This window comes from Flavobacterium zepuense (assembly GCF_007097145.1).
GTDB lineage: Bacteria > Bacteroidota > Bacteroidia > Flavobacteriales > Flavobacteriaceae > Flavobacterium > Flavobacterium zepuense.
This window is the reverse complement of record NZ_VJVZ01000009.1, coordinates 1-57,671: the sequence shown is the minus strand read 5'-3', so window position 1 is coordinate 57,671 and position 57,671 is coordinate 1. Positions and strand designations below refer to the sequence as shown.

Here is a 57,671-nt window from a genome sequence, read left to right as displayed (position 1 = left end):
CTAAAACAAATGCTATGAAAAAGAACATCGACTTAGCGACTATCAAGAGTTTTATCCTTACAAACGCCCTTACAGAGAATGTGATGCTTATGCTTCACCCATCAAACTTTGAGAAACTGGTTACTAAAGGCACCAGAAAAGTAAAATCGCTATGCATCTCGGGCATCAATATTATTGCCGATGAGAACAACGAAATTAGCGAAGGTGAAATTGATGTGTTAGAAGTAAAATTCAACTAATATTGATTAGATAATTACTTTTTTTACCATCATACACAAAAGGCATAGGTTCGTAACTTATGCCTTTTGTGTATTTATAATTATACCGATTGGTATAATTTGGAAGCGACATCAAAAATCGAAAAATAAATATACCGATTGGTATATTCTAAAGCCTTTTGGCATATTACAAGCATAAAAAAGAGTTGCAAAATATGCGTCTCTTATATTGTAACTCGAAATCCAAAAGTGAAATATTAAGCTATTTTTTCTCTATTTCCCTCAGGTTTTCAATCTTCTTATGTTCAAGGAAACCTTTAATATCTTCAAAATGCTCTTTAACGCGTTTGTTGCCAAATTCAAACACCTTAGTTACCAGTCCGTCAAGGAAATCCCTGTCGTGCGATACCAGTACCAGAGTGCCTTCAAAAGCATTGAGGGCATCCTTAATGATGTCTTTAGTCTTCATATCCAAGTGGTTAGTAGGCTCATCCAGGATAAGCAGGTTAACCGGCTCCAGCAATAGCTTTATCATGGCAAGGCGGGTTTTCTCGCCACCCGATAACACCTTGACTTTCTTGGTAGTATCATCACCACTAAACATAAAAGCACCTAATATATTCTTAATTTGAGTACGGATGTCGCCCTCTGCAATACGGTCTATCGTTTCAAAAACGGTAAGGTCTTCATCAAGCATAGCTGCCTGGTTCTGAGCAAAATAACCTATCTTAACATTGTGCCCCAACTCCATTTTACCGTCGAAACTGATCTCGCTCATCATGGCCTTAACCATGGTAGACTTACCTTCGCCATTCTTACCCACAAAGGCTACCTTCTGGCCGCGCTCTATAACCATATTGGCATTGTTAAACACTACGTGGTCACCGTAATTTTTAGTAAGCGCCTCAACCACAACGGGGTACTGACCCGATCGTGGTGCCAGTGGGAACTTTAAGCGTAATGCCGATGTATCTACCTCGTCAACTTCCACAAGCTCAAGCTTTTCCAGCATGCGCACTCGCGACTGTACCTGCTCTGTTTTCGAGAAAGTGCCCTTAAAACGTTCAATAAACGCCTGATTATCAGCAATAAATTTCTGCTGCTCGTCATAAGCCTTTTGTTGGTGGGCACGTCGGTCTTTACGCAGCTCTAAGTAGTGTGAATATTTGGCTTTATAGTCGTAAATACGGCCCATAGTAACCTCTATGGTACGTGTGGTTATGTTGTCTACAAAAGCCCTGTCGTGGCTTATAACCATCACAGCCTTAGCACTATTGATAAGAAAATCTTCCAGCCATTGTATACTTTCAATGTCCATGTGGTTGGTAGGCTCATCCAGCAAGATCAGGTCGGGTTTTTGTAACAATATCTTGGCCAGCTCGATGCGCATACGCCATCCACCGCTGAATTCAGATGTTGGGCGGTTAAAGTCCTCACGTGTAAAGCCAATACCTACAAGCACTTTCTCTACCTCTGCCTCATAGTTTATCTCTTCTATCGAGTAAAATTTCTCACTAAGCTCTGATACCTTTTCGATGATCTTGTAGTACTCATCACTCTCATAATCAGTACGTACGGTAAGTTCTTCGTTAAGGCCATCAATTTCAGCCTTCATTTTAAAGATGCCTTCAAACGCTTTAGATGTTTCCTCAAATACGGTGGCGTTGTCCTCGGTAAGCAAATGCTGTGGCAGGTAAGCAATTATAGTACCCTTAGGTGCTGATATTGCACCAGTTGACGGCTTGCTTACACCGGCAATAATTTTAAGCAGGGTACTTTTTCCGGCGCCATTTTTACCCATAAGGGCAATCTTATCGTTCTCATTTACAGAAAAAGAAACATCGCTAAACAGCGTGGTACCGCCAAATTGTACCGAAAGTGCATCAATAGTAATCATTTACATCTAAATTTTAAAGCCGCAAAGATAATGTAATTAGCACATTAAGCAAATGCGATTTTGCTTGCAAATACAAGTAATTTTTGCTAAATTTATGATAACCAAATTGCAAAAGTCATGAAAAAATGGGTCCGTTCCGGCCTTGTGTGGGCCGGGCTATTATACATAATTACCATGGTATTATTCCCGCTGATTGACCATGAGCGCTTTGATACCGCCAAAATACTTTTGGGCATACCGCTTTGGGCTGTTGTAGGGCTAATTATCGGTTATCTTTTTGACAAGAAGAAAAAGACCAAAAAGGTGGCGAGATAATTATTACTGTGGCATCTTAAAAGCAAACAACTGATTACAGGGTTAATTAGACTTATAAATAAGATAACCATCTGTTTTAATATCTAAATTGCCTAACAGTATTTTACTTCCATTGGGTAGTGCGGACTTAAAAGGGACTCCAAAGTTTATGATTACAGTAATGCTTTCATTACTTAAAGTACGGGTAAAGCTAATCAGGCCATCTTTAAACTGAAGGTTTGTGTACCTGCCGTATTGCAACGCTAATTCGCTATTCCTTAAAGTAATGAGTTCCTTATATTTATTTAAGATAGAGCTTTGCTGCCTCTCTAAAGCCTGTACATTAATTTGGGTGTAATCAGGATTGACTTTTATCCATGATTTTTTCGAAGAAAATTCGGCAAAGCTTTTACTGCTCCACTGCATTGGGCTGCGTGATTTATCCCTATTATTGACATTGCCTTCTGTAAGGGCTTCATCAGTATTTTTGCCGTTAGCCAAAGCCATTTTATAATGCGTAATTCCCTGAATATCTTTTATATCGCTTAAATTGTGGGCTACAGAATTATGCATACCTATTTCTTCGCCATAGTAAATAAAAGGCCCCCCTTTAGCCGTGAGTATCAACGCAGCGAGGGCCTCCGCCCTTTCAGTATTGCCATCGGCCAGGCGGTCTATCATCCGGGGCATATCATGGCTCCCGAAGAATAACGTTGGGTAATTAGCCATGTTCTTTTCCATACTTTGCAGTTCATCAAATATCTTCTGCGCCGAGAAAGCCGGAATGCTCCCAAAATTGAAATTAAAAACAACATCCAGCAAATCAGGCGACTGGTATTGTTTTAGTACCTCAATTTTATCGCTGCCAATTTCGCCTACAATAAAACGATCTTTATACGCACTAACTATTGATTTTATAGTACGCATGGCGTCTTTTACGCCGTTTTGGTTTATGTCATATTTATGCTCTTGTACGCCCTCTTTTACCGGGTTATCCCGCGTGATGCCATCGGTAGCAAGAAAGTTAATTACATCCAGCCTAAAGCCATCTACACCGGCATCCAGCCAAAACGTAAGCACCTTTTTTACTTCATCTACAACCTTTGGGTTGCCCCAGTTAAGATCGGCCATACGCACATCAAACTTATGATAATAATACTGGTTTGTTGCTGCCTCTTTTTGCCATGCTGTACCACCAAAAAAAGATTTCCAATTGTTGGGCTGGTCTTTCCAGATGTAATAATCCCGGTACGGATTATCTTTAGATTTCCTGGATTCCTGAAACCATTTACTATCGGTAGAGGTATGATTTAGCACCATATCCATAATTACCTTAATACCGCGTTTATGCGCTTCTTTTAAAAATAAATCAAAATCCGCTTTAGTACCATAGGTAGGGTCAACAGTATAATAATCGGCTATGTCATACCCATTATCCACCTTTGGCGATTTTAAAAAGGGAGTAAGCCAGATGCCTTTAATCCCCAACCCACTAAGGTAGTCCAGTTTTCCGGTTATCCCTTTAAAATCACCATACCCATCGCCATTGCTATCGGCATAGCTGGGCATGTAAATTTGGTAAAAAACAGTTTCTTTCCACCATATACGGGAACCTGCCAAATCTTGTGCATACATTGTAAAACAACTAACAAAGGAAACCAGTAAGCATACAAATTTAAATTTGGCAGGATGCATTTTACTTTTTTGATTGAATTTGATAATCTACCACCACTCCGTTAACCATCATTTTAGAACCTGAGTAAGTTACTTTTCCTTTTGCAGGAACCATTACCAATATTGCCGAGCTTTTAGCATTTAGTTTTATCTTGGTTGAGGCCGTAACATTTTTGGCTACAAATGTGCCCGATATCGTATTATAAACATCTACTTTATCGCCTTTTTCCACCATTACAGTAACCGTTTTACTCTCATTAAACGGGTTGTAATACAGGTAGGAAGGATACGCTTTGTCATGAAAAAAATCGGTAGCAAGTAAGTCTAATTGCAGTACACCTTCTACATTGGTATTTTTAATAATACTGCCAAAAATACCTACGTGGCCGCTGCCGTAAACACTTAATTGCGATTCCTGCGGGTTTTGCCCCAATACCCAAAGCGGGCCATCGCCCTGCGCCACCGGGCCTTTTATAGCCTCGTGCTCTTTGTAGTTAGATTGTTTAATCATCCCCTCGTAAGCAATAACACCTTTACCAACATCGGATAATTGCGGAATTATTTCATGGTCGTCCGGCATGTACTGCGGATAAAATAATTTTGACGCATTGGCTGCATTCAACATCCATTTGCCTATGGCATTAGCATACGACTGATCATAACGCACTATGGGTACTAAAGGCCAGGCGGCATCGTACGTATTCATAAGAAACCCGTAGCCTCCGTGGTCTACTGTGCTCCCTACAATACCCGAAATATCTATACCGTTCCAGTTGCCTACCAACACACCCCAGCCCTCACGGCATATAGGAGTACCATCAAAGCTCCAGTGCAGCATTTTATTTACATCGTAGTCTTTACCTAATTCGGCATTAATGCGCACGGCTAACTCGGCGCCAAAAGGCATAAGCAGCTCATAGGTAGGGTTTTTAGATTGCGACTGTAATGCTTTAAGTGCAGATAATGCTCCTTTTAAATATTTTGCATCGCCAAATTTTTTGTAAGCTGAATACAGTACCCACGCATGCCCGGCAGCAGCATCGGGCTGAAGGCAAATATTGTTTGTCATAGGCTTCATTTTGCCATAATCAAAATACGAATAGTCGTAATTGCCATTCAATATCACATCGGCCTCATAAAACTTGTCTGCTATTTTTCGTGCTATTGCCTCAAAACCAGGCTCATTAGGATACTTATCATAAATGGCATAAAATAGCAAATTAGGGTATACATCATACCACCAGTCGCGGCCATAGCCGCCACCAAGCAACGCTACTTCGGGGCAGGTATTGTTCATCATGATGTCCCAGCCGGTCTCGCTATTAAAGTAATTTTTAAGCATGCCCACGTAGTTGCGGTTTTGCTGGTTGGTTTTATCTATACCCACAAGTGTTGCCCCTAAGGTTGCCCCCATATTTGCCAACGCCTCATGAAACATCCCTTTATTATGGTCAGGCCCCTGGCGTACATCGCCAATAGCGGTATATATACCCACAACATCCTGCGGAAAGTTCTTTTGGCTTTTATCGATCCAAACTAAAGGCCAGAATGTCCCGGTGGCATTAAAATTAAAAACCGTTGCATCAAAATCGTGTGCCAGCTTATTATAATCTATAATCTTAAAGGGCTGTGGCACATCGGCCATTTGGTCTACGCGCGGTATGGGCTGCTGCTTTACCTGTGCGTTGGCACCTAAGGTTATAAATAACAGGCACGGAACTAAGGCTTTATAAAAAATGTTCATGGATTAGAATGATTTTATGATTTAACTAATTTGGCCGCAGCCTCTTCAATTACTTTAATGTCTATCTGTTCGTCTTCTTTAATGTGTTCAGGCGCTATTTTGTTGCCCTCGGTTATAATTTTTTTACTTAAATATATAGAGAACAGCTGTAGCAAAGCTATAATACCTATGGCATAACGCAGGGCAAAGTCTTCTGAAACTACATAATATAATACAAGAAAGGTACCTGCCCCTAAAAGCCTGCCTGCATACAAGCCTGCCTCATGGTTAAGTATATATGTAAATTCGCCCCTTTTTTCTATACGTGATACAATATCTATAACACGCAACTGGATTGGGAAGTACGCCAGGTCCATTAAAGGGCGCGCCATGAGCAGCAGCAGTAAAAATACTATCACACCCGTTTGATTGAACAAGAAACCGTTTAGGCATGCACCAACGGCAAACAGTATTAGACCAACTGAGAAGGTTTTTACCCTGTCTGAAGGTTTACTAAAGCGCCCAATAAAATAGATAATAATAGCTGCTAATATTGCTCCAATAGATTGTGCGTTGCCCAGCGCGCCTTCTTCGCCTAATATCTTAAAAATAAGCATGGCGGGCGCTGTAACTAAAAAACCCTGTGCGAGGCCTTTAAATAAGGCTAATGACAGTAACTTATACCACAGCGAGTGGAACTTAAAGAATATATACTGTTTTTGCACCGGATTTTCGAACCTGCCCATAAAGCACACTACCGATGCTAAAAATGTAATTACAAACACAACACCTGTTATTGTTAAGTAAGCCGTGTGTTTATCTGCCTCGCCGGTTTTAGATTGTATAAACCAGCCTATGGTAGCCGGTACGGCTATTGCAATGATGGTATATATAAACGTTTCGAGACCATAATAGTAATTTCGGTTTTCATCGTTTGTAATAGATATGGCAAGGTAGTCTCTGTTAGACCAGTACAGGCCAAAAGACAGCCCCATGGTAATGCCTGCAACGGCTATACCGGTTAAGTCTAAGGTTTTTAAAGACATCATTATAACCATAGATACCCCACTAAGCATCATACCTATTGAGTACAATGTTTTGATATTAAAATGCTTTAAAAGAAAACCATTTAATAAAAACGTAAGTGGTATGCCTGTGTAAATAGCCAATTGGTAAATAACTACCTTAGAGGTGTCGTTAGAGTTCCGCATAATGTACGCTGCCACAAAAATATCTATTACCGGCAGTACCAGCGCATACACCAGATTGGTTAAGGTAAGGATGCGAAAATTATGAGTCTGACTTTTAAAATGGTCAAACTCAGATGTAAGTTTCTTAAACATAGGAGTTTATTTTAAGAGTGAGAGTATCTCTGTTATAGAAAATTTAGCGCCGCAAACAAACTCGTCTGATGCTCCGTAATATACCGTTACCGTATCGCCATCAGGCTCTACAATATGGCCGTTAGTAAATACAACATGTCCAAAAAAGCCGCTTATTTCATAATCGGCAGTGGGCACCATTATAGGTTCTTCAGTACGGGCAATTACTTTGGTGGGATCGTTAAGGTCTAATAAAAAAGCACCTAAGCAATACTGGTGATTTTCGTTAGCGCCATGGTAAATTTCCAGCCAGCCTTTAGCCGTTTTTATTGGTGCTGCTCCGGCACCCACCCTTTTGCTGTCCCAAAAGCCTTTTCTGGTTTTAACAATGCAGTGGTGGTTACCCCAGTGTATACCATCGGGAGAAGAAGCAACCCAAATGTAATTGCCTCCAATATCTACACTACTCGGGCGGTGAAGGGCGTAGAACAACCCGTTTATTTTTTCTTCAAAAATGGCACAGTCCTTATTGTGGGCAGGCAGTATCATGCCATGCTTTTCAAAACGTTTCCAGTCGGTAGTGGTACGCAGGCCTACACCCACACCATTATCAGACACTGATGTAAAGGTTAAGTAATACTTATCATCTATTTGTGCTACGCGGCAATCTTCTATACCAAAGGTTTCCAATATACCTTCGCCCACTAACGCAGGATAATCCTCATCTTCATAAAAATTAATACCATCGTCGCTCCATAATAACCTAAGGTGTGATAAGGTTGTTAGATAATCTGCTAATTTGTAATTAATAACCCTTGCATCAGTAGCTATAAGTTCCGGATCATTTTTATCAATCTCCATAATGGTTATGCTGCCATCACTGGTTAATATAGGAAAAGAAATAGTATCTTCTTTTTGCTGAGGCCTTTCGGCTACACGTACAATAAGCCACGTTTTGCCCTTTAAGGTAAATACACCCGGGTTAAGCAGGCAGGTAATCTCTAAGCCTTCAGTACTCGGCTTAAGATCTTTTGGAGATAGCAATGGGTTTTGTACAAAGCGTTTTGCAATGTCTTTCATACTTTTAGTTGTAATATATTAAGGGTTAGCCCAGACCTGTAAAAGCATCTGAGCCAACCCAAATTTTAATTAATAGCCGGGATTTTGTGTAAGCGTACCGGCAGAACCGTCAATCTCTAATTGTGGTATAGGATATAACATATGCTTAGGCTGAAAACTCTTACCATGCGCCGTTAATACCTGTTGTGCAATACCCCAGCGTTTAAGGTCGAGCATCCTTTGATTTTCAAAACCAAGTTCTACCCTTCTTTCGTGAATCAGCCAACTCTTAACAAGAGCACTATCAGTAGATGCCGGCCTGTCCGGCAGCGTACCCGCCGGTGGCACAACACCGGTGGCATCAACACCGTTCCTTGCCCTTTGGCGTATTTGGTTTATTATATCTACAGCCCCGGCATGATCGCCGGTTTCAAGAAGCGCTTCGGCCTTCCATAATAAAGCATCGGCATATCGCATGTATACTTTGTTATTAGGAGCGTCATCATTCCCCTCATTAGCACCGTTAAGGCTACCCAGCATTTTATTTACATTTTGGTTAGGAACATCAACTGTATAAAGCAACCTGGGGTCATTAGGCTCAAACGAATTTATGAAATCAGCACTTGGCGCAAAAAATCCCCAACCCAGTGGTGCGCAAATACCATTACCCCTGCGAGGTGTGGCATTGGTTTGATGGTCAAAAGAAAATATAACTTCATTATCAGTATATTCACTTGTAAAATTTTCGAAATAATTCGCATTCAGGCCAAAACCCAGCCCGGCTAATTCGTCTACCAAAGGCGGCACCGCACTCCAATTTTGGGTATACAGTTCAGATTTTGCCATAAGTGCAATAACGGCACCTTTAGATACACGCCATCTTTCGGTTTCCGAAGAGTATTTAGAGCTTGGCAATAAATCTTTAGCTAAAGCCAGGTCTCCTTTTATCTGCTCCCAAATAAGGGTCTTATCCTTACGCACAGCTACTGCAAAAGCCTCATCCAGGGTTTGAACCGGCTCTAAAAGCAACGGAACATCTCCAAAATTTGTAACTAACGAAAAGTAGTAATATGACCTTAAAAAGTAAGCTTCGCCTAATAATTGGTTTTTTCTTGCCTCAGAAATTCCCGTTACGGCTTCTATATCATCTCGTTGTAACGAAGCCATAACCAGGTTAATGCGCTTTATGCCTTCATAATTATACACCCATAACCCGTTTGGCCCACCGTTAGTAGAGGTAAACGTAAAATTATTGATTTCGTCTATCCACGGCTGATCACCATCTGCATTCCATTTTTTCTCCATATCATCAGAGGCAATATCCTGCATTACGTAATCATTCTGAAAAACAAGCCCATTTGACCAGTCCCAGTTGCCAAGGATATTCAATCTGTTTGATAATAAATCATACGATGACTTTACCGAATTTTCAATTACATCAATGGTAACCAGCCCTTCTTCGGTAACTAATCCCGTTGCCTGCGTATCAAGATCATCATCGCAGCCGGCCAAAGCAAAGAAACCTGCGATTAGAGTAACTTTTATTATATTTTTCATTGCTATTTTTTTTAAAGTTTTATTCTGGCACCAAAAAGCACAGCGGATGCCTGTGGATATGTTCCCTGATCTATAAGTGATGTAGATTCCGGATCAAGGCCTGTATAGTCTGTAAACGTTAACAGGTTTTGTCCTGAAACATATATACGCATATTATCAATGCCAGGAATATCACTGTTAAAGGTATAACCTATCTCAATGTTTTTTAATCGTAAGTACGATGCATCTTCTATAAAGACACTTGATATCCTGCTACCACCGTTATCATTTTGTGTAACCCTTGGTATCGTGTTGCTTGTGCCCTCGCCATTCCAGCTATTAAGTATTGCTGTTGTAGAGTTAAACGGACGGCTATCATAATCTAATATCTGTTTAATATCGTTATAGCGGTCTACATCATTTACACCCTGTAATAGGAATGACAAGTCGAAGTTTTTGTACGAACAATTAAATGCAAAACCATAGGTTAATTTAGGTATAGAACTGCCTATGTAAGTACGGTCATCGGCATTAATTTGTCCATCACCATTCAAGTCTTTAAACTTTATATCTCCAGGCTGTGTGCCGTTAGCATTGGCGTATAAGTGCGAACTAAACTCGTTGGCATTTTGATAAATACCATCAAACTGAAAGCCGTAGTACGAGTTTATAGGCTGTCCTACTTCGGTCCTGCTACGGGTACCCGGGCTATCTATATACTCAACATTCCTGTTAAGTTTGGTTACATTGTTAGAAAGCGTTGCAAGGTTTGCGTTGATGTTATATTTAAACATCCTGTCGTTATTGTTTAAATTTACGGCAAGTTCGAAACCTTTATTGGATACCGACGCCGAATTTATACTTGTTGGACTAAGGTTGCCAATAATTCTTGGCGGAGTAACGTAAAGTAAAATATCATCGGTGTCTTTTATAAAGTAGTCTGCCGAAAAGCTTAACTTATTGTTAAGTACCGAAATATCAAGGCCTATGTTTGTTTGGGTTGTTGTTTCCCATTTAACATCAGGGTTTCCCAAACGCAATAAACTTGGGTTAGCACCTAATGAGTATAAGTTATACCATTGCCAGTTTGCTATTTCCTGATTGCCCGTTTGGCCCCAGCTGCCTCTTAGTTTTAAGTTTGATACCCATGTGGTATTTGCCATAAAACTTTCGTTGGAAAGTATCCAGCCTGCTGATGCTGAAGGGAAATATCCCCACCTGTTGTTAGGGCCAAAACGCGAAGAACCGTCGGCTCTTACCGATGCCGTGGCAAAATATTTATCTTTATAACCGTAGGTTCCTGATGCAAAGTAGGATAGCAATGTCCAACTTGTCTGGCTACCTGAACTATATGGGTAAGGTAACGTAGGGCTGCCAACGTTTCCATAATCTAAATATTGAAAGGCAGGGGTAGTATTTTCAAAATTAGACCTGCTGCCCCCAATGCCTGATTGCGTGTATTTAACAGTTTCTACGCCTAACAATGCATTAATACTGTGCACCTCATCTAATGTTTTTACATAATTCAGGGTATTAGACCATGTAAAGGTTACGTCCTGGTTTCTGTCTTCGTTAAGGCTGTTTGGCCTGTTATTCCTTCCTAAGCCGTAGTATTGTGTATCTGGACTACCAATATTAGGGTCGCCATAATTTTGTGCAAAATTTTTGTTGTGTATAAACCTGATGTCTGCTCCAAGATTAGTCCTGAATTTTAGCGATCTGTCGCTTAAGAAATCATACTCCGCATATACGTTACCAAACGTTTGGAACATATCCCGCTTATCATTGGTAAAATGTACTATAGCGAGTGGATTTGAGCTGTATTCATAATTTTTGCTCCATCCTTCGTTGGGGCCGGTATAAAAAGGTAGGTCGGTATATGGGTCTTCTGCTGAATAAGTAGGGTCGTTAACATCTTTATATACAGGGATAACCGGTGGGCGTATTAAGGCATGGCGTATCACTCCCGGAGCATCTCCGCTGGACGACAATCGGTCCTGAGATGAATATGTTATCTGCATATTACTTCCTACGGTTAAGCGATCGGATAATTTAGCATTAATATTAGTCCTAAAATTTACCCTTTTATATTTGTCGTTATTTTCGGTCACAATGCCATCAATGCCGTAGTAGCCTCCTGATATAAGATACTGTACCTTATCCGTAGCGCCACTTGCCGATAGCTGTACATTATTAGACAGGCCTGTTGTAAACAACTCATCCAGCCAGTCGGTATCCGCTAAATCGGTTCGCGTAACCCTGTCTAAAGTATAAGGATTTAAGGCAGGATCTCTGCCTGCAGTATTGTTCCAGGCACGCTCTTCCATTGTAAGGTACTGGTCGGTATTTAACAGCTTAGGCAAATTGCTAGCATAGTGAACGCCTGTAAATACATCTAACTCTAAGCTTGTTTTACCCTCGGTACCTTTTTTAGTTGTAATAACTACAACACCGCCAGCGGCTCTTGAGCCATATATTGCAGTAGAAGCCGCATCTTTTAAAACAGTCATCGATTTAATATCTGCCTGATTTAAGAACGAAATGTTACGTGTTTGCACGCCATCAACTACATATAATACATCGTTGTTATTTAAGCTGCCTTGTCCCCTAATTCTTATCTGTACACCGTCTCCGGGAGCTCCTGTGCTTGCTGCAACAAATACACCTGCTACCTGGCCTTGTAATGCCTGGCCAACATCTGGTATTCTCGTTTTAGAAAGGTCCTGCATATTTACCTGCGCTACGGCACTGGTAATAGAAGCTTTTCGTTGCCCTGTATAACCGGTAACAACTACCTCATTTAGCTGTTTTGCGTCTTCTGCTAATACTACATTAAGTGTAGTATCGCCGGTAACGGCTTCTTCTTTGGTTAAATAACCTATGTAGCTGAATACTAACACTGCGTTAGTACCTACATTGGTTATGGTATAATTTCCGTCAAAATCTGTAGTAGTGCTTATTGTTGTTCCTTTAACAACTACATTGGCCTGCGGTAACGGGCCGGTAGCATCGGATACTGTACCCTTAACGGTTTGTGCATACATGACGCTTCCTGATAGCAAGGTAAACACCAGTAATAAACTGTAAATATTTTTTTGGCTCATATCAATAATGCTGAATTGTTAATAATTAGTACTTGTTTTTTCATCGTAGTTAAAATGGGTTTGGGTTTAATTGTGATAATGCAACTATATCGTTTGAGTGATAAAAGTATTATATACCTGCGAAAAGCAGTGTACACTATTTATTCAATAGTGTACACTAAACAAAAAACATTTGATTATCAGTTATTTGAAAAAGAAACTTCTTTTACTTTATACTGCAATTGATAATTTTTAGGGGTAGTATTATATGTTTTTTTAAACTCCCTGTAAAAATAGGAACGGTTATTAAAACCCGATTTATAGCAAATCTCAGAAACCGTAAGTACATTTTTACGTAAAAGTTCTGCCGCATATTTTAAACGTATGGTGCGTATCAGGTCGGCCGGAGCTATACCAAATACTTCTTTTGTTTTTCTATAAAGTTGTGATGCACTAATGCCCAGTTCTTTTTCCAGGTAAGCACCCTGAAGGTTCTCGTTATCGATGTTTTTACGGATAAGGTCTATTACAGATCGTACAAAGGCTTTCTCGTTATCCTGAACAGGCATATCGGCCAGGATACCTGTAACGCTGTCTTGTGTAAAATGTTGCAGTATCAGTTCTTTTTCTTCAAGCAGCTTTTGAATCCGAACCAACAAATGGTCAGGGTAAAAAGGTTTTGGTATATACGAGTTTGCTCCATTCTCTAATCCTTCTATCCTGTGCTCTACCGAATTTTTTGCCGTTAGCATTATAAATGGTATGTGGCACGTTCTTAGATTGGTTTTAATGTTCCTGCAAAGTTCTACTCCATCCATTAGCGGCATCATTACATCGCTTATTATAATATCAGGGAGTTGCTGTTCTGTGAGCTGCAATGCCTCTACCCCATTATTTGCGGTAATGATCTTGTATTTTTCTGAGAGGAGATCGTTAAGGAACAGGTGTATCTCCTTCTCGTCTTCTACGATCATTATTTTTTTCCTGTTATCTTCAATAGCATTAATTATCGATATTTTAACAGGCTCCAAATCGTCCTTAGGCACCGTTTCTTCAACAAGATTTTTAAGATGATGCGATATTAATACGGTAGACGATATTTCCATATCAATTTCCTTCTCAGTAAACGCCGCTTTTTCACAAGGCACCAATATGGTAAATGTTGTGGCTTCATCGGCCACGCTCGATACTAAAATTTCGCCCCGTAAAACCGTAACAAGCTTTTTAATGTATGCCAGCCCTATACCTGTCCTAAACAAATCGGTATCGGTGGTTTGGTTGGTATCCGATAGAAAGAAACGATCAAACAACGAATCAAGTTTTTCTTTAGGAATGCCTTTACCGCTATTAGTAATAGTAATATTCAGGGTCTTAATATCTTTATCCTCCACACGGCAAGTAAGGGTTATTGTACCATTAACAGGTGTATACTTAAAAGCATTAGACATTAAGTTGAATATAATTTTTTCCAGCTTGTCCTTATCAAACCATCCCGGCATAGCCGATGGTATATTTAGCATATATTCAATATTTTTATCCATTGCCCAGTCATCAAACAGTTCGGCAATTTGCTCTATAAGGTTTACAAGGTCAAACTTCTTTACTGTAATTTCAAGCGAGTCATGTTCTGCCTTTCTAAACTCCAGCAACTGTTGGGTAAGGAATAGCAACCTTGAAGCGTTCCGCTGAATCATGTGTATAAATTTCTGATTGCGGTCGGTAAGATTTTTAGCTTCAGACAGCTTTTGCACCGGCCCGACAATTAGCGTAAGCGGGGTTAAAAACTCATGGGCAATGTTAGTAAAAAACGTAAGCCTGTTTTCGTGCAGCTCTTCTTCGTTTTTCCTGAAAAGTATATTTTGCCTTAGCGATTGTTTTTTTAAATAATAACTCCTTACGAAAAGAATAAACGAAACACCCAGTAACAAATATATGGCAAGGGCAAGGTTAGATTGCCACCATACAGGACTAATCCTTATATCTATGGCATGTACAGAGGCGCTCCAAACGCCATCGGCATTGCTCCATTTCATAAAAAGGGAGTAATTGCCGCGAGGAACATTGGTAAAAGAAATAACCTTCCTGTTATCAATTGCGTTCCAGCTTTTATCAAAGCCTTTTAACTGGTAGGCAAACCGGCATTTATCGTTATTTGTATAGGTAAGTGCCGCGAGGTGAATATCAAAAAAGTTTTGATTGTGTTTTAAGGTTATGGATGGGTAGGTGGTAGAATTTGGCGCTATAACCAGTCCCTGATAATATGGCGTGGGCAGGTTTTGCCCGCTTATCCTGTCAATAAGAAGATCTGGCACTACGGTTGATTCTTTTATTTTTTGAGGTATAAAGTAATTAAAACCTTTTATGCCTCCCATAAAAATATACCCGGATGCTGTATCGCTATAAAATGCACCGTCGGAAAACTCGTTATTTTGCAGGCCTTCGTTTTTAGAATAGTTGGTAAATTTTGCCTGGCCCACAGCAAAATCAGATAAGCCAAAGTTAGTGCTTAACCATAGGTTGGATTTATTTATGGGTATAATGCCGTGAATGGTGTTATTAGGCAGGCCATCCCTAACCGTAAAACTTTTAAACACGGCTTTACCATTACTATCTACGCTTTTAAGCATATTAAGGCCAAAGCTGGTACCTATCCACAATTTATTGCTTTCATCTTTAACAAGGCACAGTATATCGTTATTAGAGAGGCTTTCAGGATCGTTAGCTATGTTTTTATAGGTTTGGAATTTTCCTGTGCGCTTATCAAAAAGATTAAGTCCGCCCAGTCGCGTACCTATCCAAAGCTGGTTGTTGTTTTCGGGTATTATAGAAAATATAATGTTGCTGCTAAGCATGCCGTTTACACCGGTCCCTGCAACGTATCTTTTAAAATGAGTAACCTTTAACTTATTACCTGCCCGCTTTATTTTGCACTTAACCATGCCATAGCCACTGGTACCTAAATAAATATACCCATCAGTATCCTGATACATGGCATAGGTAGATTTAAAATAGTCGCATGCAGAGGAGCCCTCAATTTCCCCCCAGCTAATAATTTTTGATGTATTTTCATCGAAAACCGAAATCCCATCACCATCGGTACCTATATAAATAAGGTTGTCTTTGCCCTTGCATAAAGCAAAAACAGCATTATTTACAGCGCTATTACTTTCATTAAAATTCTGGTACGTAAGTGGTTTATCTGGGTTTAGATAAAAATCTTCTGTAAAATGAAATAGTCCCTTACCTTTTGTACCTACCCAAAAAGAATTTTGGCCCGATTTTAAAAATGCCCTTACGATGCCGCCATCCAACTCCGGCATTTGTATTTTAGAGATAAGGTTAAAAGCTTTTTTAAGAGGGTACATTTTAAAAACGCCATCGCCATCGGTTCCTGTCCACAATACATTTTCGCTGCCCTGTACTAAGGTTGTTATTTTTTGGTTTTTAAGGTATTTAGCCCACGGCATGGCTATTTTATTACCGTCAGGATCTATAATTGTATAGCCCGATCTGCCCGCGAGTATTAACCCCTGTGGTATATGCCCTATTATACTTTGGACATTTCTTTCTGATATAGTTGTTGCTGTTTTACTATTTAATGCAAGTATTGCTGCTTCGCCTTTAATATTGATCGTAAATATTTTATTAACCGGCAGCACATCAAACTCTTTTACAGCATCAGATAGTAATGTGGTTTTAGCTATTACCTTTTTGCCATTGGCGGCTGCTTTAATAGTAAGAGTATAAAGCCGGTTGCCTTGTACCAATGCCAGTAATTCTCCATTAGTTGAAAATTCAATCTTTTTTATAGTTTTGGCATTAATTCCTGAGCCTTTTAATGGCACGAAATCATTCCCGTTAAAATAACCCAGACCCCAGTCTTTAACTGCACAAAAAACCTCTTTAGAGCTGTTTAGTGCCATATTAAACTCCGACTCTGATAATGGTGGCTTATTATTCCTGGAAAAATAATAAGGTGTAAATGTATCGGTCTTTTTATTATAGCGGTTAATGCCGTGCAGGGTTAATGCCCAAATTTGTCCCGTTTTATCCTCACCAATTTTAAGGATAACCTGGTTGCTTAACGCATTTTTATTGCCGGGCTCCGGCCTGAAAATCTTAAACTCATTGCCATCATAACGGTTTAGCCCATCCCATGTGCCTATCCATACAAGGTTTTGAGAATCCTGAAAAATACAGTTTATAGAACTGTTAGACAATCCTTTAGTGTTATCTAATTGTTCTAAGGAATATTTTAGCTGAGGATTTTTAAAGGAATGTAAATCGTTATTAGCGATAGGTTCTTTTTGCGTCCGCAGTGGTATGATGTCCTGAGCTACAGTAGTGCTGCAAGTAACACATACTCCAAAAATGAAGATAACTATTAAAAATATATTTTTCAAGAGGATATTCTTTTCTAATTCTATAGCTGTCTAAATATTAGGTGTACAGAGAGTGAATGCTACCAATTACAATTTAAATGATAATTAGAATTATTCTTATTATCTCCACCTTTGATTCACCGGACACTAACAAATATACAAACTAAAATCCTTAAAAACAGTTAAGTTTTTACTCCATATTTAAGGATAACGTAATTATAAATATTTAAAATTATTTATTACCCAAAATATCTTACTTAAATTTAATTAATCACTATTTAAATTATACTTGTGTCATGTCTTGAGAAAAAAACTTATCCAGAGGCAGAAATATTATCACATTTACCCTCTTTTAAACATTTTTTTGGCAACAAATTCATCAAAGAAAAATTCTCTGTAGGTGTTACCTATTGGAATTTCGTTTTTACCAATATATACCGTATTGTTATCAATAGAATTGATATGGTTACTATTAATTACATACGACTTGTAATTACATACGGCTTGCTTACTCGTACAAACACCTGTTTGGGCAACCCACAATGTTTTGGCAGAAGATTTATACTATGGTTTTGATACTAAAGTTTTCTTAATCAGGCAAGAATGGTGTTTCAAATAATTACCTTTAAATACATTTTTATAAAAAAAAGTTTTTGAAATGAAAAAAAATAACACACCTACTAACGAAAATGCCAAACTGGATGATCTTGAAAAAAACAGGGAGTATAGTGACGGACAGTTTATTACTACAGATCATGGCGTAAAGATAAACAACGATCATAACTCTTTAAAAGCCGGCGAACGCGGCCCTTCTTTGCTTGAAGATTTTATAATGCGCGAAAAAATAACGCATTTTGACCACGAACGAATTCCTGAACGCATAGTTCATGCACGAGGGTCGGGAGCGCATGGTTACTTTGAGGCTTTTGGCAACGTGAGCGAATATACTAAAGCAGGGTTCCTAAATGACACCACAACTAAAACCCCGGTATTTGTTCGTTTCTCTACTGTTGCAGGTTTTAGAGGATCGACCGATCTGGCACGAGATGTGCGTGGATTTGCCATAAAATTTTATACCCAGGAAGGTATTTTTGATATGGTAGGCAACAACATACCGGTATTTTTTATACAGGATGCCATGAAATTTCCCGACCTGATTCACGCCGTTAAGCCCGAACCGCACAATGAGATACCACAGGCTGCATCTGCGCACGATACTTTTTGGGATTTTATCTCCTTAATGCCCGAAAGTATGCATATGGTTATGTGGGCTATGAGCGACAGGGCTATACCCCGCTCCTACCGTATGATGGAAGGTTTTGGTATCCATACATTCCGATTTATAAATGCCGAAGGCAAATCTACTTTTGTAAAATTCCACCTAAAACCAAAGCTGGGTACGCACGCTGTAGTGTGGGATGAGGCGCTTAAAATATCAGGCAACGACCCCGATTTTCACCGCCGCGACCTATATGATAATATAGAAATGGGCAACTTCCCCGAATGGGAATTTGGCGTACAGTTAGTTCCTGAAGAAGATGAACATAAATTTAATTTCGATCTGCTGGACCCAACCAAAATAATCCCTGAAGAACTGGTACCGGTAACTAAAATAGGTCGTTTGGTACTTAACCGTAACCCTGACAACTTTTTCGCCGAGACCGAACAGGTGGCATTTCACCCGGGGCATGTAGTACCGGGAATTGACTTTACTAATGATCCGCTGCTGCAAGGCAGGTTATTTTCCTATACCGATACACAACTATCAAGATTAGGAAGCCCTAACTTTCATGAAATTCCCATTAACCGCACCATAGCACCCATGCACAACAACCAGCGTGATGGACACATGAGGCAGGAAATAAATGTGGGCCGCACAAGTTACAGCCCTAACTCACTAAATAACGGCTACCCGGTTCAGGCTAAGGAAGCAGAGGGTGGTTTTGTGAGCCATTACGAGCGTGTTGAAGCACACAAAGTACGCGAGCGCAGCGAAAGCTTTGCCGACCATTTTAGCCAGGCTGCACTATTCTTTAACAGCCAGACAGAGCCCGAACAAAACCATATTATTAAAGCGTTGCGTTTTGAGCTAAGTAAAGTAGAGACAGTTGCTATACGTGAGCGTATGTTAGGATTACTTAATCAGGTTGACAAGAAATTAGCACAACAGGTAGCTGCCGGCCTTGGCCTTGCTGTACCTGCGCAGCCTGAAAAACCTATCAACCACGGTGTGGGTGCTGATGCCGACCCTAATAAGCACGAGCCAAAGCGGGTAGATAAGACCTACCAGCCCTCTCGTGCCCTAAGCATGGTAAACAACCCAACCACTACTAAAAGCATAGAAACCCGCCAGGTAGCCTTTGTATGTGGCGAGGGTGTTAACGAAAAATCGGTTAACGCTCTTAAAAAGGCATTAGAAGCCAAGGGTGCAACAGCTAAAATTGTAGGCCCACACGCAGGAAATATTGAGGGAGATGCCGGTACAGAAATTAAGATAGATTTTGCTTTCTTCTCTTCTTCTTCTGTTTTGTTTGATGCTGTGTATGTGCCATCATCTCAAAATAATGCAGCTTTAGCAGATAATGATAATGTTATTGAATTTATTAATGATGCTTACAGGCATTGTAAAGTTATAGGCTTTGATGCCGATCTGGACACGCTTATCAAAAAGACCACTATTGGCAATAAGCTAACAGGGGGTAAAGATATGGCGTTGCCAGGCATAATCATTAACAAAGAAATCTCTAAAACTTTTGCAGATGATTTTACGACCCAAATGGGCAAACACCGTATTTGGGAGCGCGAACCTAAAATCTCTGAATAATTACTAAAAGTGGGAGGCAAATGCCTCCCACTTTTTAATTCATAGCCAACAACATCTCAGTTTAGAGAATCATTTAGCATATCATTAACACAACTTTTATGATTACCTTAAGCTACGTTAATTATCGCTTTTTGTAAATTCAAATTAAAATACCCAAGACATGGATGATATTACTAAAGCACTCTTTTCTGCTTCAAGGCAGGGAAATGTACCGGTACTAAAAGAAATTTTTACACTTATAAACGATGTAGATGTAACTGATGAACGTGGCTATACTCCGCTAATTATTGCAGCCTATAATAATCAATACGATGCTGTAAAGGCTCTTTTATATGCCGGCGCAGATATTAATGCTACCGATGGCAGCGGCAACACCGCACTTATGGGTGCCTGCTTTAAAGGATATGAAGATGTGGCCCAACTGCTTATTGCAAATGGAGCCAATATAAATGCTATGCACGGCAACGGCGGTACAGCTTTGATGTTTACAATAATGTTTGGAAGAAACAATATGATTGACTTACTTTTAGATAATGGCGCAGATATTTTAATTAAAGATAAGCGCGGACTATCTGTATTAGATATAGCAAACCAGCAGCATAATACGTTTGCAGCCGAAAAAATGGAAAGAATGATGGCGCAGCAGTAATCTTACATATATACTGTCAATAAAAACGGTCTTGATTTTAAATCTTGCAAACTTGTTAGCAAGAAGTGTAAAATAATTTCAACAAAAAACCCCTCAAAATTAATTGAAGGGTTTTTTTACCTTAAGTAGCGAAGACGGGAGTTGAACCCGTGACCTCAGGGTTATGAATCCTGCGCTCTAACCGACTGAGCTACCTCGCCATTTTTACTATGTGTACATCCTTGAATGCGGGTGCAAATATAAAACTTTATTTAAAGCTTCCAAATAAAATTTTCGTAAAAAAATTATTTTTACAATTACTTTTTTTTGAATGTTAATTATTATATATTTCCGAAAATTTTTACACCAATGGACGAAAAAACGAAATATGAACTGGAATTCCCGATAACTTCATCGCCCCAGCTTCTATATCAATATATCTCTACACCTTCAGGTTTGTCTGAATGGTTTGCCGATAACGTGAATTCACGAGGTGAATTCTTTACTTTTATATGGAATGACACAGAGGAAAAAGCCCGCCTGTCTTCTAAAAAAAGTGGGGAGAAAGTTAAATTCAGGTGGATCGATGATTCTAATAACGACAGTGAGTATTATTTTGAGCTGCGCATCCTTGTAGATGAGATAACTAAAGACGTATCGTTAATGGTGGTAGATTTTGCCGAAGATGATGATATGGCCGAATCTAAACAGCTTTGGGAAAACCAGGTATCCGACCTTAAGCATGTATTAGGCTCTGTTTAATAAAATAAGTTTTATTACCGTATATTTGCCCTGAATTTTCAGGGCTTTTTTTATGATCAATTACAACGGCAGCCTGGTTGCCGACTCCAATATACTTTTACACGAAAACAGGGCTTTTTTATACGGAGACTCTATTTTTGAAACGGTTAAGGTTTTAGACAACAAGGTATTATTTTTAGAAGACCATTACTTTAGGTTAATGGCTTCCTTACGCATTGTACGCATGGAAATACCCATGTATTTTACAATGGAATATATGGATGAGCAAATACAATTGCTCATAGCCGATATGCCTGCTGCGCCGTCTTACAGGGCGCGTATATCCTTCTTTAGGAAACCCGGCGGCAAATACCTCCCCACCGATAACAACTGCGAGTTTATAATCACCGCAGAGCCTCTAAACATGGCGCTGTACAGCATAAACGAAGGCCTGTATGAGGTGGAGCTGTTTAAAGACTACTATGTTACCAAACAGCTGCTATCTACCCTTAAAAGCACCAATAAAATGGTGCAGGTAACGGGCAGCATATTTGCACAGGAAAATGATTACGACAACTGCCTGCTTATAAACGACGATAAAAATGTTATTGAGGCCCTGCAAGGCAACTTATTTATGCTTACCGGCACTAAATTAATTACCCCACCATTATCTGACGGATGCCTTAACGGCATTATGCGCAAACAGGTGCTGGAACTGGCTAAAAAAATTGAAGGATTAGAAGTTAGCGAAGCATCAATATCGCCTTTTGACCTGCAAAAGGCCGATGAACTTTTTATTACCAATGTAATTACCGGCATACAGCCCGTTACAAAATACCGTAAAAAAGAATACACAAGCAGCCTTGCTTCAGATGTACTGAAGCGGCTTAATGCTAAGATACGGTTTAGTTAAAGTAGGTTTATATCAATTAAGTGCAGGATTTTCAGGAGCGTTAGACCATATAAGATATTCTCCGCCAAGCTCCATTATCTTTTCTTTCCAGAAAGAAGCACTTGATTTTCCTATAATCTTGTTACTGTAACTGTTCTCGGATATTATCCAGGAATTTTCTTCTAACTCGTCTTCCAATTGGCGCGGGTTCCAGCCACTGTACCCTAAAAAAAAGCGGATATTGCTCTTTTTTATCATACCCTGGTTTATAAGCTCTTTGGTAGATTCAAAATCGCCACCCCAGTAAATCCCGTTAGATATCTCTATACTATCGGGTATCAGGTCAGGAATGTTGTGTATAAAATACAAATTATCCTGCTCTACGGGTCCGCCATTATAAATCTTAAAGCTGCCCCTTATCTCCGGGATAAGGTCGTTTATGGTGTAGCCAAGAGGTTTATTTAAAATAAAACCTATTGAGCCCTCAGGGTTATGATCGGCAAGCAATACCACCGACCTGTTGAAAGAAAGATCTCCGATTGTAGAAGGTTCTGCTATAAGCAGATGGCCTTTTTGGGGTTTTATTGAAATCATCTTCTTGCAATTTGTAATAAATTTAGACCAAAAAAATGTGCCCGCCAAAAAATTTCACAAAGTTTTAAAAAAAATCCCCCTGCGAAGAGGGGGATTTAAGATATTGTACCGTAACAATTAATTATTTAGTGTTTACGTGGCCATCAAGCTCAGCTCCCGGCTTAAATTTCACTACGTTCTTAGCCGCGATGCTTATAGATTTACCAGTTTGAGGATTTCTACCTTCCCTTGCAGCCCTGCTTGATACAGAGAATGAGCCAAAACCAACAAGTGAAACTCTTCCACCTTTGTTTAGGGCACCACTAACGTTCTCTATAAAAGACTCTAAAGCTTTTTTTGCTGCACCTTTAGAAATTCCTGCATCAGCAGCCATTGCATCGATTAATTCTGATTTGTTCATAATAATTGTTATTAATTGTTTGGTTAAAATTATTGTTTTTTCAATTCCTATTCTACAAATTTAATAGGAAATACAAACTACGCAAGCGTTTTCTACACATTTCATTTTAATTGTTGATAACTTTTTTCAAAATGTTAATAATACTGCTTGTTTAATCAGAATATTATAAAATCAAGTTAAAATAAGCTAAAAAACCGTAGCATTTACAGTAAATGTCATGCCGTTTAAGAGCTCTTGAGCCGTAATTTTCTTTCTTCCGGGCATCTGTAAGCTCTTAATTTGTATAAAACCGTCTTTCACCGCCACTTTAATCTCTTTTTTATCGGTAATTATCGAACCTATACCAATATCATGTTCATCAGGTGTAAAAGCTGTTTCATATACTTTTACATTCCATTCCTGCCCGTTATCCTGCATTAGGGTCCACGCTGCCGGGTATGGGCTAAGCCCTCTGACAAGGTTAAAAATTTCCTGCCCCGGTTTTTGCCAGTCTATCTTGCAATTCTCCTTATTAAGCTTGTAAGCCGTTTTAACATCATCATCAGCGGGCTGAATGGTAGTTTTAGCATTGCCACCCTCTATAAGAGCAAGAGTTTTAATCACCGTATCTTTGCCAAGGTTCATTAGCCTGTCGTGCAGCTCCCCCGCTGACTCATTAGCCCCTATCTCAGTCTCGGCCTTAAGTATCATGGCACCGGTATCAATCTTATCGTCTATAAAAAAGGTGGTAACACCGGTTTTCTCTTCACCATTAATAACCGCCCAGTTTATAGGTGCAGCACCCCTGTATTGTGGCAGTAATGATGCATGCAGGTTAAACGTGCCCAGTTTAGGCATTTTCCACACTGCTTCTGGCAGCATACGGAAGGCTACCACCACCTGAAGGTTAGCTTTATAACTTTTAAGCTCTTCTAAAAAAGCTTCGTCTTTTAGGTTAGTGGGCTGCAACAACGGCAGGCCTTTCTCTAAAGCATATTCTTTTACCGCCGAATATTTTACCTTTTGCCCCCTGCCCGCAGGCTTATCGGCGGCGGTAATAACGGCTGCTATATCATAATTTCGCTGGTATATGGCATCCAGTATACCCACAGCAAAATCAGGGGTACCCATAAAAACTATCTTAAGCTTTTCCATTACTTTATTGTGTATTGATTGTAATCGTTAATTGTTATCCTTTCGTTTTCCAGCAGCAATTGCAGCGCAAAAACGGTTTCCTGAGCTGTGAGCTCAAGCCGCGTTTCTATATCGCGCGAATTTATGCTTTCTTCCTTTAAAATCTCTAAAATAGCTGTAGCGGTTTCTATGGGGCTTTTAGGCTTACGGGCTTTGTTAATGCAATACGAACATATACCACAGTCGGCCGTGGTTTCCTCATCAAAATATTCCAGTATCATGCGCGCCTTACAATGGGATACATCGGTAACATACTGCACGGCGCTTTCAAACTGCTTAAGCTTGATGGCATTTTGCTGTTCTAAAAATTTAGATACCCTGTTAATGGTATGCTCGTCTTCCCTAACTTCATTAAAAACAATACTGCTATCATTACCGCTGGTGCGGAGTGCCACTACGCCCTTTTGCTCCAGTTTTTGAAGCATATCTATAAGCGCTGCTTCAGATATGTTTGCCTTTTTGGTTATCATGGCTGTATTGATGGCAGTTTCCATCTCAAAAATACCGGTATAATTACGAAGTATGGTCAGTATAGGCTCTTCATCGGCCGAGTTAAGGCTTATGTAGCGCACTACCTCTTTACTGGGAATTATAAATTGCAGGTTAACCTTCTCGGTAAACTCTTTGCTGAGTGTTAATATTCCCTGACGGTCTAAAAACTGAAGCGCATTAAAAGCCTTAACCGCCGGGAATTTATACTTATGGCAAAACTCGTTAAAGTTAAACGGATAGGTTTGCCCCATGCCCTCGCCATAGGCAATTTGTAAAAAGGTATTCAGCTTAAGATATACCTCCTTAAGAAACTTTTTATCGGGCAGCACTTCTATAAACTGGCTTTTGGTAGTTTTAATGTCCGATGCATTTACCAGCATAACTGCAAAGGCTTTTTGCCCGTTACGCCCTGCCCTGCCCGCTTCCTGATAGTAATTTTCTATATTTTCGGGTAGTTGTATGTGCAGCACCGTCTTTACATTAGGCTTGTCTATACCCATCCCAAAAGCATTGGTAGCCACAATAACCTGTGCTTTTTCGGCCAGCCAAAGCTGCATGTTAGCCTCTTTTTCTTTCTCTTTTAGTCCGCCATGGTAAAATGTTGCGCTAAAGCCAAACGACCGTAACTGCTGTGCCACATCATGGCAGGCTTTGCGGTTGCGCACATATATAATAGATGGCCCCGGATTTTTAGTAAGTATCTGCTGAAGGCGGTGCAGCTTATCTTCAACCTCAAAAACCATGTAGGCAATATTTTCCCTCGCAAAAGATTTTTTAAATACAACGGGGTTGGTTAACGCCAACTGGGTAACAATATCTTCCTGCACCCTATGTGTTGCCGATGCTGTTAGCGCCATAAAAGGCACGTGGGGCAAATGCTTTTTTAGTGCCGATATTTTTAAGTACGCCGGACGAAAATCATGCCCCCATTGCGATACGCAGTGTGCTTCATCTATCGCCACAAGGTTTATAGGCAGTTCTTTTAAGCGCTCTATGATCCAGTCGGCCTGCAGGCGTTCCGGAGACAGATACAGGAATTTGTAATTGCCAAAACGACAATTATCCAGCAGGTCGCTTATTTCGTTTACCGAAAGGCTGCCCGTTAGCGCTATGGCTTTTATGTTACGCTTAGCCAGGTTTTGCACCTGGTCTTTCATTAATGCTATAAGTGGCGATACAACCAGGCACAGCCCCTCCTTCATCATCCCCGGCACCTGAAAGCAAATTGACTTGCCCCCACCGGTTGGCATAAGGGCAAAGGTATCCCTGCCTTGTAAAACCTCAGCAATAATTTTATCCTGCGGTTCGCGAAAGCTGTCGTGCTGCCAGTATTTTTTCAGGATCTCTAAAGCCTGTTGCTCCATAATATTCAGGAAAGATGCCCCAGTATAAAATCTATCCTGTTTTGGGGCGTGTCTTTGGGCACTTCTATTAAATTATAGCCATATTGTGTATAGGTTTCCTGCAAATGGCTGCCTATAAGTTCTGCCTGTTGGTAATTTTCATAACGCGCCTGGTCGGCTGTATAAATTTCTTCCCATGGCGGCAAAAAGAACGCTTTAGTATACGTATGTTCGCGGCAGGTCTCATCAAAAGCGGCAGGATACGAATCGCCTATGTAATGCATGTATGCCAAAACATCGGGCAGGCCGCGGTCTAAAAATACAACATCAGCAGTTTCTGCCCTAGCATCAAGGTACTGTTTAGCCCTGCCTTCTAACAATAACTCACTAAACAACAGTGGCTTTTCTAAAAAAAGCTGACTAATACCACGCTCCTGCGCCTGTAATGTAATTTCGCGTGAAATCTCCGGATAGCAGGTATATCCCTTTAAAATAAGCTCTTTTATAAGCGTGGTCTTGCCCGATCCGGGCCCACCGGTAATAACGATAATGATATTGCTCACATTAATTTAAATATGCTGTAAATTTAACGAAACAAATTATAGCAATAACACAAGAAATTATTTACCTTTAACAGGAATTTATTAAGAATTACGAAATTTAAGTCTTAAAATTTTTTTAACACACCTAAGACTTTGTTAAACAATTTTTATTTACGGCAGACGTTATCTAATTTTGAACCATTAATGAAAATGAGCTATGAAAAAACAATCGTCACTTGCAGGAAAAAGGTACACTGATTACCAAACGTCTTTTAACAGAAAAGACACATTTATCAAACTTATAGAGATATCTGCCGCCACTATTGTAGTTATCATGGTGTGTGCCGGCTTATACAGTACATATAACAATTAAAAATATTTAATTGTTTACACTTAAGCGCGTTTATTCGCGCTTTTTTTATGCAATAAAGTTATGCTTTTTTAGGGTAAGCCCTTTTAAACATTAAAAAGGTAAGGGTGGTAAATAACACTAAAAGTATAACCCTTGAGGCAAGGTAGCCCCAGCCAAACTCTGTTAGCCTTTTTATATCGTTAATGAGGATATCAATCGTGCTGAATAAAAAAATAACAGCAAGAATCAAAAAAAGATAAAAAGCGAATTTTTTCAAAAGGATAAGTAAATTAAGCGGGAAACCGGGGCTTCCCGCTAATTATAATTATTTTGTTACAATGGTAGTTGTAGGTGTATAGATACCAAATGTAATACCGGCAAGTAATCCGTTTACAAAGCTGTGCTTAACAGTTACAGTATAATCTGTAGCTCCGCCTGCCATTTCTTTAGCATCAGAAACTCCTGCAGGTATCAGTCCGTAAATTACATACGTATTCCATTTTTTAACTTCGGTACTTCCCTGAGCACCTTTACCTACTACAGTTGTGTATGTGTAGCAAGATGTTAACATCATACCCATTGCAAATGCCAGAGCAGTAACTTTAATCGCTTTTTTCATTTTTGTTGATTTATTAATAGTTTTTTGTGGGTTTACAAGATGAGGCTATTTGTTATGACAGTCCCTTTTTTGCGTAGCAAGGATATTGATTTTTTACGAAAATAAAAAATTTTAATCTTCAAAACATCAATTAAAAATATGATAATCAATAAATAACCTATTAATAAACCAAGGCGCACCGTATTTATACCTACATTTACATAAATACTTAAAAATGATAAAGTTTAGCATTAACGACGAGGTATACCAAGCCGGTAAATTTGGCCTTCGTGTAGCTCTTTTTGTATGGAAGATTAACCATAATAACGATGGTTCTGTTACCTACACCTGCTCGGCCAACAAGGGCCGCGACGAAAATGTTTATACTGATAAAGAAGTATATTACCTTGCCGATCTTTGGTAATTGAATAAAAATTTGATTATATCTAACTTCATAGGCTGGCTAATATTTCACTTTCGGACTTTGACTTTGCACTACATTGACCCAAAAATATTGTATCATCCAATCCGAAAGTTGGTAATTTAATTTTGTGCACAAATTTCTATATTAGTCATCTCGAAATATCGATATCATCTTCTCAATATTAAAATTGTAGTAAGCACAATGTGCAAATGGTATTTCTGCTAACTTTACCATTCTATAATATAATTTACAATGAAAACAAGTTACCTGTTATTACCCTTATTGCTTTTGCTTATCGGCTGCAAGGCCACATCTACAAATACCGCTCCAGCTGCTTTTGATGCCTCATCGCCTAAAGGGCTTGTTGTTGCTACCATAACTTTTGAGGGCGATGTACCCAGCAATGATATTTACCGCTTTTTTTATGAGGCCCAAAGCGGAGATAAAAAGTTTAAAAAACAAAATTCCGGCAAAATTGTTATTAAGGGCCGCGAAAATGGCGAAAGTGCTTTTAATGGCGACTTTAACAATAAAAAATCGTATCTAATTGTTTTAGAGAAAGATCCCGGCTCTTATGCTTTTACACAATACAGTTTCCTGGATCACATTGGCCCTAACGGAATGGTTAGCGACAGCAACAAATTTGCCATACCTTTTGAGGTTAAAAAAGGTGAAATTACCTACATAGGCGAGTTGAGTTATGTAGACCGTGCGCAAAAAGGTTCACCAAGAATTTTTGTAGCCGACTATTTTAACCGCGACCTGCCCGAATTTAAGAAGAAATTCCCCGGTATAAATTGGGATAGCACTGTAAATAAAACAGTTAAAGCCGGAGATAATGGCGGCGGTATCATAGATTTTAGGGAATAGCCTTATATTTTCATCGACTGGTCTAAAATTCAACGTGTTGTTTAAATTTTCCCAATTATGTTTAAACATTAGGCAGAGTTGTTAATGCTGTTGATTTTCTTGTAAGAATTTAGCAAAAAGTCAATTCGTATATCCTTAAATTTTAACAAGATTTTATATAATATTAATGATGGTTGCAACAGATAAATGTTAAATTATCAATGTTTAACATTTTTAACAATTATTTATTCAGTCATTTCTACTACTTTTATACCACCTAAATCTTTTATAATTATGGAGAAAATTACCCTTGACGCTATGCGTAACTTTATTATCGAAAATGAATTAACCGACAGTGTGGCAATTTCACTGCACCCAGACAGTTTTGATGACCTGGTTATGGAGTACCTGGACACAAACGGCAACCAGATTGAGCGCCCGTTTGAAATTTTAGGCATAGAGATACTTCAGGACGAAACCGGAAATGTGCCTACTAACAAGTTTAATATTCTTGACACTGTAGAGTAATTTAGACACCTTACAAAAAACATTACACAAAAAATTAATCCCGTAAGATACTACCTTACGGGATTTTGTTTTTCACCAATTTACTATTTGGTTTACAGTGCTGTAATCTGCTCTATCAGGTCATTATAGCTTACACTTTCCTGATTGCCTGATAACAGGTTCTTTAACGTGAATTTGTTGTTGGCAATTTCTTCGTCGCCCGTTAGTACCGCAAAAGGTATTGCCCTTTTATCGGCATGCTGAAACTGCTTGCCTATTTTGGCAGCATCGGGGTATAACTCGGCTTTAATACCGGCTTCCCTAAGCTTTTTAATTGTTTTAAGGGCATATAACGCCTCTTTGTTGCCAAAGTTTATAAACAGCACCTTAATGCCATCAGTAACCGTATCCGGGAACAGGCCTAACTCTTCCAGAACAAGATAGATCCTGTCAAGCCCAAAAGAGATACCCACCCCACTCATATTCTTAAGCCCGAAAATGCCGGTAAGGTCGTCATAACGGCCACCGCCACCTATAGAGCCCAATGCAACGCCTGCCGGGGCAGCCACTTCAAAAATAGCGCCGGTGTAATAATTAAGTCCGCGGGCAAGGGTAACATCAAGGTCGAGCAGGCTTTGGCTAAGGCCAAGTTCTGCTACATTTTCGCAAATAAAGCGCAGCTCCTCCACTCCTTTTTTACCTTCTTCAGATGATGTTAACAGCTCATCCAGCTTATCCAGTTTCTCGGCAATGGTACCGGTAAAGTTAAAAAGCGGCTGTACCTTTTCTATTGCTTCAGGTCTAATTCCTTTAGCTTCCATTTCACGCTTAACGCCGTCCTCGCCTATTTTATCCAGCTTATCCAAAGCCACCGTAAAATCAATCAATTTGTCTTTAGCACCTATCACTTCGGCAATACCGCTAAGCACTTTGCGGTTATTTATTTTTATGGTAGCACCCTCCAAGCCAAGGGTACTAAATACTTTATCATACAATTGTACCAACTCTACCTCTTGCCATAGCGAAGTACTGCCCACCACATCGGCATCGCACTGGTAAAACTCGCGGAAACGCCCTTTTTGTGGGTTATCCGCACGCCATACGGGCTGTATCTGGTAACGTTTAAAAGGGAAGGTTATATCATTTTGGTGCTGTACTACGTAGCGTGCAAAGGGCACGGTAAGGTCGTAACGCAGGGCTTTTTCAGATATTTGCGCGGTTAGCCTAAGGCTGTCTTTGTTGCTTAATAACTCGTCGTTAGCTTTACTAAGATAATCACCACTGTTCAGTATCTTAAAAATAAGGCGGTCGCCTTCTTCTCCGTACTTACCCATAAGGGTATCGGAGTTTTCAAAACTTGGGGTTTCGATAGGCTGAAAACCAAATGACTCAAAATGATGCTTTATAGCCCCAATTACGTATTGACGCTTAGCCACCTCTGTAGGTGAAAAATCTCTTGTGCCTCTTGGTATTCCCGGTTTTGCCATCGTAGTTTAATTTTAGACTGCAAATATAGGGAATGGGAATTTTAGAATTCAGATTTAAGATTCTTGGGTGCGAAATAAAATTTGAGATTTAATATTCTGTAACATAAAGCCCCTGTTTTATACTAATTGCTTAATTTAGTTGCCATAAAACAACCTGCATGTTTAAACTGTTTAAAGAAAACACACGTATTGCCTTTGGTTCCATAAGCAGCCAAAAGCTCCGCACAACATTAACCGTACTTATTATAGGCCTGGGTATTTTTGCATTGGTGGGCATTTTAGCCGCCGTTGCGGTACTGGAAGGCACTGTAACCAGTAGTTTTGCAGGTATGGGTGCCAATACGTTTTCCATAAGCCGTTATGATTTTTCAGATCAGGTGGGCCGCCAAAACATGCGCGATGCCCGCGAAAACCCCATTATATCGTATCCGCAGGCGCAACAGTTTCAGCAAAAATTCAACTTTCCGGGTGCTAATACGTCGCTATCGTTTACCGCAGCCGGCAACGCCGAGGTTAAGTTTAACGATAAAAAAACAGATCCTGAGATTACTGTTATTGGTGCAGACCATTTTTACTTACCCAATAGTGGACTCGAAGCTGTAAACGGACGTAATTTTACCGGTTTTGATATTGATAACAACAATTATGTGTGTATTATAGGCTCTGATTTTGAGAAGGGTATTTTTAAGGATATCGACCCTGTAGGGCAAACCATCTCAATCCGTGGCGCGCGTTTTAAGGTTATTGGGGTGCTTAAAGCCCGTGGTTCTACCTTTGGTAACCGCCAGGACCTTAACATCATTGTACCCATACAACTGGCACGATCGTTATTTACTGCCCCTAATATAGATTACGGAATAAAAGTGAGCGTAAACAACAGCGATTTTTTAGATGGCGCGGTTAGCGAGGCCATACTTGCCATGCGCCGTGTTAGGAAACTGAGCCCTACCCAGGGCGAAAATTTTGGTATAGAACGCAGCGATGAGTTGTTGGAATCGTTACGATCTGAAACCGACACGCTTAACGTAGCAGCCTGGGTTATTGGTATCATAACCGTTTTCGGGTCGTCTATTGCGTTAATGAATATCATGCTGGTATCAGTAACCGAACGTACCCGCGAAATAGGCGTGCGCAAATCGCTTGGCGCGAAGAAAAGCACCATTGCCATGCAGTTTTTTACCGAAACACTTATCATCAGCCTTTTAGGCGGTGCGCTTGGTATATTTTTAGGGATAATGGTAGGTGGCGTGGGCGTTTCTGCCATTGCCGGGGTAGATTTCCCAATACCGTGGATGGCCGTATTTGCCGCCCTTATAACAATTGTTGTCGTAACACTATTCTCTGGCTCTTACCCGGCCGTTAAAGCTGCCGCATTAGACCCTGTGGAGGCGTTGCGGTATGAGTAAAACTTGTTTCAGGTTTAAAGTTTCAAGTTTTTTAAAGTTCTGTTTCCACAACCGTGGTAACCTGAAACTTTAAACCTGAAACAAAATTAAACAGCACAGCCTATCATCCTGTCATTACCGTAAATATCCTGCCTTAACACTACATTTTTAAAGCCTAATTGCTCCAGCATTTCTACGGTTTCAGTCCCTAAATACTGGTTTATTTCAAAATACAGCCTGCCTTCAGGTTTAAGGTTGTTTTTTGCAAGGATGGCTATTTTACGATAAAACAAAAGCGGGTCGGTATCTTCTACAAACAGCGCGAGGTGGGGTTCGTAATCCAGGACGTTTTGCTTAATTTCCGCCTTTTCCAATTCCCGCACATACGGCGGATTAGACACAATAATATCGTAATGCTCTGGCAGTATTTCAGCCGCTAAAATATCCTGTAAAATAAAATTTACCCCGGCTTTGTTGGTTTCAGAATTTCGCCTGGCAACCGCCAGCGCCTCGGTAGAAACATCAATGGCAGACACCTCAGCATCCGCTAAATTCTTAGCAAGCGAAATAGCAATACAACCGGATCCTGTACCAATATCCAGCAGTTTAATGCTGACTCTAAACTCATTTTCTTTAATGATCCAATCCACCAGCTCCTCTGTTTCCGGGCGGGGTATCAGCGTATTCTCGTTTACCTCAAACTCAAATCCGTAAAAGTGTGCTTTTCCAAAAATATACTGAATGGGTTTTTGCATTTCGAGTTGGTGCAATACATCGTTCCACTTTTTAATTTCAGAAGCAGATAATCCGGCATCAGGATTCAGGGCAAGGTCTACCCTGCGCCAGCCTTTTAATTCTTCTAGCGCAATATGGAAGAAACTCTCCGCCTCCATAGCATCGTATAGCGGGGTAAGTTTCTCGAGAAAGTAAGTCCGATAGTTTTTGAGCGTCATTTGTTTCGGGTTTCAGGTTATTTTAAAGTTCAGTATCCATAACCGTGGCAACCTGAAACTTGAAACCAATTTATAACTTTTTAAGCATCCACACAGGGCACGAGTTGTGGCCTGTGCAACCCAATGGGCTGTCTAAATACACAAACCCTGATTTTATATACAGCTTTTGGGCGGCATCCATATTGGGGAGTGTTTCCAGGTAGCATTGGCTATAGCCGAAATCTTTAGCCGCATCAAGGCATTGGGCTATCATTTCTGCACCAATCCCTAAGCCACGTGCCTGTGGGGCAAAGTACATTTTTTGGAGTTCGCACGTTTCGACGTCGCCATTTTCTAACGGCCCTGTACCGCACCCACCTATAACTTCGCTGTCTTTCTCAACCACATAATAAACCGACTTTGGTGCCTCATACACCTCAAAAAGCTTGTCGAGGGTGGGGTCGGCATAAGCAGTGCCCACTAATGGTGCATTGAGTTCTATAAATACGTTGCGAATTACGGCCGCTATGGCTGCATTGTCTTTGAGTTCTATTTTTCTAATGGTAACGGTATGCATAGTGCAAACTTACTACAATTGTTTATTTGTTGATAGGGTTATTTGGTTATTTGGAGAGCATCAAACATTAAACTTTGTAACTTTGGGACTTTGGGACTTTGCAACTTTTAACTATGCACAACGAAATTTACATGCAGCGCTGCCTTGAACTGGCGCAAAACGGCCAAAGGGCTGCCATGCCTAACCCTTCTGTTGGGGCGGTGCTGGTATATAACGGCAGGATTATTGGCGAAGGCCATACCTCCCCCTACGGCGGCCCGCACGGAGAGGTTAACTGCATTAATTCGGTTAAACAGGAAGACAGGCACCTTATACCCGATGCCACGCTATACGTTAGCCTGGAGCCTTGTAGCCATCATGGTAAAACACCACCCTGCTGCGACCTTATCATTCAGCACCAGATAAAAAATGTAGTTGTTGGCACTAAAGATCCGCATGAAAAAGTAGCTGGTAACGGTATTAAAAAACTGCGGGAAGCCGGTAAAAATGTTACCGTAGGCATGTTGGAAGCCAAATGCCGCGAGAGCAACAAACGCTTTTTTACCTTTCATGAAAAGAAACGCCCGTACATTATATTAAAATGGGCGGAGAGCACCGATGGGTATTTGAGTCCACAGAAGACCGTTGCCCTTAGACAAACTCATGTCGACGATATGGAAGATAAAAAACCGGTTTGGATTACAAATCAGTATTCCCGCCAGCTGGTTCATAAGTGGCGTAGCGAAGAGGCGGCGATACTTGTGGGTACACAAACGGTTTTAGACGATAACCCCCAACTGGATGTGCGCTCCTGGACAGGCCCTGACCCCGTGCGGATTGTTTTAGACCGAACTGGAAAAGTATCTGATGCCTATCATGTTAAAAATCTAAAAATTAAAACAATTGTCTTGACGGAGCAACGTGATTTGCATAACTTAGAGAATCTAATGTATGAAACCGTGCTTTTTAATGAGGCTTTGCCGCATGCTATTGCCGCAGTGCTTTACAAACACAATTTGCTTTCGGTTATTATAGAGGGCGGCAGGCAAACCCTGCAAACCTTTATTGATGCCGGCATGTGGGATGAAGCCCGTGTGTTTAAAGGCCCGGTTACGTTTGGCACCGGTACTAAGGCGCCTCAGTTTAGCGGCAGGCTTATACATAAGCAGGCCATACAGGACAACGAACTCTTAATTTTTGGAAATTATGATCAACACGATAATATTTGACATGGGTGATGTCTTTTTAAATAAAGACAAGCAGGCAAAGGTAAAGGCTCTTGCAAAAATTGGGATAACCGACTGGAATGATGATCTTGAAAAGCTGGAAAAAAAACTGGAAACCGGAAAAATAGGCGAAGAAGAATACCTTGCCGGGATTCAGCCGCATACTAACGGCGCATCGTTAGAGGCTATTAAAGATGCCTGGAACGCCGGTATTACCGATTTTCCGCTCTACCGCCTGGAGTTTTTACAAAAGCTTGCAGCTAATTACCGCCTGTTCCTGCTTAGTAATACCGACCCCATACATATTGAAAAATTTGAGAACGAAGCCGGCGCCTCCTTTTACAGCGACTTTTACCAGTGTTTCGAAAAGATTTACTTTTCGCACGAAATTGGCGTTCGCAAACCCGATGCCGAAGCTTTTAATCATGTAATAAATAAGCACGACATTCAGCCTAAGCGTACCCTTGTGGTAGACGATAAAAAGTTTAATACTGATGCTGCTGCCGAATTAGGCTTCCAAGTGTGGAATTTAGAAAAAGACCATGAAGACGTGGTAGACCTTTTTGATAAAAAAGTGCTTACACTGGATGAGCAACCGTAAAAATTGCTTATTGTCTATTACTTATTATTCAAATTAGGATTTAACATCTCAAACCAGCGGCACTCTTCTCCGTTATAATCAAAGGTTTCGGTAAATATAAGTCCGGTCTTTTCCAGGATATGGCATGACGCTTTATTTGCTGTTAGTGCTGTTGCATTAAGCACCTTAATGTTAAGATGATTGAAAGCATAATCCCTAAAAAAGAAATTAGCCTCTGTAGCATAGCCCTTAGCCCAGTGCTTTTCTAAAAGTCGATACCCAATATCGTAATACTGATCACGTCCGTTTACATTGCTCTGCAATTTTAGTCCCACCCAGCCAATAAATTCATTTGTTTCTTTAAGGATGGCAGCCATACGGCCAATACCATTGTCAATATACTGCTGCCTAATATTCTGTATCATAGCCCTGCTTTCATCTATTGTAGTTACAGGCTTATTGCCAAGGTAACGATGTACATTGGGGTTAGCGTCCAGCTCGAACATAGCTTCATCATCCGATGGCTGGAGTTCGCGAAAGTATAGGCGGGAGGTTTCGAGTGGAGTTGACATTGATATTATTTTAGTTAGCTAAAAATAATAAAGAGAGGTTTACAATTACAAAAATTAATTTTTCAGCAAACCCTCTTTCCGCATCATTCTTACAGCTTTTTCGGTTTCATTGTCGCCATCCGTTAAGCTTCCCGGCAACATGATAAGCCTTTTTTTAAGCTTGTTATTTTTATCTGAAAAATAAACCTCAAAATATCCGCGGGTTACGCCTTTAACTGCTTTTTTAAGTACGACCTCTTTAATGGCACTCCTTTCTATAACCGGGGTGCCGGAATTATCCTTACTCCTTAAAACCGCAAACAGTAAAAAAACAGCCATAGCTAAATACAGAAAAGCCCACACGTTTTGCCCTACAGCAAATTCATTATAGGCTCTATATAAAAAATAGGCCGCTAATGTGCCGTAAATAAATAATATCCTTACAATACTATTGCCTACTGCAATTTTAGACAAATCGCCTACAACGCCATCGCGTGTAAGTACGATCTTATCAGGCAAAATGTGGCAATATCCCGTTTTGGTGCGAAATACCTTTTCTTCCATCTTATAATCCGGAATTTACAATCCCATTTTAAAAGCCTCAATAACAGGCTCTGCTTTTGCCATATCGTATTCTTCTACAAATACCTCAACCGCCGACCCTGCCAGTGTGCCAAGGCCCGACATGGTGCTTGATTGTATGTTGTTTTTTACAAGGGGCTGTACACCGGCTTCTTTAAGCTTAAGCTCTAACGCCTGTGCAAGAATCTCGCTGCCTGAAAATATTTTTTTACGTGCCATACTATTCTATTGTTTTTGTTTATTCTTCGTTTTGTTCTTCAGTTTCTTCATCATCATACTCTTCCTCATCTTCTTCTTCGTCAAAATCAAAAAATAAAGGTTCAATCATTATCCTGTCGGCAAGCGATTCTACACGCTCGGTAATTTCTTCGGTAAAAAATAAGCGCTGTGTTTTTGCAATACCATCGCTCATGCGCATAATACGGGTATCATGCCTTAGCTTTAATATAGGCGAAGCCTCATCCAGTATAAACATTTTTAGTTGGTTAACATCAAAGCCTGCCGATGAGAACATCTCACTCAGCCTGCCCGGTGTACCCACAAGAACATCTATACCCAGCGATATCTGGTTTTTATCATAATCTATATCGCCTTTTTCATGTACTCCATACACGCGTAAATTAGTATGGTTGCCGTATTTTTTAAAAAGCTCTATAACCTCCAGCACTTTGGCCTTTTCAGATACTATTATAAGGGCACGCGGCGACTCCTGAAACTCTTTTTCAAGGCGCTGTATTACGTTTATTACAATAGCAGTAGTTTTACCTTCGGATGACGGTGCCGATATTACACAGTCTACACCGCTTTTAATGGTGCCAAAGGTTTCTTTTTGCAACGATGTTGGCTCGGTTAATCCTGCATCTGCCAGCGACTCGGAAAGGTTTGGATTTATCTTCTTTAAAAACATTATATTATTTTTAGACACGAATTACACTAATTTCACAAATTAGCAAGCTGCAAAATTAGTGTAATTCGCGGCAACTTCCTACTTACTGGCAAAAAGCCTCACATCTGTTTCAGATATTTCGCTGCCGCCAAGAATTATAAGGCGCTCTACCACGTTGCGCAATTCGCGTATGTTACCTGTCCAGTCGTACTCCTGTAAGAGCTGAGTAGCCTCCTGCGTAAAGCGTTTTTGGGCATTGCCCTGCTCGCCTGCAATTTTCTCGGCAAAGTGGGCTATAAGCAGCGGTATATCATCGCGCCTGTCGTTTAGTGCCGGTACTTTTACCAAAATTACAGCAAGGCGGTGGTACAGGTCTTCTCTAAAACGGCCTTCGGCAATTTCTTTTTTAAGGTCTTTATTAGTAGCCGCAATAACGCGCACATCTACCCTAATATCTTTCTCTGCACCCACACGCTGTATCATGTTTTCCTGGAGCGCGCGCAGCACTTTGGCTTGTGCGGGCAGGCTCATATCGCCAATTTCATCCAGAAAAATAGTACCCTTATCAGCCGCCTCAAACTTCCCGGCACGGTCTTTAACGGCACTGGTAAAGGCCCCTTTAACGTGGCCAAAGAGTTCGCTCTCTATAAGTTCCGACGGGATAGCCGCACAGTTAACCTCTATAAAGGGCGCTGCGGCACGCTCGCTTTTTTCGTGCAGCCAGTGCGCTACAAGCTCTTTACCCGTACCGTTTGGGCCGGTTATAAGTACGCGGGCATCGGTAGGGGCTACCTTTTCTATAATTTGTTTTATGTGGTTAATAGGCTCGCTGTCGCCTATCATTTCGTAGTTTTTGCTTACTTTCTTTTTAAGCATTTTATTCTCTACCACCAGCACTTTACGGTCGAGCGCATTGCGTACAGTATTTAAAAGTCGGTTCAGGTCGGGTGGCTTAGAGATGTAATCAAAAGCCCCCAGGCGCATGGTGTTAATGGCTGTTTCCAGGTCGCCGTGGCCGGATATCATTACAAACGGAATTTCGGGCTTTATCTTTTTTACAGCTTCAAGCACCTCTACCCCATCCATTTTGGGCATTTTTATATCGCACAGCACCAGGTCGTAATCATCATTTTTGATTTTCTCGAGGCCCATCTGGCCGTCTTCGGCTTCTTCAACCTTATAAGTGTCGTTTTCTTCCGAAAGTATTTTACCCAATACGCGGCGTATTGCAGCTTCGTCTTCTATAATTAATATTTTAGGCATATTTTTAAGATTGTTGGATAGTTAGATGTTTAGATTGTTAGACTATCCGAATTAGACTACATTCAAAAATAGTGATTCTATTAGGAAATGTTGTTAATAGTATCTTTAATCCTTTGCTCTGCTTCATCTTTATTAATACCATTGTAATAATCGCGTACAAATGGGTGATCAAAATCCTGATGTGGAATAACCTCAGGCCTCTTACCTCCCGGCCTCGTTTTTACATTTGCAGGGATATTAATAGTTCGCTCATATCCCTTAAAATTATTACTTATCCAGCCAAAATAACCTGTGTCATGTTCAGGATTATTAAAATTTGCTTTGTAATCTTCAAAGCTTTTTTCACTTAAAGATACCCATAACCCGTATTCAAGGTCTTCACATCCATCAGTTACATGCTGAGAAAGCGTTGCCCTTATAAAACGCGAAGTTTCATCTGGATAATTAATGGTACAAAAATCTGATGTTAAGGTAGCTATAGAAGATTGCTCCTCTGGGGATAATGCCGAATAATGTACCGGCGCATTATAGCCTAACGCAGGCCAGCTATAATGCTGCTTGCCACAACAGGCACAGGTGTAGGAAACAGAATCGGTTTTGATTTTGAATATTTTTTTGAGGCGGTTTAGCATTTGATAAAAATAGAAAAAATCTTTGTATTGGTAAAGATGATACTATCAAAACCAAAAAACATTAAACAATCTTTAATACCCAAACTCATTACCGCTATACCCATTTATAAAAATATTTACCTATATTTATAATTATCAAATTGTTAAATGAAAAAACAGCTCTATCTTATTTTATTTTTGCTTACCACGGCGTGCATTTGCGCACAAGAAGGCTACCCCGAACCCAAAGCCGAGGCCAACAGGCTGTTTTACATTCAGCATAGCAACAACCATAACACTTTTGTGTATGATGCTAATTTTACTAAACCTAAAGAGCTGCACACTACAGAGCCTATTAAAATTTACCGCATTACCTATACTAAAGGTGGCATAAGGGAAGAACTGAGTAACATTCAGCGTAAAATGGCATATGGCGTTGATATCATAAAGAAGAATACTGTTTCTGCCGAGTTCAAACTGGTGTCTTATGCTGCTAAATCATTAAACCTAAAGCTTAACCACGAAGGTAAGCCCTACGTTACCGTAAATGTAAACGGTAAAGAACTGGTACTGCGCAAAATGTTTTTATCGTGCAATAAAATTGGCACATCGGTTAAAACCATCGATTTTTACGGCAAAAACACCGCGACTGGCAAAGAGGTTTGCGAGCGGCTGGTGGTTAAAGAGTAGTACTGAGTATTCAGTCGCAGTTTTTAGTAAACAGGAAATTCTTTGCGAATCTCTATGCTTCTTTGCGCATTTTTGTGGTAAAGTCTTTAAAACAAACACTTAATTACTCCTGAAAACAACTTAGAAAGCCCATACCTGAAACAAAAAACCTATTTTTGCAAAAAATTATAGCGTGAATTACCTTTCAGTAGAAAATATATCTAAGTCTTTTGGCGAGCGTACGCTTTTCGAGAACATTTCTTTCGGCATTAATAAAGACCAGAAAATTGCTTTCGTGGCAAAAAACGGCAGCGGAAAAACCAGCATCCTTAAAATTATTAATGGTGATGACACCCCCGATACCGGACAGGTGGTTATACGTAAAGAAATTAAAATGGAGTTTCTTTCGCAGGAACCAAACCTGGATCCGGAACTAACCATTGAGGAAAGCATCTTTGCATCCGATAGTGAAATATTACACGTTATTGAGGCATATGAAAAAGCGCTTGAAAACCCTGAAGACGAGGTTGCCTATCAAAAAGCTTTTGAGCGTATGGAACTGCACAATGCCTGGGATTTTGAAACCCAGTACAAGCAGATTTTGAGCAAGCTTAAGATGGAGGACCTTAAACTAAAGGTAAAAAGCCTGAGCGGTGGCCAGAAGAAGCGCCTTGCATTAGCTATTATCCTTATTAATAAGCCCGATTTGCTTATACTGGATGAGCCTACCAACCACCTTGACCTTGAGATGATTGAGTGGCTGGAAAATTATTTTGCTAAAGAAAACATTACCCTGTTTATGGTTACGCACGACCGTTTTTTCTTAGAGCGTGTTTGTAACGAAATTATAGAGCTTGATAACGGTAAACTGTACCAATATAAAGGTAACTACAGCTATTACCTACAAAAGAAAGAAGAGCGTGTTGCTGCCGAAAATGCCAGTATAGACAAGGCACAAAACCTGTTTGTTAAGGAGTTATCATGGATGCGCCGCCAGCCTAAGGCACGTACTACCAAGAGTAAATCGCGCCAAGACGACTTTTATGTTATTAAAGAAAAAGCCCAGAGCCGCCGTAAGGAGCACGTGGTGGAGCTTGAAATTAACATGGAGCGTATGGGCAGCAAAATTGTTGAGCTGCACAACATTAGCAAGAAGTTTGGTGATAAGGCCATACTGGATAACTTTAGCTTTAACTTTAAGCGTGGTGAACGTATAGGTATTATTGGTAAGAACGGTACAGGTAAGTCTACTTTCCTGAACATGATAACAGAGAATATTCCTGTAGACAGTGGTAAAGTTGTTGTAGGTGAGACTATTAAAATAGGCTACTATACCCAAAGCGGTATTAACCCTAAAGAAGGCCAAAAGGTTATAGATGTTATTAAAGAATATGGCGAGTATATTCCGCTTTCTAAAGGCAGGATCATATCGGCCGCACAGCTTTTAGAGCGCTTTTTGTTTGACCGGAAAAAACAGTATGACTTTGTAGACCGCCTTAGTGGTGGCGAGCTTAAAAGGCTGTACTTGTGTACGGTTTTGATTCAGAATCCTAACTTTTTAATCCTGGATGAGCCTACTAACGACCTTGATATTGTTACCCTTAATGTGCTTGAAAGTTTCCTGCTAGATTACCCTGGTTGTTTGCTTGTAGTAAGCCACGACAGGTATTTTATGGATAAGATAGTAGATCACCTGTTTGTATTTAGAGGCGAAGGCATTATTGAAGATTTCCCCGGTAACTATAGCGATTTCCGCAGCTATGAAGACAGTTCTGAACCTACCAAAGCTGAACTAAATACTGTAGGCGGCGGCGATAAAAAAGACTGGAAAAAGAACAACGTTAAACCCGGACTTACATTTAATGAGCAAAAAGAATTCTCTAAAATTGAAAAAGATATTAAAGACCTGGAGCGCGAAAAAGCGACAATAGAGAAGCAATTTGCCGATGGCACAATAGCTGATGCCGATATTGCAAAGAAAGCAACCGACCTTGAAAAAATACTGAAGCAACTCGACGAAACCACCGAGCGCTGGTTTGAACTAAGTGCAAAGCTGGAATAAATTAAGTTTAAACAGCAGGCATTGCCTATATAATAACCGTAAAATTGATACTGCATATTAAAGCACTGTGATTTTACGGTTTACTTTTTTTACTATATTAGCTACCTGTATTTATAACTATGCCGCTAACTGTAAGCTATCTTAAATTTTTATTCCGATCTGTAAACGCTCACGGCATACACTCCCCTTTTGTGTACAATTTAGTTACCAAAGGCTTTTACAGGAGGCGTTATGTAGAGTCCGATCAAAAATATGATACCAATGCTACAGGTTTAAGCAAAGAAGCTTTAAACATACTGTTTAAAACCATATCTCATTTTAAATCCTATAAGCTGCTTGCCTTAGGCACTGATACTACATTTATAGCCGAAATAATCCGCACCGAAGCTGAGCAAACCAACACAAAGGTTTGGTTTTACTCTACCATGGTGCCTGTGCCCGATGGTGTAGACCTTGCTTACCTTTCCGGCAACGACGAAGATTCGATACTGCCCGCTTTTAAACAGGCATTGCAGGACATTAATAATAACAGTGTGGTTGCGATAGGCAACATCCACAGGTCGGCCGACATGGAGACAGCCTGGGAAACCATAAAAAAAGACCCAAATGTTACGCTCACTATAGATACGTATCATTTAGGCCTGGTGTTTTTTAGGCGCGAGCAAACTAAGCAGCCCTTTATTATTCGCCCCTTTAAATCGACTGTACTTGATGTTTTTTTAGGCATTAAAAACCTGTGGGGCCTATTGCATTAGTTAGATCGTAATATTATTAATAATAACACCACTTTAATAAAACGCTAAAAAGGGCCTACCTTTCGGCATGCCCTTTCTCGCAAATTATAAAAAACCTTATCTAATCCTTATTTAGTTATTTGCAGCTTCTTTAGCTTCTTTATTTTCGTCGCTTTTAGCTGTCATACGCTCCCATTTAAATTTAGGGGCAAATTTAAGCTTAAGGCCTGCAATTTTACGGTTATCCTCGCCAGATAAGCCTTCTTTTTCTACCGTATTTTTCCTTGAATCAAGCGCTTCGTAATAAGCTTTAATTTTATCAAAATCCTGTCTTGAATATGAATCTTTATTGGCCTCAAAAGTGTCAACAAACTTTTGGTACACGCTAAGGATATTATCCTTGTTAACCCATGCAAATTTCATATCGTTACCAACAACTACACCAGGGCCAAAAAATGCATCGGCAAGAGAGTTTCCAGATCCTGCAGCCGGAGTAGCTTCTGCTTCCATTTTAGCTTTAGCTTCACTTTCAGCCTGTGTTTTTACACCATCATATTTAGATTTGCTTTCATTTATACGTTCCTGAGCTTTAGCATCATTCTCTAAAGTTGCAAGAGCAGCTTCTGCTTCAGCAGTTTTTGTTTCATATTCAGCCTGGATAGCAGCCCAGTTGGCGGCACGCTCCTGAGCGTCAAGATTATTCACAGAGTCAACGAAAACTACATAATGATCTACATGTTTTTCGGCAGTCATTTTTGCTTCATCCTTACAAGATGCAAAACCAGCTGCAACTACTACAGCTCCTAATACTAATTTGAAATTTTTCATGGTTGTTATATTTTATGTTACTTTTTAAGATTAACCAAAATTAGCTTACAATTCACCATATATCAAAATTTTAAATTATTTATTAAGAATACTTTAATATGTTTGTGATATTTTTAAGAATTTTAATAAATAGTTAACACCAACAAGTTTAGAGTTTATGGTTTATTGATGGTATGTAGCCGACAACTATAAGCTATAAGCCATAACCCATAACCCCAAACAATAAATCGTTAGCTCCTTAACACTTTCATAATTAAATAAGAATTTCACTAATAAATAGTAGCTTTGGTACTTATTTAGATAAAGCATGATAAAAGCTATTCCTTTTTACACAAAACTGGCCCACATAACCATTTGCATATTAGGTATTGGATATTTAGTAATAATAGGTAAAACAATTTTAGCCCCTCTTATACTGGCATTGCTTTTTGCCATGCTGCTTATACCTTTTGCTAATTTGCTGGAGCGTAAACTGCACTTTTCACGCGGGCTCGCATGTTTTTTGGTACTCCTTGTACTTGTAGGCGTAATAAGCGGCATCATGGTGCTTTTAGGGAGCCAGCTTACTGCCTTTGCACAGGATATCCCAGCATTTGAAAAACAGGTTATGGAGGCGCTGGAAGGCCTGCAGGCATGGATAGCCGAATCGTTTAATATTGATAACACCAAACAGGCTGAGTATATTAATAACACAACAGCCGATGCATTGGGTACCGGTACAGCAATAATAGGTGTAACCTTAATGTCGCTGTCATCATCGCTATTGTTTACTGTCTTTATATTTCTATATACCTTTTTCCTATTGATGCATCGTAGCCTGTTGCTGCGTTTTGTGCTGGCTCTTTTTCATAAAAATCATAGCCCGGTTGTGTTAGAAGCCGTTGGCCGTATACAATACATTATAAGAAAATACATTTTAGGGCTACTGCTGCAAATGGCCATTGTTGCAACATTAAGCTGCATTGTATTTACAGTATTAGGAATTAAATATGCTTTCTTATTAGGTATGCTAACCGGTATATTGAATGTAATACCTTATGTAGGCATTTTTATATCGATGCTCCTGTCTATAATAGTAACATTTGCAACGGCTACCCCTAACGATATTTTGTTCGTAGCCATTGCGCTAAGTTGCATCCATTTGATAGACAGTAATTACATAATGCCTAAAATAGTGGGCTCTAAAGTAAAGCTAAACACATTAGTAGCAGTTATAGGCCTTGTTGTAGGTGAGCTTGTTTGGGGCATTACAGGCATGTTCCTGTCTATACCGGTAATAGCTATTGCCAAAGTAATTTTTGACCGTGTAGAAGGCTTAAAACCTTGGGGAATGGTACTTGGTGAAGATGACACCCTTGCCCAAACCCAAAAAGATGTTCCTGCTGACGAGGAGTTGCCACCGATGGAGTAAGTTACAGGTTTAGTTAGGAGTTGTAGCTACGTACAATCGCAAAAAACCGGGGTTTAACCCGGTTTGAATTTAAACTATTTAGACAAATTACTTTACCACTTTAAAAGTCTGGATCATATTTCCTGCAGTAACTTCTAAAACATAAACACCTTTAGCCAATGCAGCAAAACTATTAATTGTAACAGTATTTGTAAATGCCGATACTTTAGATGCATCGGTTTGTATTTGCTGGCCGTTCATGGTAAAAAGCTTTATCTGGGCTTCTCTCTCAAAAGGCAATTTAAAGCTAATATGCAGCACATCATTAACCGGGTTAGGGTAAACGCTTATATTTTTGCCACTATTTATATCGCTTACATCTGTAGTTGGCTCTTCGATATTATAACGGGCTAATGCTACCTTATACTTATTAGCTTCAAATGTTTGACCGGCTGCGATAATCTTACCGTCGGCCTGCTCACACAAGGCATGAAGCTGCTCAAAATCATTGCCTTCCGCAGAGGTAAAGTCGGTACTTACCCTGCCCCCGTTTCCAAAAAGGGTATCGGGTGAACCATCAGCATTTAAAAACAGTAAGCCAAAGTCGGGCTCATCGCCAAAACTCATATACCCGCCTAAAACTATCTTGCCATTGCTGCGTATACAAACATCGGTAGCTGTTTCATTATACTGCGCATTAAATGGGTACTGGATCTTGCCACCCTGGCCAAACGTTTCATCTAATAAACCGTTAGTATTTAAGCGTGCCGCACAAAATGCATTGTTAGTGTTAGTAGGTGTAGTTGTGCCGCCGCCAAGAAGTATCTTGCCATCGGGTTGTAATCTTAATGAATACAGGTAATCGCCAAAGTTATTAAAATCTATATATGTAATTCCGTTGGTACCAAAAGAAGTATCCTGGGTACCATCTTCATTAAGCTGCATAATGGTAAAATCGGTAAACGACGCATCTACAGCGTGGCCGCCCATTACAATTTTCCCATCATTGTTTACCGCCAGTGCAACAAGGTTATTGGTGCCATAGTTCATAACCGCATTCCAGTAACCATCACCACCGCCAAAGGCAGTATCTACAGTCATATCGGCATTATATTGGGCTACCATCCATTGCATATCCTGTAACTGATTGTCTGTTATCGTGTAGCCCCCGGCAATAATTTTACCATCTTCCTTAACATATAAAGAATACATAATAATTCTCTTATCTGCTATTTCATGGTAAGCAAAGCCGGTACCGTTTAACGTAGTATCTAAAGACCCATCGGCATTAAAACGCGCATACCCCACGGCATTTGAAGTTCCGTACGTAACAAACGATACGAGTATCTTATCGCCTACCAGGCACATCGATATAATTTCTTCATCAACAAGTGTTTCGCCAACCATTACAATCCCGTTTGTACCAAAAGAGGCATCGGGCGAGCCATCTTCGTTAAACTTCATAAGCATAAGGTCGTCATAATAGGTGAGGCTGATGTTACCCGTACCGGCGGTTATTGTTTTTCCGTCGGGTAAAATTAATGCCCGCCTTGCAGTTGCATGGTAAGTACCCGTATAATTAAGAGCTTTACCCTGTGTACCAAAACTGGTATCTAATGAGCCCGGCTGGGCATAAGCGGTTACCTGACATAAAAGGAATGCGCCCAATAAGTAAGAAAGGTAATTGTTTTTCATTTAGTAAAATTTTAGATTGGTTTGCTAACCAATAACATCTAAAATTAATTTTACCCTAACAATAATTGTAAAATAATAAAAATTACATAACAAAAACCTTAATAAACAAAAACGGACACAAGCTAAATGCAGTGTGTCCGTTTTTTATTGAGTAGCCTGAGATAATTAATACCTAAGCCATTTAAATATTTCTTTGTACGTAGGCTTTTTGCCATACATCAGGATTCCTATCCTGTAAATTTTTGAGGCAAACCACACCACACCAAAAAATGTAGCAAACAGTATTGCCATAGATAGGGCAACTTCCCATAGTGGTACGCCAAATGGCAGGCGCATCATCATTACAATGGGTGATGTTAGCGGTATCATGCTAAATACGGTGGCTACAGTGCCATGAGGGTCGTTTATAACGGTAAAGAAGCCTACATATACCCCAAGCATTAGCGGGAGGATGATAGGCAACAGGAACTGCTGAGAATCGGTCTCGCTGTCTACCGCTGCCCCTATAGATGCATAAATTGAGCTGTACAGGAAGAAACCACCTGTAAAGAATATAAGGAATGATAACAGCATGGTACCCCATGGCAGGTTAAATATCTCCGGAAGATAAGCCTGCAAGCCTGTTGTAGCGGCCTGGGTTGCTTCCGGGCTCGCGGCAGACGTTGCCCCTACCTGTAACCCAAATACATTACCCGCCACAAAAAGCAGGATGCCGCCCAGTATTGCCCAAATTAAAAATTGCAGCAAACCGGCCATTGATGTGCCTATAATCTTGCCCATCATTAACTGGAACGGTTTAACTGATGATATAATGATCTCTATAATGCGGTTGGTTTTCTCTTCGATAACGCTGCGCATTACCATGTTACCGTAAATGATGATAAACATCATGATGAGGTAGCCAAAGGCAAAGCCTATACCTATCTTAATTTCGTTTAGCCACCTAAGGCTTTCTTCACCGCTGAATTTGCTTAGACGAATGTCGGCATAGGTTTTAGCTTCGTCGATCTTTTTATAATCGATGCCTGCTTTTTCAAGGTTAAACCTGGTAAGCTTATCGTTTACCACATCTTCTATATTGCCAATAAACTCCATCGACGGACTCTCGTTGCTAATATATTCTACCTTATGCAACAGGTCCTTAGCATCGGTTACGGCAGGCACATAAATTAGGCCTTCGTAGCCCTCTGCGGCCTTTTCTTTAGCCAGGGCAAGCGATAGTGCCGAAAGATCTGTATAATGGGTTTCCTTGTCGTTCTTAAAGTCTTTTATTAGTGTACCGGCCTGGTCGTGCACGGCTATTTTTACAACCTCATCGCCGTTAACACTGGCAAGGTAGCCCACCAGTAAAGCCATTGCCGTAAACAGCAGCGGGCTAAGGAACGTCATTACTATAAACGACTTGTTACGCACCTTGGCGTTAAATTCTCTTTTTATAATTAAAGACAGGCTCATGTTATTTTTGTTGGCTAACGGTTTGTATAAAAATGTCGTTTACGCTTGGTATTTTTTCCATAAAATAGGTAACGTCCCCTTTATCGGTAAGGTAGCGCAGCAGCTCGCGCGATGGCGTACCCTTAGGCAGCTCCACCTCAAGCTTAAGCTCATCGTCCAGTGTTTTAAAGCTGGCCTGCCTGGTGGTGTAGCGCGTACTGATATCGGCCAGCAGGTGCTGAAAATTCTCCGGCGCAATACCCACCTCAAACGTATTGGTACGGTAGCGGCGCTTTACATCCTGCAATTCGCCCTCTATAAGTTTGTTAGATTTATGGATGAGCGCAATATGGTCGCACATATCCTCTACACTTTCCATACGGTGGGTAGAAAATATAACGGTTGTACCTTTATCCCTAAGCTCCAGTATCTCGTCTTTTATAAGGTTGGCATTTACCGGGTCGAATCCGCTAAAAGGCTCATCCAGTATAAGCAGCTTGGGGCGGTGCAATACCGTAACCACAAACTGAATTTTTTGTGCCATACCCTTGCTGAGTTCCTGTATCTTTTTATTCCACCAGCCTTTTATCTCCAGTTTTTCAAACCAGTAGTCCAGTTGCTCTTTTGCCTCTTTTTTAGATAAGCCTTTAAGCTGTGCCAGGTATAGTGCCTGCTCGCCTACTTTCATGGTTTTATACAGGCCACGCTCCTCCGGCATATAGCCAATTTGCGAAACATGGTGCGGGGCCAGTTTTTCGCCATCCAGCAGGATCTCGCCGCTATCGGGCATGGTTATCTGGTTTATGATGCGTATTAGCGATGTCTTACCTGCGCCGTTAGGCCCCAGCAGGCCATAAATGCTGCCCTGCGGCACACTAAGCGAAACGCTGTTAAGGGCGGTATAATCGCCATACTGCTTTACAACGTTTTTAACTTCCAGTATTGGTTTCATTCAGTAGTTTAATTGTGGTGGTAAAAATACAGATTATATGGCGCGCATCTAAGCAAAATGTTACATTATAACGCTAACAAAATATTGGTAAATAAAAAAACCCATCCTTATTTGCATAAAGATGGGAAAAATTGCTATGAAAAAGAAAAATTCACTATTTGCATAGTGAATTTCAAATGTATAAAATTTTCTTAAATTATGAAAACATATCCTTAACTTTTTCAAAAAAAGATTTCTCGCTCTTTTCCGGGTTTGGAATAAAGTTTTCATCATTAAGGTATTTCTCAAAAAACTGGCGCTGGTCTTTGTTTAAAGTCTTTGGAGTCCAAACATTTACATGCACTAAAAGGTCGCCGCTGCCATAGCTGTTAAGGCTTGGTATACCCTTGCCTTTAAGCCTTAAAATCTTGCCGCTTTGTATGCCTTCTTCCAGTTTAATCCTTACTTTACCGTTTACCGTGTCAATATCTTTAGATGTACCCAGTGCAGCCTCTGCCACACTTATGTAAAGATCCAGGTGCAGGTTTTCGCCTTCACGCTTAAGCGTTTCGTGCTCAACCTCTTCAATGGCTACTATAAGGTCGCCCGGTATACTGTTAGTGCCCGGTGCATCGTTACCTTTGCCGCTTACTTTAAGCTGCATGCCATCGGCTACACCGGCAGGTATTTTTATTGATACCGTTTCGTCTTCCATAACCATACCCTGCGCATCGGCATGGTTGGGTTTACCATCTATTATCTGGCCGGTACCACCACAGCTGTGGCAGGTAGATGCGGTTTGCATCCTGCCCAGTATGGTATTGGTTACCTTCATAACCTGGCCCGCACCATTACAGGTAGGGCAGGTTTTGTAGCTAACACCCTTAGCCTGAATTTTACGTTTTACCTTAACTTTCTTTTCTACGCCGTTTGCAATTTCATCCAGCGTAAGCTTTACTTTAATCCTAAGGTTGCTCCCCTTCATCCTGCGCTGGCCACCACCGCCGCCAAAACCGCCAAATCCTCCGCCGCCGCCGAAGGCACTGCCAAAGATATCGCCAAACTGGCTGAATATGTCATCCATATTCATGTGGCCGCCGCCGTTAAAGCCTCCGTTGCCACCATCAAAAGCAGCATGGCCGTACTGGTCATAACGCGCTTTTTTATCGGCATCGCTAAGCACCTCGTAAGCTTCGGCAGCTACTTTAAATTTTTCTTCGGCTTCTTTGTCACCCGGGTTTTTATCAGGGTGATATTCTATAGCTTTTTTACGGTAAGCTTTTTTAATCTGCTCTGCCGTAGCGCCTTTTTCTATACCCAGTATTTCGTAATAATCTTTTTTCATTTCACCTTAGTTTTACTGCACCCGCCTTTAATTAATTACCCAATACAACTTTAGGGAAACGTATAATTTTGTCGCCCAGCTTATATCCTTTCTCTACCACATCAACAATTTTACCTTTAAGGTCTTCGCTTGGTGCCGGTATTTGGGTAATAGCCTCTGCAAAATCAGCATTAAATACGTCGCCGGCCTTAATTTCTACCTGCTCCAGCCCTTTAGAGGCAAGGGTATCTTTAAGCTTGTTGTGTATAAGCTCTACACCTTTAAGGAGTACATCGTCTTCGCTTTTAGCAATTTGTGCCAAAGCCCTGTCAAAATCATCCATAACAGGCAATAAAGCCTGAAGCACTTCCTGATTGGCAGTTTTAAACAAGTCCAGCCTTTCTTTAGAGGTTCTCTTTTTATAGTTGTCAAATTCGGCAAACAGGCGTAAAAACTTATCCTTTTCTTTAGCAAGATCTTCACCCAGTTGCTCTACTTCAGATAAACCTTCGGCTGTAGGTATACCTTCTGTTGCTTCCGGCTGTTGGTCAGTAGTTTCGGTGTTATTTACTAATTCGTCCTGTGTTAGCTCGTTTTCGGCATTTTCAGAATCTCTCTGGCTCATATTTTTAAATATTTTCTTAAACATCATTATATTAATGGTCGCTAAAGCGATGTGCAAAAGTATTGCCAAATGTTATAAAATGTCAAATTGTCACACCATATTTTTAAAGAGGAACTTTAGATGATAGATAATAGATGAAAGACCTTTATGCTAAACTTACAAAAAAACCGCCTGATTGGCGGTTATGAGCGTAATTCGTTTTTAATTGCTTTTTCGAGGGAGAGGTATTTAAACTGGTAGCCCTCGCCTATTATTTTTTTGGCGCTTACGTTTTGGCTGTCATATAGTAAGGTGTGCATTTCGCCAACGGCCAGCTGCATGGCAAACCGGGGTATATTTGGTATAAAATAAGGCTTATCTAATACCTGGGCTATGGTTTTAACCAATTGCTTTTGCGTTACAGGGTAAGGAGCCACGGCATTATAAACACCTTCTAACTCATTATTAAGCACATAGTAGTAAATACCGGCAAGATCACGAAGGTGTATCCATGATTGTAGTTGCTCACCACTGCCAAAGGCAGCACCAAGGCCAAATTTTACAGGAGCCGCCATTTCTTTTAAAACACCGCCTTTGCCCGATAGCACCAGCCCGGTGCGTATAAGCGCTACTTTAATTTTAAGCTGCTCTATTTGCAGGGCGGCTTCTTCCCACTTTTGTACTACAGTACCTAAAAATGAATTATCACGTTCTGTACTGTCTTCAGAATAAATAGCCTCCAGGCTGCTGGGATAAATACCAATAGCCGAAGCACATATAAACTGGCTTACTTTATTATCCTTACTTTTTAAAAGTGTATACAGTAAACGGGTGCTTACTATACGGCTTTCCAGTATCTCTTCTTTATACGATTGTGTCCATCTTTTAGATATAGAGGCACCTGCAAGGTGAATAACAGCATCTACATCGTCTATGCAGTTTTCGTCGATCTCTCCCTTTTTAGGGTTCCATAAAAAGCCGGTGTATTTTTCTTCATTCTGAATTTTATCTTCGCTCGTGGTAAGATAATTAACGTGCAGGCCGTTTTTAAGCAGCAGCGATACCAACTCTGTTCCTACCAATCCTGTCGCGCCGGTTAATAAAACTTTCATAGCAATCTATTTTGTGGCAAAGGTATTGCCAACGCTTTAAACGGAGGCATTAAACAAGGTGTTTAACTAATTTTTAGCAATGTAGTATTACTACTTACACCCTAAACCGTTATACTATTTTACACGAACACTCCACTCAAAATCCATTTCAGATACCTGGTCGCCGCTCTCATCCACCCCTATAGATTTCATCCAGAAGGTTTGCCCCTCGCCCGTTGCAATGGTTTGCGCTATAGCATCGGCAATCAAATGCCCCTCTGTACAGGTAAAAGTTATCCTGCCTTTTGCCTTTTTACTAAAGTTACCTTTATTGTTAGCTACAAGCATAGATATTTTTTTGCCGCTGTTTTTTATATGGTACATAACCAATGCACCGGTTGTAAGTTCTGCCGCCATAGCCTGTACCGCAAAGTACATACTGTTAAACGGGTTTTGGTTTATCCAGCGGTGCTTAACGCTTACAATGCATTTTTCGGTAGTTATTTGTTTTACCCTTACCCCGCTAATATAGGCCGATGGCAGCTTAAAAAGCAGGAAAGTATTGAGTTTTGATGGCGTAAATTCCATTTATAGTTTGATTTTAAAGCTAATATACGCTTTATCATGCCGATTTCAAAATGTTAATTTTTTGTTAAATATTAGTACTATGCGTTACACACTACCTGTCTTTAGCCATATATTTGCATAGGATATTAATAGATATAGACCTCTACTATGGAAACTACAGCACACAAAACCACATCAACACTATTGCAGCTTAGCGCATTAACGCAATATTTTATACCGTTTGGCAACTTTATATTCCCGGTAATTATATGGAGCAGCAAAAAACATGAGTCGGAATTTATAGATTTTAACGGTAAGCAAGCCATTAATTTTCAGTTGAGCCTGTTTATGTATACCATTCTTTTGGCAATAATTGCAGTGCCAATATTTTTATATACCTTTTTTAAAGATCTGGATTTTACTCAGGTTAACGACTGCGAATGGGTTTTTAATGAATTTAACGATGGCAAAGTAACCAGCCTTGCCATTATAGGTTTTATAGCAGCCTTTGTATTGGGCGTAATGAAAGTAGCCGAGTTCTTCCTTATAATATATGCCGCGGTAAAAAACAGTAATGGTATTAAGAGCAACTATCCGTTAACCATAAATTTTATCAAATAAAAAAATGCCTCATCAGCATTATATTACTGCTGCCGGCAGCAGCCCTGAGTTCAGTTATCAATCAATCATCAAATCACAGCCCGTTTGCCGGCAACGGGTTTTTATCATCATCATCAATCAAAAAACGAAAACAGTTATGAAACAACTAATCATTGCAGCAGTTACAGGCTTAATCACCCTGGGAGCACATGCACAGGTAACCGAGGACCGACAGGCCTATGATGTTACTAAAATTGACGTTAAGAACGGCATTGAGGTAATTTTTACCCAAAACGACACCTTAGCGCTTAAAGTTGAAACCGGTACTGCCCAAAACCTAAGCAGCATTGCTACCGAGTATGACGGCAATACCCTACGTATTTATATTAAAGGGCAGGAAAACAACAGCACCGCAACATACACCCAGGCACGTGTGTATGTAGCACAAAAAAATGTTACCGTATTTAAAGCTGCGGGAGCTGCCAGTATTAAATTGCCAAACGATACAAATTTTGAGCAGGTTAGTATTAGCCTGGCATCGGGAAGTAGTTTTATTGGCCATATACAGGCAGCAGGTTCATGCAGCATTAAAGCGTCAGGCGGTGCGGGTTTTAGGGGTAAGGTAGTTACCGATAGCTTTAAGGGCGATGCCACAAACGGCGGTTATATTAAATTAATGGGCCAGGCTACTACCGCCAGCATTTATTGCAGTGGCGGATCGGTACAGGCGGGTAAGTTTGTATGCAACAGGGCTGATGTATTTGCCAAGAATGCTTCATCGGTATTTATTGGTGCGGGGGCGTCTATCAAGGCCGATGCCGACAGCTCCTCATCTATTACCTATTACGGCGACCCCGTAAAGATAGACCTGGGCACTAATGCTTATGCCGTAAAACGCGACAATTTTAAATTTAGCCTTAATTAAAAACTATGCCCTAACCGGCACTAAAAATAAATACATGAAAGCTTATGAATATTGAGAACACCAAGGCCCAAATGCGTAAGGGAGTTTTGGAATTCTGCATCCTATCTGTTTTAAAAGAAAAAGATGCCTATACTTCAGAAATACTCGATACCCTTAAAAACGCGAAGCTGCTTGTTGTGGAGGGAACGGTTTACCCACTGCTTACAAGATTAAAAAACGACGGTTTATTAAACTACCGTTGGGAAGAATCTACATCGGGGCCACCAAGAAAATATTACGGTTTAACCGATGAAGGAAAAGTATTTTTAACAGAACTTAGCATTACCTGGACAGAATTGTCTGATGCAGTAAATATAATAACCAGCCAAAAAGCATAGCCATGAACAAAACAGTAAGTATAAATTTAGGAGGTTTCTTTTTCCATATAGATGAAGATGCCTATCAAAAGCTTAACCGCTATTTTGATGCCATAAGGCGCTCGCTTTCGCCCGATGGCCGAGACGAGATCATGAGCGATATTGAAGGCAGGATAGCTGAGCTGCTTACAGAAAAGCTTAAGAACGACAAACAGGTAGTAAGCATTACAGAGGTAGACCAGGTTATTGCCGTTATGGGCCAGCCCGAAGATTACCGTATAGACGAAGACGATAAAAGCACAGGTAGCGCCTACAAGGTACCCAACTTTGTTTTTCCGCGTACTAAAAAGTTTTACAGGGATGGTGACAAAGCCATTATAGGCGGTGTGTGTGCCGGCCTGGGCCACTACTTTAGGATAGACCCATTGTGGGTTAGGATATTGTTTATCATATCGCCTTTTGTAACCTTTGGTACCAGTGCGTTTGTATACATTTTATTATGGATTTTAATACCTAAAGCCATTACCACCACCGAGAAACTGGAAATGACAGGCGAACCTATAAACATTTCTAACATCGAAAAAAAGGTAAAGGAAGAGTTCAGCCAGATTGCCGATAAGTTTGGCAATGTAGACTATGATAAGCTTGGCAACAACGTAAAAAACGGCGCCGAAAGGATTGGCACGGGAGTCAGCACTGCCATACTTGCCATTTTAAAGGCAGTTGCCAAGGTAATAGGTGCGTTAATAACCATTTTTAGTGCCATAGGTTTAGGATGCCTGTTGGTAGGCCTTATAGCGCTCCTAACCTCATCATCTATAGCCGGTGAATCATGGTACCCGTATGTTAACAGCATGAATTATACCGAGACACCTATGTGGGTTATAGGCATTGCAGGCTTTTTTGCCATTGCTATTCCGCTCTTCTCGTTATTCCTGTTGGGGCTTAAAATACTGTCAGACAACCTTAGGTCGGTTGGCAACCTTACCAAATATACACTTGTAGTGTTATGGATAGTAAGCGTAAGCGCCTGCATTTACCTAGGCATTATGCAATCGGCACAACTCGCAAACGAAGGCAAAACGGTTGTAAAAGAGCAAATATACCTTGCCAAGAACGATACCCTACAGGTAAAATTCAGGTATAACGACTATTTTGCAAAATCAGTTAGCCATGATTACGATTTCCGCTTTAAACAGGATTCTTTAGGTAACGAGGTAATATATAATAACGATATAGAACTCTTTATACTTAAAACCGATGAAGCCCAACCTTATGTACAGGTAGAGCGTATTGCCAGCGGAAGCACCATGCAGCAGGCAAGAAAATCGGCCGAAAGCATAAAATATAGTTTTAAGATTGAAGGAAATAACCTAATTTTAGACAATTATTTGCTAACAGGTACCGATGCTAAATTCCGCAGGCAGCGTGTTGAAGTGTTTTTATACCTGCCGGAAGGTGTATATTTTCACCCGGATAAGAGCCTACAGGACTACGACCGCAGCGACGATGAGTTCTTTGACCTTTGGTTTGATGGCGACCACCGCTACCAGATGGGTAAAGACAGGGTTAAATGCCTTGACTGTGTTGTAGAGGGCGTAGATGGCGACTTTGAGGCGGTTGAGGGACATCCTATGAGCGAAGCTGAAATAAAGATCCAGATGGCTGAACAGGCAGCACAAATGAAAGTTCAGGCTGAAGAAATGAAAATTCAGGCCGAAGAAACCTCAAAGAACATGAGGGAGCAGGCCGAAAACATGAAAAAGCAGGCCCAGCAAATGGAAGAGGATGCTAAAAAAATGGAATAAGATTAAGATCGATAAACTATCTAAATTAAGATATTATGATTAAAGTTATTGTACACATAGCCAAAGCTATAATAATTGCTGTTACGGCATTGCTATTTAGCTCGTGCAACTTTGAAACGGTTGATGGCAGTGGTAACGTTACCAAACAAGCCCGTGCTGTAACTGCAGAGTTTACAACAATTGTAGCTGGCGAAGGCTTAGATGTTTATATAGAACAGGGCGTAAACCGCTCTGTTACCGTAGAGGCCGATGATAACCTGCAACAGCATATAAAGGTTGAAGCAAGCGGTACAGAGCTTACAATTAGCTGCGATGCTAACATAGGCAGCGCTGCTTCTAAAAAAATCACGATTATACTACCGGAAATTGCGGGTATAGAGGCTAACAGCTCGGCATCTGTAAAAGGTAAAACAGTTATAAAAACAGATAACATTAAGCTTGATGCTAATAGTGACGGACAGGTAGAAGTTACCGTTATTGCAAAAAATGTTAAAGGGGAAGCCAGCAGCTCCGGTACTATTAAGTTATTAGGCACTGCCGAAAACCTTGTTGCCGAAGCCAGCAGCGGCAGTACCTTTAATGCCGGCGAGCTAAAGGCACTTAACGCCGATGTAGAAGCATCAAGTGGTGGCAGTTTTATTGTAAACCCCATAGAAAACCTTGCGGCAGAAGCATCCAGCGGTGGCATTATACGTTACGTTACAACCCCTAAAAAAATCGATACAAAAGCCGACTCAGGAGGCACCGTCTCTAAACAATAAAATTTATGAACCCCGCAATTGCGGGGTTTTGTTTTTTTAATGGATTTCAATAATTGTATCTTTGAAAAAATTAATATGCAACTTATGCCACGTTATAGTAATATTGAAAGACTGGGAGTCATTGAAACTGATAGAATTATTACTAAAGAATTAGGGTGGATTTTTAGAGAACAACCTATAACAGATGTAGGTTTGGATGCGATAATTGAACAAGTTGAAAATGGAGAACCATTAGGCAAATTTATAGCTCTACAAATAAAAACAGGCGAAGGAAATTTTTATATAA

55 protein-coding genes and 1 tRNA gene are annotated in these 57,671 nt (G+C 40.3%); 23 read left to right on the top strand and 33 right to left on the bottom strand.

The genetic code is table 11. The features are described 5' to 3' along the window. The first annotated feature begins 14 nt into the window (after nt 1–14). The gene (locus tag FMM05_RS13930) at nt 15–239 is read left to right on the top strand and encodes a hypothetical protein (RefSeq protein WP_143374008.1); all 225 of its coding nucleotides are present in this window, start codon (nt 15–17) and stop codon (nt 237–239) included. Between the two features lie 241 nt (nt 240–480). Here FMM05_RS13930 and FMM05_RS13925 read toward each other — a convergent pair whose 3' ends face one another. Next, nucleotides 481–2,115: an ABC-F family ATP-binding cassette domain-containing protein gene (locus FMM05_RS13925; RefSeq protein ID WP_143374007.1), complete on the bottom strand. Its 1,635-nt coding sequence runs from the start codon at nt 2,113–2,115 to the stop codon at nt 481–483. Between the two features lie 117 nt (nt 2,116–2,232). Here FMM05_RS13925 and FMM05_RS13920 point away from each other — a divergent pair, with 117 nt between their 5' ends. Next, nucleotides 2,233–2,430 carry a hypothetical protein gene (locus FMM05_RS13920; protein WP_143374006.1) on the top strand — a complete coding sequence of 66 codons (198 nt, stop codon included), beginning with the start codon at nt 2,233–2,235 and terminating at the stop codon, nt 2,428–2,430. A gap of 42 nt (nt 2,431–2,472) precedes the next feature. Here the strand turns inward: FMM05_RS13920 and FMM05_RS13915 are convergent, their stop codons facing one another. From FMM05_RS13915 to FMM05_RS13885, 7 genes are all read right to left on the bottom strand, one after another. Beyond that, nucleotides 2,473–4,044, bottom strand: a complete 1,572-nt coding sequence (locus tag FMM05_RS13915; protein ID WP_143374005.1) for an alpha-glucosidase — start codon at nt 4,042–4,044, stop codon at nt 2,473–2,475. Between the two features lie 61 nt (nt 4,045–4,105). After that, nucleotides 4,106–5,827: a glycoside hydrolase family protein gene (locus FMM05_RS13910; protein WP_143374004.1), complete on the bottom strand. Its 1,722-nt coding sequence runs from the start codon at nt 5,825–5,827 to the stop codon at nt 4,106–4,108. A gap of 14 nt (nt 5,828–5,841) precedes the next feature. Next, a complete protein-coding gene (locus FMM05_RS13905; protein WP_143374003.1) occupies nt 5,842–7,149 on the bottom strand; it encodes an MFS transporter in 1,308 nt (435 codons plus the stop codon). 6 nt (nt 7,150–7,155) lie between these two features. Beyond that, on the bottom strand, nt 7,156–8,208 hold the full coding sequence (locus FMM05_RS13900) for a glycoside hydrolase family 130 protein (protein WP_143374002.1): 1,053 nt from the start codon (nt 8,206–8,208) through the stop codon (nt 7,156–7,158). 69 nt (nt 8,209–8,277) lie between these two features. Then, nucleotides 8,278–9,744, bottom strand: coding sequence for a RagB/SusD family nutrient uptake outer membrane protein (locus FMM05_RS13895; RefSeq protein ID WP_143374001.1), 1,467 nt, complete (start codon nt 9,742–9,744; stop codon nt 8,278–8,280). Between the two features lie 11 nt (nt 9,745–9,755). After that, nucleotides 9,756–12,827, bottom strand: coding sequence for a SusC/RagA family TonB-linked outer membrane protein (locus FMM05_RS13890; protein ID WP_143374000.1), 3,072 nt, complete (start codon nt 12,825–12,827; stop codon nt 9,756–9,758). A 179-nt stretch (nt 12,828–13,006) separates the two neighbouring features. Further along, a complete protein-coding gene (locus FMM05_RS13885) occupies nt 13,007–17,209 on the bottom strand; it encodes a hybrid sensor histidine kinase/response regulator transcription factor (RefSeq protein ID WP_143373999.1) in 4,203 nt (1,400 codons plus the stop codon). 637 nt (nt 17,210–17,846) lie between these two features. Between FMM05_RS13885 and FMM05_RS13875 the strand changes: the two genes are divergently transcribed. Together FMM05_RS13875 and FMM05_RS13870 are read left to right on the top strand one after the other, a co-directional pair. Next, nucleotides 17,847–20,012 (top strand): catalase, encoded by a 2,166-nt coding sequence (locus FMM05_RS13875; RefSeq protein ID WP_143373998.1) that lies wholly within the window; start codon nt 17,847–17,849, stop codon nt 20,010–20,012. Nucleotides 20,013–20,172: 160 nt separating this feature from the next. Continuing rightward, the gene (locus FMM05_RS13870; protein ID WP_143373997.1) at nt 20,173–20,661 is read left to right on the top strand and encodes an ankyrin repeat domain-containing protein; all 489 of its coding nucleotides are present in this window, start codon (nt 20,173–20,175) and stop codon (nt 20,659–20,661) included. 126 nt (nt 20,662–20,787) lie between these two features. Here FMM05_RS13870 and FMM05_RS13865 read toward each other — a convergent pair. Continuing rightward, a tRNA-Met gene (locus tag FMM05_RS13865) sits at nt 20,788–20,861 on the bottom strand. 148 nt (nt 20,862–21,009) lie between these two features. On the opposite strand from FMM05_RS13865, the gene FMM05_RS13860 reads away from it, so the two are divergent. Continuing rightward, complete coding sequence (locus tag FMM05_RS13860) at nt 21,010–21,402, top strand: START-like domain-containing protein (protein ID WP_143373996.1); 393 nt, start codon at nt 21,010–21,012, stop codon at nt 21,400–21,402. Nucleotides 21,403–21,454: 52 nt separating this feature from the next. Next, nucleotides 21,455–22,294: an aminotransferase class IV gene (locus FMM05_RS13855; RefSeq protein WP_143373995.1), complete on the top strand. Its 840-nt coding sequence runs from the start codon at nt 21,455–21,457 to the stop codon at nt 22,292–22,294. Between the two features lie 12 nt (nt 22,295–22,306). Here FMM05_RS13855 and FMM05_RS13850 read toward each other — a convergent pair whose 3' ends face one another. From FMM05_RS13850 to FMM05_RS13830, 5 genes are all read right to left on the bottom strand, one after another. Continuing rightward, complete coding sequence (locus FMM05_RS13850; RefSeq protein ID WP_143373994.1) at nt 22,307–22,867, bottom strand: YqgE/AlgH family protein; 561 nt, start codon at nt 22,865–22,867, stop codon at nt 22,307–22,309. A gap of 121 nt (nt 22,868–22,988) precedes the next feature. Next, nucleotides 22,989–23,267, bottom strand: coding sequence for an HU family DNA-binding protein (locus tag FMM05_RS13845; protein WP_143373993.1), 279 nt, complete (start codon nt 23,265–23,267; stop codon nt 22,989–22,991). Nucleotides 23,268–23,453: 186 nt separating this feature from the next. Beyond that, complete coding sequence (gene fmt, locus FMM05_RS13840) at nt 23,454–24,401, bottom strand: methionyl-tRNA formyltransferase (RefSeq protein ID WP_143373992.1); 948 nt, start codon at nt 24,399–24,401, stop codon at nt 23,454–23,456. Next, complete coding sequence (locus FMM05_RS13835) at nt 24,401–26,296, bottom strand: RecQ family ATP-dependent DNA helicase (RefSeq protein WP_143373991.1); 1,896 nt, start codon at nt 26,294–26,296, stop codon at nt 24,401–24,403. Before FMM05_RS13835 ends, fmt begins: the two co-directional genes overlap by 1 nt. A gap of 5 nt (nt 26,297–26,301) precedes the next feature. Continuing rightward, nucleotides 26,302–26,838 (bottom strand): AAA family ATPase, encoded by a 537-nt coding sequence (locus tag FMM05_RS13830; RefSeq protein WP_143373990.1) that lies wholly within the window; start codon nt 26,836–26,838, stop codon nt 26,302–26,304. A gap of 196 nt (nt 26,839–27,034) precedes the next feature. Here FMM05_RS13830 and FMM05_RS21020 point away from each other — a divergent pair, with 196 nt between their 5' ends. Then, nucleotides 27,035–27,190: a hypothetical protein gene (locus tag FMM05_RS21020; protein WP_185965595.1), complete on the top strand. Its 156-nt coding sequence runs from the start codon at nt 27,035–27,037 to the stop codon at nt 27,188–27,190. 58 nt (nt 27,191–27,248) lie between these two features. Here the strand turns inward: FMM05_RS21020 and FMM05_RS13825 are convergent, their stop codons facing one another. Both FMM05_RS13825 and FMM05_RS13820 read right to left on the bottom strand, forming a co-directional pair. Beyond that, on the bottom strand, nt 27,249–27,446 hold the full coding sequence (locus tag FMM05_RS13825) for a hypothetical protein (protein ID WP_143373989.1): 198 nt from the start codon (nt 27,444–27,446) through the stop codon (nt 27,249–27,251). A gap of 48 nt (nt 27,447–27,494) precedes the next feature. Continuing rightward, the gene (locus FMM05_RS13820; RefSeq protein WP_143373988.1) at nt 27,495–27,788 is read right to left on the bottom strand and encodes a Bor family protein; all 294 of its coding nucleotides are present in this window, start codon (nt 27,786–27,788) and stop codon (nt 27,495–27,497) included. A 214-nt stretch (nt 27,789–28,002) separates the two neighbouring features. Here FMM05_RS13820 and FMM05_RS13815 point away from each other — a divergent pair, with 214 nt between their 5' ends. The 3 genes from FMM05_RS13815 to FMM05_RS13805 all read left to right on the top strand — a co-directional run bounded on the left by FMM05_RS13815 (nt 28,003) and on the right by FMM05_RS13805 (nt 29,568). Beyond that, nucleotides 28,003–28,191 carry a hypothetical protein gene (locus FMM05_RS13815; RefSeq protein WP_143373987.1) on the top strand — a complete coding sequence of 63 codons (189 nt, stop codon included), beginning with the start codon at nt 28,003–28,005 and terminating at the stop codon, nt 28,189–28,191. A 252-nt stretch (nt 28,192–28,443) separates the two neighbouring features. Further along, a complete protein-coding gene (locus tag FMM05_RS13810; RefSeq protein WP_143373986.1) occupies nt 28,444–29,061 on the top strand; it encodes a hypothetical protein in 618 nt (205 codons plus the stop codon). Between the two features lie 273 nt (nt 29,062–29,334). Further along, entirely contained in the window at nt 29,335–29,568 is a 234-nt protein-coding gene (locus FMM05_RS13805) for a hypothetical protein (protein ID WP_143373985.1), read from the top strand. A 92-nt stretch (nt 29,569–29,660) separates the two neighbouring features. Here FMM05_RS13805 and hisS read toward each other — a convergent pair whose 3' ends face one another. Next, nucleotides 29,661–31,034 carry a histidine--tRNA ligase gene (hisS, locus tag FMM05_RS13800; RefSeq protein WP_143373984.1) on the bottom strand — a complete coding sequence of 458 codons (1,374 nt, stop codon included), beginning with the start codon at nt 31,032–31,034 and terminating at the stop codon, nt 29,661–29,663. A gap of 158 nt (nt 31,035–31,192) precedes the next feature. Here hisS and FMM05_RS13795 point away from each other — a divergent pair, with 158 nt between their 5' ends. Continuing rightward, on the top strand, nt 31,193–32,440 hold the full coding sequence (locus FMM05_RS13795) for an ABC transporter permease (protein ID WP_143373983.1): 1,248 nt from the start codon (nt 31,193–31,195) through the stop codon (nt 32,438–32,440). Between the two features lie 86 nt (nt 32,441–32,526). Here FMM05_RS13795 and prmC read toward each other — a convergent pair whose 3' ends face one another. Then, nucleotides 32,527–33,372 (bottom strand): peptide chain release factor N(5)-glutamine methyltransferase, encoded by an 846-nt coding sequence (gene prmC, locus FMM05_RS13790; protein WP_143373982.1) that lies wholly within the window; start codon nt 33,370–33,372, stop codon nt 32,527–32,529. Nucleotides 33,373–33,442: 70 nt separating this feature from the next. Then, complete coding sequence (locus FMM05_RS13785) at nt 33,443–33,928, bottom strand: GNAT family N-acetyltransferase (RefSeq protein ID WP_143373981.1); 486 nt, start codon at nt 33,926–33,928, stop codon at nt 33,443–33,445. A gap of 113 nt (nt 33,929–34,041) precedes the next feature. Between FMM05_RS13785 and ribD the strand changes: the two genes are divergently transcribed. Beyond that, nucleotides 34,042–35,136 (top strand): bifunctional diaminohydroxyphosphoribosylaminopyrimidine deaminase/5-amino-6-(5-phosphoribosylamino)uracil reductase RibD, encoded by a 1,095-nt coding sequence (gene ribD, locus FMM05_RS13780; RefSeq protein WP_143373980.1) that lies wholly within the window; start codon nt 34,042–34,044, stop codon nt 35,134–35,136. Next, a complete protein-coding gene (locus FMM05_RS13775; RefSeq protein WP_143373979.1) occupies nt 35,114–35,734 on the top strand; it encodes an HAD family hydrolase in 621 nt (206 codons plus the stop codon). Before ribD ends, FMM05_RS13775 begins: the two co-directional genes overlap by 23 nt. Before the next feature lie 17 nt (nt 35,735–35,751). Here the strand turns inward: FMM05_RS13775 and FMM05_RS13770 are convergent, their stop codons facing one another. The 6 genes from FMM05_RS13770 to FMM05_RS13745 form a co-directional block, all read right to left on the bottom strand. Then, entirely contained in the window at nt 35,752–36,285 is a 534-nt protein-coding gene (locus FMM05_RS13770) for a GNAT family N-acetyltransferase (RefSeq protein WP_143373978.1), read from the bottom strand. A 54-nt stretch (nt 36,286–36,339) separates the two neighbouring features. Beyond that, nucleotides 36,340–36,828, bottom strand: coding sequence for a phosphoribosylaminoimidazolesuccinocarboxamide synthase (locus FMM05_RS13765; protein ID WP_143373977.1), 489 nt, complete (start codon nt 36,826–36,828; stop codon nt 36,340–36,342). Nucleotides 36,829–36,843: 15 nt separating this feature from the next. Further along, nucleotides 36,844–37,065 (bottom strand): putative signal transducing protein, encoded by a 222-nt coding sequence (locus tag FMM05_RS13760; protein WP_143373976.1) that lies wholly within the window; start codon nt 37,063–37,065, stop codon nt 36,844–36,846. A gap of 19 nt (nt 37,066–37,084) precedes the next feature. After that, on the bottom strand, nt 37,085–37,753 hold the full coding sequence (locus FMM05_RS13755) for a DEAD/DEAH box helicase (RefSeq protein ID WP_143373975.1): 669 nt from the start codon (nt 37,751–37,753) through the stop codon (nt 37,085–37,087). 78 nt (nt 37,754–37,831) lie between these two features. After that, on the bottom strand, nt 37,832–38,995 hold the full coding sequence (locus FMM05_RS13750) for a sigma-54-dependent transcriptional regulator (protein ID WP_143373974.1): 1,164 nt from the start codon (nt 38,993–38,995) through the stop codon (nt 37,832–37,834). Nucleotides 38,996–39,075: 80 nt separating this feature from the next. After that, nucleotides 39,076–39,627, bottom strand: coding sequence for a DUF2199 domain-containing protein (locus FMM05_RS13745; protein WP_143373973.1), 552 nt, complete (start codon nt 39,625–39,627; stop codon nt 39,076–39,078). A 147-nt stretch (nt 39,628–39,774) separates the two neighbouring features. On the opposite strand from FMM05_RS13745, the gene FMM05_RS13740 reads away from it, so the two are divergent. The 3 genes from FMM05_RS13740 to FMM05_RS13730 all read left to right on the top strand — a co-directional run bounded on the left by FMM05_RS13740 (nt 39,775) and on the right by FMM05_RS13730 (nt 43,092). Beyond that, nucleotides 39,775–40,296: a DUF4833 domain-containing protein gene (locus tag FMM05_RS13740; protein WP_143373972.1), complete on the top strand. Its 522-nt coding sequence runs from the start codon at nt 39,775–39,777 to the stop codon at nt 40,294–40,296. A 172-nt stretch (nt 40,297–40,468) separates the two neighbouring features. Then, on the top strand, nt 40,469–42,337 hold the full coding sequence (locus tag FMM05_RS13735; protein ID WP_143373971.1) for an ABC-F family ATP-binding cassette domain-containing protein: 1,869 nt from the start codon (nt 40,469–40,471) through the stop codon (nt 42,335–42,337). A gap of 119 nt (nt 42,338–42,456) precedes the next feature. Next, nucleotides 42,457–43,092, top strand: coding sequence for a hypothetical protein (locus FMM05_RS13730; protein WP_143373970.1), 636 nt, complete (start codon nt 42,457–42,459; stop codon nt 43,090–43,092). A gap of 111 nt (nt 43,093–43,203) precedes the next feature. On the opposite strand, the gene FMM05_RS13725 is transcribed toward FMM05_RS13730, so the two are convergent. After that, nucleotides 43,204–43,899 carry a hypothetical protein gene (locus FMM05_RS13725; RefSeq protein ID WP_143373969.1) on the bottom strand — a complete coding sequence of 232 codons (696 nt, stop codon included), beginning with the start codon at nt 43,897–43,899 and terminating at the stop codon, nt 43,204–43,206. Between the two features lie 307 nt (nt 43,900–44,206). Between FMM05_RS13725 and FMM05_RS13720 the strand changes: the two genes are divergently transcribed. Next, nucleotides 44,207–45,310, top strand: a complete 1,104-nt coding sequence (locus FMM05_RS13720; protein ID WP_143373968.1) for an AI-2E family transporter — start codon at nt 44,207–44,209, stop codon at nt 45,308–45,310. Between the two features lie 87 nt (nt 45,311–45,397). Here FMM05_RS13720 and FMM05_RS13715 read toward each other — a convergent pair whose 3' ends face one another. The 7 genes from FMM05_RS13715 to FMM05_RS13685 all read right to left on the bottom strand — a co-directional run bounded on the left by FMM05_RS13715 (nt 45,398) and on the right by FMM05_RS13685 (nt 52,956). Then, on the bottom strand, nt 45,398–46,984 hold the full coding sequence (locus FMM05_RS13715; RefSeq protein WP_143373967.1) for a T9SS type A sorting domain-containing protein: 1,587 nt from the start codon (nt 46,982–46,984) through the stop codon (nt 45,398–45,400). Nucleotides 46,985–47,149: 165 nt separating this feature from the next. Continuing rightward, the gene (locus tag FMM05_RS13710) at nt 47,150–48,439 is read right to left on the bottom strand and encodes an ABC transporter permease (protein WP_143373966.1); all 1,290 of its coding nucleotides are present in this window, start codon (nt 48,437–48,439) and stop codon (nt 47,150–47,152) included. Between the two features lies 1 nt (nt 48,440). Then, on the bottom strand, nt 48,441–49,370 hold the full coding sequence (locus FMM05_RS13705) for an ABC transporter ATP-binding protein (protein ID WP_143373965.1): 930 nt from the start codon (nt 49,368–49,370) through the stop codon (nt 48,441–48,443). Nucleotides 49,371–49,566: 196 nt separating this feature from the next. Then, nucleotides 49,567–50,694 (bottom strand): molecular chaperone DnaJ, encoded by a 1,128-nt coding sequence (dnaJ, locus tag FMM05_RS13700; protein ID WP_143373964.1) that lies wholly within the window; start codon nt 50,692–50,694, stop codon nt 49,567–49,569. Between the two features lie 31 nt (nt 50,695–50,725). Then, nucleotides 50,726–51,298, bottom strand: a complete 573-nt coding sequence (locus FMM05_RS13695; protein ID WP_394345153.1) for a nucleotide exchange factor GrpE — start codon at nt 51,296–51,298, stop codon at nt 50,726–50,728. A 182-nt stretch (nt 51,299–51,480) separates the two neighbouring features. Further along, nucleotides 51,481–52,389 (bottom strand): TIGR01777 family oxidoreductase, encoded by a 909-nt coding sequence (locus tag FMM05_RS13690; protein WP_143373963.1) that lies wholly within the window; start codon nt 52,387–52,389, stop codon nt 51,481–51,483. Nucleotides 52,390–52,503: 114 nt separating this feature from the next. Then, nucleotides 52,504–52,956, bottom strand: coding sequence for a DUF4442 domain-containing protein (locus FMM05_RS13685; protein ID WP_143373962.1), 453 nt, complete (start codon nt 52,954–52,956; stop codon nt 52,504–52,506). Between the two features lie 147 nt (nt 52,957–53,103). On the opposite strand from FMM05_RS13685, the gene FMM05_RS13680 reads away from it, so the two are divergent. The 6 genes from FMM05_RS13680 to FMM05_RS13655 all read left to right on the top strand — a co-directional run. Next, entirely contained in the window at nt 53,104–53,556 is a 453-nt protein-coding gene (locus FMM05_RS13680; RefSeq protein ID WP_143373961.1) for a DUF4870 domain-containing protein, read from the top strand. 136 nt (nt 53,557–53,692) lie between these two features. After that, nucleotides 53,693–54,460, top strand: coding sequence for a GIN domain-containing protein (locus FMM05_RS13675; RefSeq protein WP_185965593.1), 768 nt, complete (start codon nt 53,693–53,695; stop codon nt 54,458–54,460). Nucleotides 54,461–54,504: 44 nt separating this feature from the next. Beyond that, nucleotides 54,505–54,837 carry a PadR family transcriptional regulator gene (locus tag FMM05_RS13670; protein ID WP_143373959.1) on the top strand — a complete coding sequence of 111 codons (333 nt, stop codon included), beginning with the start codon at nt 54,505–54,507 and terminating at the stop codon, nt 54,835–54,837. Nucleotides 54,838–54,839: 2 nt separating this feature from the next. Next, a complete protein-coding gene (locus tag FMM05_RS13665; RefSeq protein WP_143373958.1) occupies nt 54,840–56,624 on the top strand; it encodes a PspC domain-containing protein in 1,785 nt (594 codons plus the stop codon). 35 nt (nt 56,625–56,659) lie between these two features. Beyond that, a complete protein-coding gene (locus FMM05_RS13660; protein ID WP_143373957.1) occupies nt 56,660–57,385 on the top strand; it encodes a head GIN domain-containing protein in 726 nt (241 codons plus the stop codon). A gap of 84 nt (nt 57,386–57,469) precedes the next feature. After that, the coding region (locus FMM05_RS13655) for a DUF4365 domain-containing protein (protein ID WP_185965592.1) at nt 57,470–57,671 on the top strand (202 nt) is incomplete at its 3' end.

Excerpts from the sequence above, each read along its gene's own strand:
- FMM05_RS13770 (WP_143373978.1), bottom strand. The coding sequence starts at position 36,285 with ATGTCAACTCCACTCGAAACCTCCCGCCTATACTTTCGCGAACTCCAG.
- FMM05_RS13890 (WP_143374000.1), bottom strand. The coding sequence starts at position 12,827 with ATGAGCCAAAAAAATATTTACAGTTTATTACTGGTGTTTACCTTGCTA.
- FMM05_RS13815 (WP_143373987.1), top strand. The coding sequence starts at position 28,003 with ATGATAAAGTTTAGCATTAACGACGAGGTATACCAAGCCGGTAAATTT.
- ribD (WP_143373980.1), top strand. The coding sequence starts at position 34,042 with ATGCACAACGAAATTTACATGCAGCGCTGCCTTGAACTGGCGCAAAAC.
- FMM05_RS13765 (WP_143373977.1), bottom strand. The coding sequence starts at position 36,828 with ATGGAAGAAAAGGTATTTCGCACCAAAACGGGATATTGCCACATTTTG.
- FMM05_RS13665 (WP_143373958.1), top strand. The coding sequence starts at position 54,840 with ATGAACAAAACAGTAAGTATAAATTTAGGAGGTTTCTTTTTCCATATA.
- FMM05_RS13730 (WP_143373970.1), top strand. The coding sequence starts at position 42,457 with ATGCCGCTAACTGTAAGCTATCTTAAATTTTTATTCCGATCTGTAAAC.
- fmt (WP_143373992.1), bottom strand. The coding sequence starts at position 24,401 with ATGGAAAAGCTTAAGATAGTTTTTATGGGTACCCCTGATTTTGCTGTG.
- FMM05_RS13670 (WP_143373959.1), top strand. The coding sequence starts at position 54,505 with ATGAATATTGAGAACACCAAGGCCCAAATGCGTAAGGGAGTTTTGGAA.
- FMM05_RS13900 (WP_143374002.1), bottom strand. The coding sequence starts at position 8,208 with ATGAAAGACATTGCAAAACGCTTTGTACAAAACCCATTGCTATCTCCA.
- FMM05_RS13860 (WP_143373996.1), top strand. The coding sequence starts at position 21,010 with ATGGACGAAAAAACGAAATATGAACTGGAATTCCCGATAACTTCATCG.
- FMM05_RS13795 (WP_143373983.1), top strand. The coding sequence starts at position 31,193 with ATGTTTAAACTGTTTAAAGAAAACACACGTATTGCCTTTGGTTCCATA.
- FMM05_RS13785 (WP_143373981.1), bottom strand. The coding sequence starts at position 33,928 with ATGCATACCGTTACCATTAGAAAAATAGAACTCAAAGACAATGCAGCC.
- FMM05_RS13725 (WP_143373969.1), bottom strand. The coding sequence starts at position 43,899 with ATGAAAAATTTCAAATTAGTATTAGGAGCTGTAGTAGTTGCAGCTGGT.
- FMM05_RS13705 (WP_143373965.1), bottom strand. The coding sequence starts at position 49,370 with ATGAAACCAATACTGGAAGTTAAAAACGTTGTAAAGCAGTATGGCGAT.
- FMM05_RS13660 (WP_143373957.1), top strand. The coding sequence starts at position 56,660 with ATGATTAAAGTTATTGTACACATAGCCAAAGCTATAATAATTGCTGTT.
- FMM05_RS13895 (WP_143374001.1), bottom strand. The coding sequence starts at position 9,744 with ATGAAAAATATAATAAAAGTTACTCTAATCGCAGGTTTCTTTGCTTTG.
- FMM05_RS13855 (WP_143373995.1), top strand. The coding sequence starts at position 21,455 with ATGATCAATTACAACGGCAGCCTGGTTGCCGACTCCAATATACTTTTA.
- FMM05_RS13750 (WP_143373974.1), bottom strand. The coding sequence starts at position 38,995 with ATGCCTAAAATATTAATTATAGAAGACGAAGCTGCAATACGCCGCGTA.
- FMM05_RS13845 (WP_143373993.1), bottom strand. The coding sequence starts at position 23,267 with ATGAACAAATCAGAATTAATCGATGCAATGGCTGCTGATGCAGGAATT.
- FMM05_RS13835 (WP_143373991.1), bottom strand. The coding sequence starts at position 26,296 with ATGGAGCAACAGGCTTTAGAGATCCTGAAAAAATACTGGCAGCACGAC.
- FMM05_RS13710 (WP_143373966.1), bottom strand. The coding sequence starts at position 48,439 with ATGAGCCTGTCTTTAATTATAAAAAGAGAATTTAACGCCAAGGTGCGT.
- FMM05_RS13925 (WP_143374007.1), bottom strand. The coding sequence starts at position 2,115 with ATGATTACTATTGATGCACTTTCGGTACAATTTGGCGGTACCACGCTG.
- FMM05_RS13760 (WP_143373976.1), bottom strand. The coding sequence starts at position 37,065 with ATGGCACGTAAAAAAATATTTTCAGGCAGCGAGATTCTTGCACAGGCG.
- FMM05_RS13695 (WP_394345153.1), bottom strand. The coding sequence starts at position 51,298 with ATGAGCCAGAGAGATTCTGAAAATGCCGAAAACGAGCTAACACAGGAC.
- FMM05_RS13685 (WP_143373962.1), bottom strand. The coding sequence starts at position 52,956 with ATGGAATTTACGCCATCAAAACTCAATACTTTCCTGCTTTTTAAGCTG.
- FMM05_RS13820 (WP_143373988.1), bottom strand. The coding sequence starts at position 27,788 with ATGAAAAAAGCGATTAAAGTTACTGCTCTGGCATTTGCAATGGGTATG.
- FMM05_RS13870 (WP_143373997.1), top strand. The coding sequence starts at position 20,173 with ATGGATGATATTACTAAAGCACTCTTTTCTGCTTCAAGGCAGGGAAAT.
- FMM05_RS13905 (WP_143374003.1), bottom strand. The coding sequence starts at position 7,149 with ATGTTTAAGAAACTTACATCTGAGTTTGACCATTTTAAAAGTCAGACT.
- FMM05_RS13805 (WP_143373985.1), top strand. The coding sequence starts at position 29,335 with ATGGAGAAAATTACCCTTGACGCTATGCGTAACTTTATTATCGAAAAT.
- FMM05_RS13775 (WP_143373979.1), top strand. The coding sequence starts at position 35,114 with ATGATCAACACGATAATATTTGACATGGGTGATGTCTTTTTAAATAAA.
- FMM05_RS13930 (WP_143374008.1), top strand. The coding sequence starts at position 15 with ATGAAAAAGAACATCGACTTAGCGACTATCAAGAGTTTTATCCTTACA.
- FMM05_RS13720 (WP_143373968.1), top strand. The coding sequence starts at position 44,207 with ATGATAAAAGCTATTCCTTTTTACACAAAACTGGCCCACATAACCATT.
- FMM05_RS13850 (WP_143373994.1), bottom strand. The coding sequence starts at position 22,867 with ATGATTTCAATAAAACCCCAAAAAGGCCATCTGCTTATAGCAGAACCT.
- FMM05_RS13680 (WP_143373961.1), top strand. The coding sequence starts at position 53,104 with ATGGAAACTACAGCACACAAAACCACATCAACACTATTGCAGCTTAGC.
- FMM05_RS13690 (WP_143373963.1), bottom strand. The coding sequence starts at position 52,389 with ATGAAAGTTTTATTAACCGGCGCGACAGGATTGGTAGGAACAGAGTTG.
- hisS (WP_143373984.1), bottom strand. The coding sequence starts at position 31,034 with ATGGCAAAACCGGGAATACCAAGAGGCACAAGAGATTTTTCACCTACA.
- FMM05_RS13910 (WP_143374004.1), bottom strand. The coding sequence starts at position 5,827 with ATGAACATTTTTTATAAAGCCTTAGTTCCGTGCCTGTTATTTATAACC.
- prmC (WP_143373982.1), bottom strand. The coding sequence starts at position 33,372 with ATGACGCTCAAAAACTATCGGACTTACTTTCTCGAGAAACTTACCCCG.
- FMM05_RS13875 (WP_143373998.1), top strand. The coding sequence starts at position 17,847 with ATGAAAAAAAATAACACACCTACTAACGAAAATGCCAAACTGGATGAT.
- FMM05_RS13675 (WP_185965593.1), top strand. The coding sequence starts at position 53,693 with ATGAAACAACTAATCATTGCAGCAGTTACAGGCTTAATCACCCTGGGA.
- FMM05_RS13755 (WP_143373975.1), bottom strand. The coding sequence starts at position 37,753 with ATGTTTTTAAAGAAGATAAATCCAAACCTTTCCGAGTCGCTGGCAGAT.
- FMM05_RS13920 (WP_143374006.1), top strand. The coding sequence starts at position 2,233 with ATGAAAAAATGGGTCCGTTCCGGCCTTGTGTGGGCCGGGCTATTATAC.
- FMM05_RS13745 (WP_143373973.1), bottom strand. The coding sequence starts at position 39,627 with ATGCTAAACCGCCTCAAAAAAATATTCAAAATCAAAACCGATTCTGTT.
- FMM05_RS13740 (WP_143373972.1), top strand. The coding sequence starts at position 39,775 with ATGAAAAAACAGCTCTATCTTATTTTATTTTTGCTTACCACGGCGTGC.
- FMM05_RS13810 (WP_143373986.1), top strand. The coding sequence starts at position 28,444 with ATGAAAACAAGTTACCTGTTATTACCCTTATTGCTTTTGCTTATCGGC.
- FMM05_RS13915 (WP_143374005.1), bottom strand. The coding sequence starts at position 4,044 with ATGTATGCACAAGATTTGGCAGGTTCCCGTATATGGTGGAAAGAAACT.
- FMM05_RS13715 (WP_143373967.1), bottom strand. The coding sequence starts at position 46,984 with ATGAAAAACAATTACCTTTCTTACTTATTGGGCGCATTCCTTTTATGT.
- FMM05_RS21020 (WP_185965595.1), top strand. The coding sequence starts at position 27,035 with ATGAAAAAACAATCGTCACTTGCAGGAAAAAGGTACACTGATTACCAA.
- dnaJ (WP_143373964.1), bottom strand. The coding sequence starts at position 50,694 with ATGAAAAAAGATTATTACGAAATACTGGGTATAGAAAAAGGCGCTACG.